This window comes from Pseudomonas sp. OA65 (assembly GCF_017498305.1).
Lineage (GTDB): Bacteria > Pseudomonadota > Gammaproteobacteria > Pseudomonadales > Pseudomonadaceae > Aquipseudomonas > Aquipseudomonas zanjanensis.
Genome location: NZ_JAGDEZ010000004.1, coordinates 1 through 57,671, shown reverse-complemented (window position 1 = coordinate 57,671; position 57,671 = coordinate 1). Strand labels below are relative to the sequence as shown.

Below are 57,671 nucleotides of genomic sequence, written 5' to 3'. Positions count from 1 at the left end.
CTCCGTCATTCCCGCACTGTCTTAGTGCTTTGGCTTCTAGGGAAGGGGCAAGGACTGCACTAAAAGGGAGCAAAAAAAGCCAATTTTGCGATAAAACCGATCAGGTGCAACTTATTCGAGCGAAACTGGTTGCACCTTATTTGATTTGTTGAATAGCATTCGCGGCCAAGGTGCAACCGGCTCCAAGCCGAGGGGCATCGGCTGATGGCTTTCCTGGGGAAACATCAGTCATAAAATCGCGGATCTGCAAATCGTTGCTACAACTTCATCGTTGTCGACGCTTTCAACTGCCACCGCACCATAAAAACAAAGCCAGGGCGTAACTCATGAGTGTTAGTAATCCAACCTTGATCACTTTCGTGATCTACATCGCAGCCATGGTCCTGATCGGTCTGATGGCTTATCGCTCCACCAATAACCTTTCCGATTACATCCTGGGCGGTCGCAGCCTGGGCAGCGTGGTCACGGCACTGTCCGCCGGTGCTTCCGACATGAGCGGCTGGTTGTTGATGGGTTTGCCGGGTGCCATTTATATGTCTGGCCTGTCGGAAAGCTGGATCGCCATCGGCCTGGTCATCGGTGCCTACCTGAACTGGCTGTTCGTGGCCGGTCGCCTGCGCGTGCAGACCGAGCACAACGGTGACGCCCTGACGCTGCCGGATTACTTCTCCAGCCGTTTCGAAGACAAGAGCGGCCTGCTGCGGATCATCTCCGCGGTGGTGATCCTGGTGTTCTTCACCATCTACTGCGCTTCCGGCATTGTGGCCGGCGCCCGTCTGTTTGAAAGCACCTTCGGCATGTCCTACGAGACCGCGCTGTGGGCCGGTGCCGCGGCGACCATCGCCTACACCTTCATTGGTGGTTTCCTGGCGGTGAGCTGGACCGACACCGTACAAGCCACCCTGATGATCTTCGCGCTGATCCTCACGCCGATCATCGTGCTGCTGGCCACCGGCGGCGTGGACACCACGTTCCTGGCGATCGAAGCGAAAGATCCTACGTCCTTCGACATGCTGAAGAACACCACCTTCATCGGCATCATCTCGCTGATGGGCTGGGGCCTGGGCTACTTCGGCCAACCGCACATCCTGGCGCGCTTCATGGCCGCGGATTCGGTCAAGTCGATCGCCAAGGCGCGTCGTATCTCCATGGCCTGGATGATCCTCTGCCTGGGCGGCACCGTGGCCGTGGGCTTCTTCGGTATCGCTTACTTCTCGGCGCACCCTGAAGTGGCCGGTCCCGTGACCGAGAACCCTGAGCGCGTGTTCATCGAGCTGGCGAAGATCCTGTTCAACCCGTGGGTGGCTGGTGTGTTGCTGTCGGCCATCCTGGCGGCGGTGATGAGTACCCTGAGCTGCCAGTTGCTGGTGTGCTCCAGCTCCCTGACCGAAGACTTCTACAAGACCTTCCTGCGCAAGAGCGCTTCGCAGCTGGAACTGGTCTGGGTCGGTCGCACCATGGTGCTGCTGGTGGCCTTGGTCGCCATTGCCTTGGCCGCCAACCCGGAAAACCGCGTACTGGGTCTGGTGAGCTACGCCTGGGCCGGTTTCGGTGCCGCCTTCGGCCCGGTTGTGTTGATCTCGGTGATCTGGAAAGACATGACCCGCAACGGTGCGCTGGCCGGTATCCTGGTGGGTGCGATTACCGTGATCGTCTGGAAGCACTTCGAGCTGCTGGGTCTGTACGAAATCATCCCGGGCTTCATTTTCGCCAGCCTGGCTATCTACTTCGTCAGCAAGATGGGCTCGCCTACCGCCGGTATGGTGCAGCGCTTCGAAGCGGCTGAGAAAGATTTTCGCCTGAACCAGTAATGCCCCCAGCGCGGCCTCGAGCCCGCTGATGATCCAATGTGGCGAGGGAGCTTGCTCCCGCTTGAGTGCGAAGCGCTCACAAGAAAGGGGCTGCTACGCAGCCCAGCGGGAGCAAGCTCCCTCGCCACGGATCATTATCCCTTCATCTCGGCATCAGGCTGGTTGAGAAAGATCAACACGCCCAGGATCGCCATGTAGAACCTGAACGCAGCGTCCTGGCCGTTCCAGATTTCTGATTGCCACATCAGGAACCATTCGCCGCCGACCACCATGAAACCAAAGAACCAGACGAAGAAACCCACCGTCAGGCCGGCAATGGTCCATCCCTTGGCGCGGGCGAACACCAAGGCCTCGGCCCGACGTGCCTGCCACAGTTTCACTGCTCCGTAGCCCAAAAGCCCCGCCGTCAGCGCTTCGCCGAAGATGATCAGCCAATAGGCAGCGTGCCACATCCAGGCTTGATTGATGGCGCGATAGCGGGCGGCATTGTCGGGAAAGTTGGTGTCCATGCTCAGTACATGCTGGACGAAGTTGAAGTTGGAGCGGTAGTCCGTGACGTTATTGAACACGGTCAGGAAGGCGAATGCAGCGAGCGCCAGGGTCATTGCGATTTTTGCGTAGCGGGTCGTCATGCCATGCGTCCTTTGCTTTTTTGCGACCGAGGCACGTTATCACGTCCACTGTTGGCCAGAGATCAAGCACGCTGCAAGAAACCGCCGATTCGTTTGTAGGACGGTTGCGGTTGGTCGCGATGCTTCGAGTGTCTATCGGAAAATGCATCACGCTTTGCAGCTTTTAGCTTCTTGGATGTAGGGCAAATCTGTTTTTTTGCGCCTCTAATACACGTCCCTGATGCTCGTGCAGAATCATCCGCCTCCAATCAGCAGAGGCACATCGGATGTTCCCGCCTGCCAACCTACCGCGATTCACGCTGACGCTCGACAGCGGGCCGAACGAACTCAAGGTGCTTGAGTTCAAGGGCAAGGAATCCATCAGCCAGCCCTATCGCTTTGACGTGGAACTGGTCAGCGAGCGCGCCGACCTGGTTCTTGAAGAATTTCTGCATCGCCAGGCTTTCCTGGGGTTCGATGGCCGGGAAGGTGGCAAACACGGTCAGGTCTATAGCGTCGCCCAAGGCGACTCGGGCAAGCGCCTGACTCGCTACCAGGTCAGCCTGGTGCCGCGCCTGGCCTACTTGCGCCATCGCATCAACCAGCGGATCTTCCAGCACCTGAGCGTGCCCGCTATCGTTGCCCAAGTCTTGAAGGATCACGGGATCCTGGCGGATGCCTACGAATTCATCCTCGCAGGGCGATACCCCGAGCGTGAATACTGTGTGCAGTACGGTGAAAGCGACCTGACGTTCATTGAGCGGATCTGCGCTGAGGTCGGTATCCACTACCATTTTCGCCACCGCCCTGACGGTCACCTGCTGGTGTTCGGTGACGACCAGACCGGGTTTGCGCGCCTACCCGAATCGACCCTGTACCTGTCCGACAGCGGCATGGCTGCCGACGCGCCGGCCATCAAGCGCTTGGCGGTGCGACTTCAGACCCATACCACGGCCGTGACGCTGCGCGACTACGACTTCCGCAAGCCCGGCGTGGCGTTGCAAGCCGATCTCGACAAGCGGCAACGTCCTGTTCTCGAGGACTATCGCTACCCCGGTGGGTTCTGCGACCGTGACGATGGCAAGCATCTGACCCGCCGCGCCCTTGAGCGTCACGGCGCCGATCATCGCGTGGCACAGGGCGACAGCGATGACAACGCCTTCGTCAGTGGTCATTTCATGCGCATCAAGGACCATCCGCGGGAACAGTGGAACGATCTGTGGCTCCTGACCCATATCGACCATCATGGCCGTCAACCTCAGGTGCTGGAAGAAACAGCCTCCTCCAGTGCGGATGAATTCCAGGGTTATAGGAATACCTTTCTCGCCACGCCATGGGACGTGTTCTTTCGGCCGCCCTTGCAGCACGAAAAGCCCCATGCCCACGGCTATCAATCAGCGGTGGTGACCGGGCCGGAGGGCAGCGAGATCCATTGCGATGAATTCGGACGGGTCAAGGTGCAACTGGTCTGGGATCGTCACGGCCAGCGCGATGAACATTCCAGTTGCTGGCTGCGCGTGGCCACGGGATGGGCCCATGATCACTATGGCGCAGTGATGATTCCACGGGTCGGCATGGAAGTGCTGGTGGGGTTCATCGATGGCGATGTGGACAAGCCATTGGTGGTCGGGTGCCTGCCTAATGGCGCCAACCCGGTGCCGCTGGACCTGCCGGCGGACAAGACCCGCAGCATCTGGCGCAGCCAGAGCAGCCCTGGCGGGGAAGGCTATAACGAACTGCGCATCGAGGACCGCAAGGGGGCCGAGGAGATCTACCTGCGGGCCCAGCGAAACTGGACCCAGCATGTGCTGCACGACCAGCGGGTGCAGGTCGATCACGAGCGGAGCATCGTTGTCACCGGCACGGCGCGGCACGAGCTCAAGGCCGATGAGCAGCGCGTTACCCACGGTCGGCGCCAGGCTGAAGTCCGCCAGGATGATCATTTGCTGGTCAGTGGCGAGCGGCATATTCGTGTGACCAGCCAGGTCTTGAACGCGGGCCAGCAGTTTCACGTCAGTGCCGGCCAGCAAGTGGTCTTGGAAGGTGGCGCCAGTGTGACCCTCCAGGCTGGCGGCCATTGGCTCAACATCGGTGCCGGTGGGATTTTCAGCAGTGTGCCAATTGAGGTCGGTGGGGCGCCAATGGCGGTGATGGGCGCGGCAACAGATTCGCTGGGCAGCGCGGGGAAGCAAGTCCCAGCGGTGGCCCCTCGGCTTTCCCAAGCGCAAATCCTCAGCTTCCAAGGCTCGGCACCGTTCTGTGAGGAGTGTGAACGATGCAAGAGCGGCTTCTGCGCCTCTGCCTTCCATCGATCTGGCCGCGTCCAGGAGCGCCCATGAACAGCGGTCAAACACCCCGCGCCTGGCTTGAGCGCCATCCGTTGCAGGCGTCCGAGCAGCTTTTTGCCCTATTCAGCAACGCCAGCAGCGCCGGGGCGTTATCGGCCTGGCGACGCTCGATTGACGCGACCCCCACGCCGATCTGGGCCGACACGCCGTATGCCGGGTGGGAAGCGGTCATGCCTTATGTGGGGCTTGTTCGTGCAGACAGTGAATTCCTTGATTGGATAGCGGCCACCGACTCACTCGATTGGGGGTGGCTGGCGGTGTCGCGTGCCGACCAGGAAGACCTTGCCGAGCATTTGCGTGGGCTCACCCAGGTGTTGCTGCCAGGTGGCAAGGCGGTTTTCCTGCGTTTTTGGGATGGGCGTTTCATGGGGCCGATCCTGGAATCGACGGCGGTGGACGCCGGGCAGCTCTTGCCGGTGATCAATCGTTGCCTGATCAACGGTCGATCCCATGAGTTCGTGGGAGATGCCCAGCGGCCGGCCCGGATTTTTCCTTGGTGGGAAGTACCGGTGGCGCTGCTGGAAGCCATGGCCGAGGCGCCGACGGAGTGTCTGGTGGACAACTTGCTCACATGGCTGGGCGAAGCGCATCCGTCTCTGTGTGAGCGGGTCGACCAGCGCATCCTGCGGTGCAAGATTGCCCACTTTCTTGAACGATCGAAGCCGCTTGCCGCACCAAAGGCGGCCTTGCAGGCGTACTTGCTGCGGGAGCTGGGTTGATCGTGGCGCGTCCGCCGGGCTGCCAACCCCTGACGTTCGGCGTGCTTCAAGGTAAACTCATCGCCCTTCGCAGGAGCCGCCATGAATTATCGCCACGCCTTCCACGCCGGCAATCACGCCGACGTGTTCAAACACCTGACCTTGACCCGCCTCATCGCGCTGATGTCGCGCAAGGAACAGCCCTTCGCCTACCTCGATACCCATGCGGGCATCGGGCTGTATGACTTGCAGGGCGACCAGGCCAACCGTACCGGTGAGTACCTGGAAGGCATCGCGCGGTTGTGGGGCGAGGGCGACCTGCCGCCGCTGACCGCCGATTACATGAAGGTGCTGCACGAGATGAACCCGGACGGGCAACTGCGCTACTACCCGGGCTCGCCGGAACTGGCCCGGCGCCTGACCCGGCCTCAGGATCGTGTGCTGCTCAACGAGAAACACCCGGAAGACGGCGTGTTGCTCAAGGACAACATGAAAGGCGACCGTCGCGTGGCGGTGCACCTGGGTGAAGGCTGGCATGTGCCGCGGGCGTTGCTGCCGGTGGCGGAAAAGCGTGCGCTGATGCTGATCGATCCACCCTTCGAGCAGCTCGACGAAATGCAGCGCTGCGCCGCCTCGCTCAAGGAGGCGATTGGCCGGATGCGCCAGACGGTAGCGGCGATCTGGTATCCGGTGAAGGATCAGCGGATGCTGCGTCGCTTCTACCAGGACCTGGCCGGCACGGGCGCGCCGAAACTGCTGCGGGTGGAGCTGCTGGTGCACCCGCTGGCAACCCCCAACAGCCTGAACGGCTCCGGCCTGGCGATTGCCAATCCGCCGTGGGGGCTGGAAGAAGAGTTGCGTGAGCTGCTGCCGTGGCTGTCGAAAAAGCTCGGGCAGACCCAAGGTGGGTGGCAGATGGATTGGTTGATCGCTGAGAGCTGATGGTTTGATGGCGTCTGGAAGGGCGCCTTCGCGAGCAAGCCCGCTCCCACATGGCTTTTGGGGTGTACCCCCTTATCGTGCCCGCCCCGGGGCCCCTGTGGGAGCCGAGCTTGCTCGCGATGGCATCGCCTGGGTCTACCAGCTACACCGAGGTGTTTGCATCGCGGGCAAGCCTTGCTCCCACAGGCTCAGCTCCCACATTGGCCCTGGTGTGCATGCAACATTTGGATATGCCGCTGGACCTGTGGGAGCGAGCCTGCTCGCGAAGCTTGTAGTCAGATCGGGCAGGTCACGCCGGTGCCGCCGATCCCGCAATAGCCTTCTGGGTTCTTCGCCAGGTATTGCTGGTGATAGGCTTCGGCGAAATAGAACGTCGGCGCTTCTTCGATTTCGGTGGTGATGGTGCCTTTGCCGGCCTTGGTCAGCTCAGCCTGGAAGACTTGCTCGCTGTGTCTGGCCGCCGCCAGTTGGTCCGGGTTGGTGGCATAGATCACCGAACGGTACTGGGTGCCGATGTCGTTCCCCTGGCGCATGCCCTGGGTCGGGTTGTGCAGTTCCCAAAACATCTTCAGCAGCTCTTCGTAGCTGACTTTCGCCGGCTCGTAGACCACCAGGACTACTTCACTGTGGCCGGTAAGGCCCGAGCAGACCTCTTCATACGTCGGGTTCGGCGTGAAGCCGCCGGCATAACCCACCGCGGTACTGACCACGCCTTCGCGCTGCCAGAACTTGCGCTCTGCGCCCCAGAAGCAACCGAGGCCGAAGATGGCGAAGTCCACGTCCATGGCAAACGGGCCCAGCAGGGGCGCGTCGTGGACGAAGTGTTTTTCCGGCACGGTCATCGGGGTTTCACGGCCAGGCAGGGCTTGTTCTTGAGTAGGAAGCACGTTTTTATTCACCAGGATTTCCGAGCGCAAGAGGATTGGGGCAGCGGCAAGCTGCAAGCTGCAAGCTGCAAGTGGTGAGAGTGTGCCACCGTTTGCTTGAAGCTTGAAGCTTGAAGCTTGAAGCTTGAAGCTTGAAGCTTGCCGCTTGCCGCTAGCGGCAAGGATATCGCTTGAGCTTTTCGATCAGCTCTGCGCCGGGGATTGGCCGGTCGAACAGGTAGCCTTGGCCGACGTCACAACGGTGGCGCCGCAGGAATGCCAGTTGCTGGGAGGTTTCGATGCCTTCGGCCACCACCTTGAGCTTCAGGTTGTGGGCCATGGCGATCACCGCCGAGGTGATTTCCATGTCGTCCTGGTTGTCCGGGATCTCATGAATGAAGCTGCGATCGATCTTGATGATGTCGATCGGGAATTTCTTCAGGTAGCTGAGGGACGAATAACCGGTGCCGAAGTCGTCCATGGCCAGGGTCAGGCCCAGGCGCTTGAGCTGGTCGAGCTGCAAGTGGGTGTCTTCGGTGGCTTCCAGCAGCAGGCCTTCGGTGAGCTCCAGTTCCAGCAGCCGCGCCGGCAGTTGCTCCTCCTTGAGGATGCTGGCGATGGAGGCGACCAGGTCCGGGTCGGAGAACTGCTTGGGTGATAAGTTGATCGCCACTTGCAGGTTACCCAGGCCGGCGGCGGTCAGCTGTTTGCTCATGCGGCAGGCCTGGCGGGCGATCCATTTGCCAATGGGGATGATCAGGCCGGTTTCTTCAGCCACGCTGATGAACTGGTCCGGGCGGATCATGCCCTTTTCCGGATGGTTCCAGCGCAGCAGCGCTTCCATGCCCAGCAGGCGACCGCTGCGCAGGCACAGCTTGGGTTGGTAGAACACGTCCAGTTCGTTCTGGGTCAAGGCGCGGCGCAGGTTGTTTTCCACGAACAGCTTGTAGCTGGCCTCGGCATTCAGCGCCTCGGTGAACACTTGGACCTGGTGTTTGCCGTTGGCCTTGGCCTTGTGCAGGGCCAGGCCGGCGTTGCGCATCAGCGTCTGCGGGTCGCGGCCGTGCAGCGGCGCACAGGCCAGACCCACGGAGCCGGTCACGCTGATCAACTGGTTGTCGACGAACATCGGTTTATCGAGGGTCATCAGCAACTGGCTGGCGATCTGCTGCCCGGCCTCCAGGTCGGTGTCGTCCAGCAGCACGGCGAATTCGTTACTGGCGAAGCGCGCGAGGCTGCCACTGGGACTCAGGCTGTTGCGCAGGCGCCGAGCCAGGCTGATCAACAGTTTGTCGCCGGTCTGGTGGCCGAGGCTGTCGTTGATGCGCTTGAAATTGTCGATGTCCACCAGCAGCAGGCTGATGGGCGAGTCGCTGTCCCGGGCGAAGCGTTCATCGAGGTTGCGGATGAACGCCGGGCGGTTGCCCAGGTTGGTCAGGTTGTCGGTGTAGGCCAGGCGCTCGATGCGCTGCTGGGCCAGCTTGGTCTGGGTGATGTCTTCGTAGATGCCGATGTAGTGGGTCAACTCGCGGTTGTCGCCGTACACCTTGGATATCGACAACTGGCCCCAGTAGGGCTCCAGGTTCTTGCGCCGGCTCTTGAACTCGCCCTGCCAACTGTTGCTCTGGGCCAGCGCCGAGGGCGCATCGAACAGCAGTTCGCTGAGGTTTTCCAAGGCTGGCAGTTCCGAGAGGCGCTGGCCGTGGACTTCCTCGGTGGTGTACTGGGTGATCGCGGTGAAGCTTGGGTTGACGTACTCCACCACGCCGTCGCAATTGACCAGCAGGAACGCGTTGGCGCTCTGCTCCACCGCGCGCTGGAAAAGGTGCAGGGCGCTGGTGGCGGTGCGTCGGTTGTGGTTGTTGATGACTTGGGCGAACTGGTCCGCCAACTCGCCGGCAAAGGCGATCTCATCCGACTGCCAGGCGCGGGTGGCGCCGACTTGCTCCAGGCACAGCACGCCCACCACTTGGCCGTCGATACGCACGCTGGCGTCGAGAATGGCATTGACGTCACGGGCGCGCAGGTTCCCGGCCATTTCCCGGGTGCGCGGGTCACGCATCGCATTGTGGGCGTCGATGGCGCGACAGGTCTGCAGCGCCTCCATGTAGTCGGGAAACTCGTTGGCGTCGATCACCGCGGGCAGGAAATATGCCTGGGATGCGCGGTTATAGGCGGAAATCGGCACCAGCTTGCCATCGTCCAGGTTCCAGATGCTGGCGCAGTCGATCTGATAGATGTCGCAGGCGCTGCGGGTGATGAGTTCGGCCGCTTCGAGCAGGGAATTATTGGCGCTGTAGCGTTGGCGGGTCAGCAGCAGGATCAGGTCCTGTTGGGCACGTACGCGGTCCAGATGCTGGAGCTGCTCTTGCTGGGCGCGCTGGTTCAGTTCCAGGGCAATCTGTAGGCGCGAGTTCTGGGTTTCCAGGTCCAGGTCCGGCATGGAGGGTTCGCTTTGCAGCAAATTGTCCACCACGAGCAGGTAGCCGCGCAGCAGGTGGCGATTGTGCTGTTTATAGGCTTCGCCCGTCTCCAGCACATTCATCGGCCCTTTGGCGGTATGGAGCGTGTAGCGAATCTGGTAGTGGGCGGCCTGGGCCAGTTGTTGCTGGATGGCGTCGTGCAGTTGATAGCGCGCTTCGGGTTCCATCAGGCTGGCGTAGGGCGAACTGACCAGCGAGCACAGCTCTACCGCCGGCAGGCCGAAGTGTCGCTCGCAGTTGGGGTCGAGGAACAACAGCGCCCAGCTAGCTTCATTCAGCCGTTCGAAACGCAGCATACCGAGCCGCGCGGGCACCGGTAACTGCGTCACTACCTCGGCCGCCATACGGCTGGCGGCATCGGGTTGGCTTTTCATGGGGAAACTCGCTTCGAAAATGCTGATCGCGCCGGGCTGACGCCCTCGTTATTACGGATTGGCGCAAGGTTGCATCATTGCGGCACTGGCTGACAAGAGACATGAAGGCCAAGTGCTATAAACCTTATATCGGCCGACAACGGGATTTCTCCAGTCGCCGGCCGATCAGAGGGCATGGAAGTTCATCGCAGCGGGATATCGACCGTCTGCAAGGGCCTGCCGTCACGGTCGTGGAAGGTGACTTGGAGGCTCTGCGCCGTGACCTGCAGGCGGGCGAAGTTGTCCTGGCTCACCACTTCGCTGGTCAGTTCATAGCGGTACTCACCATTGTCCGTGCGGGCCATGGGCCTGTGAAAAATAAAATCCGCGGCTTTTGCAAAAGGCAGCAGTTTGCTGTTGTAGAACGGCGAGGAAACGACGGTGTTGACCTCGAAATCAGGATCCTCGCTGTGATGCAGCCGGCTGGTCATGGAGCCGTGGACGTCACCCGAAATGAACACTACGTTTTTGATCCGCTGGCGACGGATGCTGTCCAGCAGTCGCAGCCGTTGTGCCGCAAACGCCTGCCAGGCATCGCCGTCATTGCGCTTGCGGTCAGGGAAAAACATCACGCTGGTGACGATGAGCTTGACCCGGGCGGGGCTGTTGACGAGCCATTCGAGCAGGGCCTGTTCCTGTTTCTCGTCGAGGATGCGCCGGTCGTCCGCCGACAGGTTGCGTTGCGTCCGGCTGTCGGTGACGAACCAATGGATATCTCCATGGGCAAAGGTGTACCAGTAGCGGGTCAGCGTCTTGTTCAATGTTCCGTCGCTCGACAGTTCATGGCCGGGCCCGTGGCTGGCCTGGTAAAGCCGATAAGCGCTCATGGCATTGGCATACAGGACGTCGTCCTGGCCGGTTCTCCTGGCGGGCCAGTTGTCTTCGATTTCATGGTCGTCGAGGATCATGTAGGTCGGGGTGCCAGACAGCAATTTTCTGATATGCGGTTGGGAAAATACCGTTCGATATCTGAAGAGAATGTGCTTATAGCTTCGGTCCGGGCCGATGACATTCAAGTCATCGAGATAAACCTGGTCTCCGGTCATCAAGACCGCGCTGATCGGCGGGTCGGCCTGTTCGACGAGGCGATTGATGCCGGCAAAGGTGCGATCCCCAAGGCTGGGGAGCAGCGGGGTGCTGGCGGCGATCCGCAAGTAGCGACATGAGCCCACGATGTAAGCCCGCGGCGCATCGGTTTTATCGGTCGGCGTGCGCAAGCGATAGGTGTTCCTGGGCCATTGCAGGGGCAGTTCCTGAATGGTTTCCACGGTATGGGTCGGGCTCAGGGGGCTGAACCAGCCGGCCTGGTATTCGTAGGTGGTGTCGGGTTGGAGACCTTTCAGCACGATGACATCGGACATGTCTCGGTAGGCCTTCAGTAGGACAAAGTGCCCTTTCGACCAGCCTGTATCGCCTCGGCGCCGATGGCGGATACCGGCGAATACCCGATTGTTGCCGTGATCGCCCCGCAGGAATATCCGGGCATGGTCCGTGGTCGTGTGCCCGACAATCGGGCCGACAGTAGGTTTGAACATATTCGAATCCATTCGAAGTTTTGATGGGGCACGCATCAAGGTGCCTTGGCGGTTCGATGCTAAAGCTCGGCGGGTGATAAATATTGATAGGGAAGGGGGCGCGGGTTGTGGGTAATGACTACAGGGGAGGTAGTCATTTAAAACCTGAGCGGTAGGAAATTACCGCGTCGCCTGACCTGCCGCCATCGCGAGCAGGCTCGCTCCCACAGGGGGGGGGTGGTTGGTTTCAAGTTAAGATGCAGCGCCACAAATCCATTGTGGGAGCGAGCCTGGTGGGAGCAAAGCTTGCTCGCGATCCAGGCACAGCAGCACTCAAGAGACCGCGGTGTTTTCATCGCGGGCAAGCCTTGCTCCCACCAAGCCCGCTCCCACAGGTCTGAATTCCAGGCAAAAAAAGCCCCGCCAAACGGACGGGGTTGAGGTACGAGCGTGGCGCTCGGAAAACGGTGAGCCGAATGGCCCTCCCAAGGGAGGGCCGCCCGGTGTTACAGCAGGATGGTGCGGATGTCGCCCAGCAAGTCGCTCAAGCGCTTGGTGAAGCGTGCAGCGGCGGCGCCGTTGATCACACGGTGATCGTAGGACAGCGACAGTGGCAGCATCAGCTTCGGCTGGAAGGCTTTACCGTCCCAGACCGGCTGGATGGTGGCCTTGGAAACACCCAGGATCGCCACTTCCGGCGCGTTGACGATCGGCGTGAAGCCGGTGCCGCCAATGTGGCCCAGGCTGGAGATGGTGAAGCAGGCGCCCTGCATGTCGTCGGCGGTGAGCTTCTTGTTCCGGGCTTTTTCGGCCAGGGCAGCGGCTTCGCCAGCCAGTTGCAGCAGGCTCTTCTGGTCGACGTTGCGGATGACCGGTACCAGCAGGCCTTCCGGGGTGTCGACGGCAAAGCCGATGTGCACGTATTTCTTGCGGATCACAGCCTTGCCGCTTGGGGCCAGGGAGGCGTTGAAGTCCGGCAGTTCCTTGAGCAGGTGTGCACAGGCCTTGAGCAGCAGTGGCAGCACGGTCAGCTTCACGCCGGCCTTCTCCGCCACGGCTTTCTGCGCGACGCGGAAAGCTTCCAGCTCGGTGATATCGGCCTGGTCGAACTGAGTCACGTGGGGAATGTTCAGCCAGCTGCGGTGCAGGCTCGACGCGCCGATCTGCATCAGGCGAGTCATGGCCACTTCTTCGGTTTCGCCGAAGCGGCTGAAATCCACCGCCGGGATCGGCGGGATGCCCGCGCCGCCGGTGGCGCCTTCAGCCGGTGCGTTCTTGGCCTTTTGCATCATGGCCTTGACGTAGGCTTGCACGTCTTCCTTGAGCACGCGACCGTGAGGGCCGCTCGGGCCCACGGCGGACAGCTCGACACCGAATTCACGGGCCAGCTGACGCACCGCAGGGCCAGCGTGCACCTTGGCACCGCTAGGCGCAGGCGCGGCGACCGGGGCTGGAGCAGCCTCGGCTTTGGCCGCAGGCGCGGCGGCGGGTGCTGGAGCGGCTTCAGCCTTGGCGGCTGGCGCAGCGGCCGGGGCAGGCGCGGCAGGTGCCGAGGCGCCGGCTACTTTCAGCTTCAGGATCAGGTCACCGGTGCCGACTTCGTCATCCAGCTTGACCTCGACGCTTTCCACCACACCGGCGGCCGGCGATGGGATTTCCATGCTGGCCTTGTCGGATTCCAGGGTGATCAGCGACTGGTCGGCTTCGACGGTGTCGCCAGCCTTGACCAACACTTCGATGATCTTGGCCTTGCCCGACGAACCGATGTCCGGGACATGAATGTCCTGGACGCTGGCAGCGGCAGGCGCAGCAGCGGGCGCGGGAGCCGCTTCGGCAGCCGGTGCGGCGGCAGGCTTTTCAGCCGCTGCCGGGGCAGCCGCAGGGGCAGCCGCTTCAGGCGCCGCAGCGGCGCCCTCGACTTCCAGCTCCAGCAGTTCGTCGCCTTCCTTCAGGCGGTCGCCCAGCTTCACTTTCAGGCTCTTGATGACACCGGCCTTCGGCGCAGGCACTTCCATGCTGGCCTTGTCCGATTCAAGCGTCAGGATGCTCTGGTCGGCTTCGATACGGTCGCCGACCTTCACAAACAGTTCAATTACTTCACCTTCACCGCTGCCGATGTCAGGTACGCGAATGAGTTCGCTCACGAAAATTCTCCTCAGCAGTCCAGTGGGTTGCGTTTTTCCGGATCGATGCCGAACTTGGCGATGGCTTCGGCCACCACTTTAGGTTCGATATCGCCACGGTCAGCCAGGGCTTCCAGGGCTGCCAACACAACGAACTTACGGTCGACTTCGAAGAAGTGACGCAGCTTCTTGCGGCTGTCGCTACGGCCGAAACCGTCGGTGCCCAGCACTTTGAATTCCTTGGATGGAACCCACTGGCGAATCTGCTCGGCGAACAGCTTCATGTAGTCGGTAGAGGCGATGACCGGACCTTTGCGGCCGTTCAGGCACTCTTCGACGTAGCTCAGCTTTGGCTTCTGGCCAGGGTGCAGGCGGTTGCTGCGCTCTACGGCCAGGCCATCGCGACGCAGTTCGTTGAAGCTGGTGACGCTCCAGACGTCGGCGCCGACGTTGAACTCTTCACGCAGGATCTTCGCCGCTTCACGCACTTCGCGCAGGATGGTGCCCGAGCCCATCAGCTGGACGTGGTGCGCCGCTTCGCGGGTGTCTTCCTCGAGCAGGTACATGCCCTTGACGATGCCTGCCTCGACACCGGCCGGCATGGCTGGCTGCTGGTAGGACTCGTTCATCACGGTGATGTAGTAGAAGACGTCCTGTTGCTCTTCGGTCATCTTCTTCATGCCGTCCTGGATGATCACCGCCAGCTCGTAGCCGTAGGTCGGATCATAGGTGCGGCAGTTCGGGATGGTCCCGGCCAGCATGTGGCTGTGGCCGTCTTCGTGCTGCAGGCCTTCACCGTTCAGCGTGGTGCGGCCGGCGGTACCGCCGATCAGGAAGCCACGGGTACGGCTGTCGCCAGCGGCCCAGGCCAGGTCACCGATACGCTGGAAGCCGAACATCGAGTAGAAGATGTAGAACGGCAACATCGGCTGGTTGTGGCTGGAGTACGAAGTACCGGCGGCAATGAAGGAGCTCATGGCGCCCGCTTCGTTGATGCCTTCCTCGAGGATCTGGCCCTTCTTGTCTTCGCGGTAGAACATCACCTGGTCTTTATCGACTGGCTCGTAGAGCTGGCCAACGGACGAGTAGATGCCCAACTGGCGGAACATGCCTTCCATACCGAAGGTACGGGCTTCGTCCGGGATGATCGGGACGATGCGCTGGCCGATTTCCTTGTCCTTGACCAGTTGCGCGAGGATCCGCACGAAGGCCATGGTGGTGGAGATTTCACGGTCGCCCGAGCCGTCCAGGATTGCCTTGAGGGTTTCCAGTGGCGGAGTCGGGATGCTGAAGCTCTTGGCGCGACGCTGGGGCACGAAACCGCCCAGTGCGGCACGGCGCTCGGCCAGGTAACGGGCTTCGGCGCTGCCTTCTTCGGGCTTGAAGAACGGCAGGTTTTCCAGCTCGCTGTCCTTGACCGGAATGTCGAAGCGGTCGCGGAACAACTTCAGGCTGTCGACATCGACTTTCTTGGTGTTGTGCGCGGTGTTCTTCGCTTCGCCGGCACCGGTGCCATAACCCTTGATGGTCTTGGCCAGGATGACGGTCGGCTGTTCTTTGTGGTTGACCGCCTGGTGGTACGCCGCGTAGACCTTGTACGGGTCGTGGCCGCCACGGTTGAGCTTCCAGATCTCGTCGTCGGACAGATCGGCGACCATGGCCTTGAGTTCAGGCGAGTTGAAGAAGTGCTCACGGACGAACGCGCCGTCCTTGGCCTTGTAGTTCTGGTATTCGCCGTCGATGACTTCGTCCATGCGACGTTGCAGGATACCGTCGACGTCCTTGGCCAGCAGCGGGTCCCAGAAACGGCCCCAGATGACTTTATTGACGTTCCACTGGGCACCACGGAACACGCCTTCGAGTTCCTGGATGATCTTGGCGTTGCCGCGAACCGGGCCGTCGAGGCGCTGCAGGTTGCAGTTGATGACGAAGATCAGGTTGTCCAGCTTCTCGCGGCCGGCCAGGGAGATCGCGCCCAGGGATTCCGGCTCGTCGCACTCGCCGTCGCCCATGAAGCACCAGACTTTCTGCTTGCCTGGCTGGATGAAGCCACGGGCTTCCAGGTACTTCATGAAGCGTGCCTGGTAGATCGCCTGGATCGGGCCCAGGCCCATGGAAACGGTCGGGAACTGCCAGAAGTCCGGCATCAGCCAAGGGTGCGGGTACGAGGACAGGCCGTTGCCGTCCACTTCCTGGCGGAAGTTGTTCATCTGGTCTTCGGTAATGCGGCCTTCCATGAACGCACGGGCGTAGACGCCTGGCGATGCGTGACCCTGGAAGTAGATCAGGTCGCCGCCGTGTTCGTCGGTCGGGGCCTGGAAGAAGTAGTTGAAGCCGATGTCATACAGCGTCGCGCTGGAGGCGAAGCTGGAGATGTGACCGCCCAGGTCAGAATCTTTCAGGTTGGTACGCATGACCATGGCCAACGCGTTCCAGCGTACCAGCGAGCGAATGCGGCGTTCCATGAACAGGTCGCCAGGCATGCGTGCTTCGTGGGTAACGGGGATCGTGTTGCGGTACGGCGTGGTGATGGCGTAGGGCAGTTGCGAACCGCTGCGGGTTGCGAGTTCGCCCATACGGGTCATCAGATAATGAGCACGGTCTTCGCCTTCTTTGTCGAGAACCGATTCCAGGGCGTCCAGCCATTCCTGGGTTTCGACGGGATCGAGGTCTTGCATGGCTTGCTCCAGGGCGGAAAGGCTACCAGAATCGGTTGCCTGAGTTTGCGACTGGCCTTGTGGGCAGACGATATAAATTCTTGGATTGCCGAAGGTTGTTTCGGCGGCGTGTAGTTTTACTACAAATCGTCGGCCGTTTCAGCCTTTCGAATGTATAGACGAGTAGTAAAACTACACCTGAGCGGCTCGTGGCCCCTCGTTTCGTTGTGAGAATAATCGTTACTGTTGGTCTTTAGCCAACTCGAACAGGTAAAAACTTGATGCCGGCTGCCAATAAAATCAGATTTTCAGCTATTTATCATCTTTGTTCGACAGTCGATCAGGTAGTGTCTTTTGAAAAAACACTACATCCAGCCTTTCCCGCGTCGATCAAGGATAGACCATGAGCCTGCCCTCGCTTGCCCCAATGCCTGAAACGGTACCGGCCATTCTCCAGTCATTGGTCAACCGTGCCGAGCAGTCGTTCCGTGCGGCGGTCGCCTTGCTCGACGACGACCGCGGGCTGTCCGCCTGGACCCCGCAACGCTGGGAGGCGTTCAGGCGTATTGCCGCTGCCAGCGACTTTGTCATCGAGCAGAGTGTCCGTGACCCGGTGATGCTCCTGGAGCTGGTGCGCAGCGGCGAACTGGACCGCAGCCTTGCGCCTGGTGAAATGTGCGCGCAGATCGCCGCCGCCGTCCAGGCCGCCGAAACTGAAGACGAACTGGGCCGCGTCCTGCGCCGCCAACGCACCCGCCAACAAGTGCGGATCATCTGGCGCGACCTGACCCGCCAGGCCGATCTGGTCCAGACCTGTCGCGACCTCTCGGACATGGCCGACACCTGCATCGACCAGGCTTACCAATGGTTGTACCAGCGCCTCAGCCAGCAATTCGGCATCCCCACCGGGCGGCGCAGCGGCGAGCCGCAGCAGATGGTCATCCTCGGCATGGGCAAGCTGGGGGCGGTGGAGCTGAACCTGTCGTCGGACATCGACCTGATCTTCGCCTACCCCGAGGGCGGCGAAACCGTCGGCGTCAAGCGACCGCTGGATAACCAGGAATTTTTCATCCGTGTCGGCCAGCGCCTGATCAAGGCCCTAGACCCGATGACCGTCGACGGCTTCGTGTTCCGCGTCGACATGCGTCTGCGCCCCTACGGCTCGGCCGGTGCGCTGGTGCTGAGCTTCAATGCCCTGGAGCAGTATTACCAGGACCAGGGCCGCGATTGGGAACGCTACGCCATGATCAAGGCCCGGGTGGTGGCCGGCGACCAGGTGGCCGGGGCGCAATTGCTCGACATGCTGCGTCCGTTCGTCTATCGCCGTTACCTGGATTTTTCCGCCATCGAAGCGCTGCGCACCATGAAGCAGCTGATCCAGCAGGAAGTGCGGCGCAAAGGCATGGCCGACAACATCAAGCTGGGCTCGGGTGGCATTCGCGAGGTGGAGTTCATTGCCCAGGCGTTCCAACTGATCCACGGTGGTCGCGACCTGAGTTTGCAGCAACGCCCGCTGCTCAAAGTGTTGAGCACCCTGGAAGGCCAGGGGTACCTGCCGGCCAAGGTGATCGATGAGCTGCGCCAGGGCTACGAATTCCTGCGTTATACCGAGCATGCGATCCAGGCCATTGCCGATCGTCAGACCCAGATGCTGCCGGACAGTCCGCAGGATCAGGCACGCATTGCGTTCATGCTGGGCTTCGCCGACTGGTCGGCCTTTCATGAGCGATTGATGTACTGGCGCGGGCGCGTGGCCTGGCATTTCGGCCAGGTCATCGCCGACCCGGATGAAGAAGAGGGCGGTGAAAGCGAAGTGGTGGTCGGCGGCGAATGGTTGCCGTTGTGGGAAGACAGCCAGGATGAAGAGGCAGCGTGCCGGCAATTGGAAGAAGGCGGCTTCGCCGATGCGCCTAAGGCCCTCAAGGCACTCGCGGCCCTGCGCGGCAGCCCGCAGTTGCGCGCCATGCAACGCCTGGGGCGCGAGCGGCTGGATGCGTTCATTCCACGCCTGTTGGCCCAGGCCGTGGAGCATGCCGATCCGGACCTGGTGTTGGAGCGGGTGCTGCCCCTGGTAGAAGCTGTGGCTCGCCGTTCGGCTTATCTGGTGTTGTTGACGGAAAACCCCGGGGCTCTGCGTCGTTTGCTGACGTTATGTGCGGCGAGCCCGTGGATTGCCGAGCAAATCACCCGTTTCCCGCTGCTGCTCGATGAACTGCTCAACGAGGGCCGGCTGTTCAAACCGCCCCTGGCGCCGGAATTGGCTGCGGAGTTGCGTGAGCGCCTGACGCGCATTCCCGAGGATGACCTGGAGCAGCAAATGGAGGCGTTGCGGCATTTCAAGCTGGCGCACCGTCTGCGGGTGGCGGCGTCGGAAATCGCCGGCAGCCTGCCGTTGATGAAGGTCAGCGATTACCTGACCTGGCTGGCCGAGGCGATTCTCGAACAAGTGCTGGCCCTGGCCTGGCGCCAGACGGCGGCCAAGCACGGCGTGCCGTTGCGCACCGACGGCAGCCTGTGCGATCCGGGCTTCATTATTGTCGGTTACGGGAAAGTCGGCGGCTTGGAATTGGGGCATGGTTCCGACCTGGACCTGGTGTTCATCCACGATGGCGACCCGCAGGCGGAAACCGATGGCCCGAAACCCATCGACGGCGCGCAGTTCTTCACCCGGCTTGGGCAGCGGATCATTCACCTGCTGACGGCCCAGACTAACTCCGGGCAGCTATATGAAGTGGACATGCGCCTGCGGCCGTCCGGGGCGTCGGGGTTGCTGGTCAGTTCCCTCGGGGCGTTTGCCCGTTATCAGGAGAACGAAGCCTGGACGTGGGAGCATCAGGCGCTGGTGCGAGCCCGTGTGCTGGTGGGCAGTCAGGACGTGGGGCAGGCGTTCGAGAAGGTCCGTGTGCAGGTGTTGGGGCGTAAGCGTGACTTGCCGACGCTGCGCCAGGAAGTCAGCGAGATGCGCGCCAAGATGCGTGACAACCTTGGCAGCAAGGCCACCGCCGCCGGGACCGCGCCGAATGCCTTCGAGGCCACGGCACCCTTCGACCTCAAGCAGGATGCCGGAGGTATCGTCGATATTGAATTTATGGTGCAATACGCGGCTCTGGCGTGGTCCGAAGAGCATCCATCGCTGGTGCGCTACACCGATAACATCCGCATCCTGGACGGGTTGCAGGAGCTCGGGTTGTTGCCGGCCGAAGACGCCACGCTGTTGCGCGAAGCCTACAAAGCCTACCGCTCCGCCGCCCACCGCCAGGCCTTGCAGAAAGATGCCGGGGTGATCGCAGGTGACCAGTTCGTGGATGAGCGCCAGCAGGTAGTGCGGATCTGGCGGGCGCTGGGCCTGAGCTGAAGATTGAATGTATGTGGGAGCGAGCCTGCTCGCGATAGCGGAGTGTCAGGCGACATAGATGTTGGATGTACCGGCCTCTTCGCGAGCAAGCCCGCTCCCACAATGGATTGGTGGTGCTGCACGGTGTCGAAACCTATGCAGAACCCCTGTGGGAGCGAGCTTGCTCGCGAAGGCGGAGTGTCAGGCGACATTGATGTTGAATGGGTTGGCCTCTTCGCGAGCAAGCCCGCTCCCACAGTGGATTGGTGGTGCTGCACGGTGTCGAAACCTATGCAGAACCCCTGTGGGAGCGAGCCTGCTCGCGATAGCGGAGTGTCAGGCGACATAGATGTTGGATGTGCCGGCCTCTTCGCGAGCAAGCCCGCTCCCACAATGGATTGGTGGTGCTGCACGGTGTTGAAACCTATGCAGAACCCCTGTGGGAGCGAGCTTGCTCGCGAAGGCGGAGTGTCAGGCGACATTGATGTTGGATGGGCTGGCCTCTTCGCGAGCAAGCCCGCTCCCACAATGGATTGGTGGTGCTGCACGGTGTTGAAACCTATACAGGACCCTTGTGGGAGCGAGCCTGCTCGCGATAGCGGAGTGTCAGGCGACATTGATGTTGGATGTGCCGGCCTCATCGCGAGCAGGCTCGCTCCCACAGTTGATTGGCGGTGTGTTGTAGATTAGGGCAGCAGGCAACGACCTAAGCCACAGTGATTCTCGAGGCGGGGAGGCGTAGGCCTCCCCGTATCGTTTTTGGAAAGCACATGAATATTTTGATCGTTGGGCCCAGTTGGGTCGGTGACATGGTGATGGCGCAGACACTGTTCCAGTGCCTGAAACAGCGTCATCCGCAGTGCGAAATCGACGTCCTGGCCCCTGAATGGAGCCGGCCGATCCTGGAACGCATGCCCGAGGTGCGCAAGGCCTTGAGCTTTCCGCTCGGCCACGGCGCGCTGGAGCTGGCGACCCGTCGGCGTATCGGCAAATCCCTGGCCGGTCAGTACGACCAGGCGATCCTGCTGCCCAATTCGTTGAAGTCCGCGCTGGTGCCGTTCTTCGCCGGCATTCCCAAGCGCACCGGCTGGCGTGGCGAGTTTCGCTACGGCCTGCTCAATGATGTGCGCACGCTGGACAAAGACCGCTACCCGCTGATGATCGAGCGCTTCATGGCCCTGGCCTACGAACCTGGCTCCGAGTTGCCCAAGCCGTATCCGCGGCCGAGCCTGCGGATCGACCCGGTGACCCGTGACGCGGCGCTGGCCAAGTTCGGCCTGAGCCTGGATCGTCCAGTGCTCGCCCTGTGTCCAGGTGCGGAGTTCGGCGAATCCAAGCGCTGGCCGGCGGAGCACTACGCCCAGGTGGCCGAGGCGAAAATTCGCGAAGGCTGGCAAGTCTGGCTGTTCGGTTCGAAAAAAGATCACCCGGTGGGCGAAGACATCCGCTCGCGGCTGATCCCGGGCCTTCGGGAAGAGTCGGTGAACCTCAGCGGCGACACCTCCCTGGCCGAGGCCATTGACCTGCTGTCCTGCGCCGACTCGGTGGTTTCCAACGACTCCGGCCTGATGCACGTGGCCGCCGCGTTGAACCGGCCGTTGGTGGCGGTCTACGGTTCCACCTCGCCAGGCTTCACGCCGCCGCTGGCCGACCAGGTCGAAGTCGTGCGCCTGGGCATTGAGTGCAGCCCCTGCTTCGACCGCACCTGCCGTTTCGGTCATTACAACTGCCTGCGCCAGCTCATGCCGCCGTCGGTGAACGAGGCCCTGGCGCGTTTGCAGGGCACACCCGTGGAGGTCCGGTAACTTGCGGGTATTGCTGATCAAGACCTCTTCGCTGGGGGATGTGGTCCACACCCTGCCGGCGCTGACCGACGCGGCGCGGGCGATTCCGGGCATCAAGTTCGATTGGGTGGTGGAAGAAGGCTTTGCCGAAATCCCCACTTGGCACCCGGCTGTGGGCAAAGTCATTCCTGTGGCGATCCGTCGCTGGCGCAAGAACCTTTGGCACGCCATCAAGAGTGGCGAATGGCGACGCTTCAAGCAGAGCGTGCGCGCCGAAAAGTACGACCTGGTGATCGATGCCCAAGGCCTGTTGAAAAGTGCCTGGCTGACCCGCTACGTCAAGGCGCCGGTGGCTGGCCTGGATAAGGACTCTGCGCGTGAGCCCCTCGCGGCGCGCTTCTATTCGCGTCGCCTGGCCGTGGCCCGTGGTCAACATGCGGTCGAGCGGGTGCGTCAATTGTTCGCCTTGGCGCTGGGCTATGACTTACCGAAAACCCAAGGCAGCTATGGCCTCGACATCGACCGACTGGTCGAATTGCCGCGTCCTTACCCTTATGTGGTGTTCCTGCATGGCACGACCTGGGAATCCAAGCATTGGCCCGAGCTTTACTGGCGCCAGCTCACCGAGCGCATGGGCCAGTTCGGCGTGGTCGTCAAACTGCCGTGGGGAAATCCAGCCGAGAAGGCCCGGGCCGAACGCATCGCCAACGGGCTGCGCAACGCCCTGGTACTGCCGAAGCTGAACCTCGGCGGCATGGGCAAAGTGCTTGCCGGGGCCCAGGCCTGCGTGGCCGTGGATACCGGTCTCGGGCATCTGGCCGCGGCCCTGGACGTGCCGACCATTTCCTTGCTCGGCCCGACCAATCCGGTGCTGACCGGCGCCTATGGCAAGGGCCAGATTCACCTTGCCAGTGATTTCCCTTGCGCGCCGTGCATGCAGAAGCAATGCACTTATCCGCCGACCGCCGAAGATGCCCGGCGGTTTGACCTGAAACGCGAGCAGCCCCTGTGCTTCACGCGTCTGAACCCCGAGCGTGTTGCCAGCCACCTGAGCACGTTATTGGCTGAGGAGCCGCGCTGATGCAATTGGCTTTTGTCCTTTATAAGTACTTCCCCTTCGGTGGCCTGCAGCGTGACTTCATGCGCATCGCCCTGGAATGCCAGCGGCGCGGTCACCAGATCCGTGTCTACACGCTGATCTGGGAAGGTGACGTGCCGCCCGGCTTCGAAGTGCTGGTGGCGCCGGTCAAGGCGCTGTTCAACCATCGCCGCAACGAGAAACTCAGTGCGTGGATGGAGGCCGACCTGGCCAAGCGCCCGGTGGACCGTTTGATCGGCTTCAACAAAATGCCCGGCCTGGACGTCTATTACGCCGCCGACGGCTGCTTTGAAGACAAGGCGCAGAACCTGCGCAATTCGCTGTACCGGCGCTGGGGCCGCTACCGGCATTTCGCCGAGTACGAGCGAGCCGTCTTCGCCAAGGATGCCAAGACCGACGTGCTGATGATTTCCGAAGTCCAGCAGCCGCTGTTCATCAAGCACTACGGCACCCCGTTGGAGCGTTTTCACCTGCTGCCGCCGGGCATCGCCCAGGACCGTCGCCGGCCCGCCGACGCTGACGAGATCCGCGCCGCGTTCCGGGCCGAATTCGAGCTGGCCGACGACGACCTGCTACTGGTGCAGATCGGCTCCGGATTCAAGACCAAGGGCGTGGATCGCAGCCTCAAGGCCCTGGCCGCGTTGCCAGCCGAGCTGAGAAAACGCACCCGGCTGTTTGTAATCGGCCAGGACGACCCCAAAGTATTCCAACTGCAAAGCGCCGCGCTGGGGCTGGGCGACAACGTGCGATTCCTCAAGGGCCGCAGCGACATCCCGCGGTTCCTGCTGGGCGCCGACCTGTTGATCCACCCGGCGTACAACGAGAACACCGGCACCGTATTGCTCGAAGCGCTGGTGGCCGGGTTGCCGGTGCTGGTCAGCGCGGTGTGTGGGTACGCCCATTACATCGCCGAGGCCGACAGTGGCCTGGTGCTGGATGAGCCGTTCGAACAGGCACAGCTCACCGACTACCTGGGGCGCATGTTGAACGACGCCGAAGCACGGGCGGCCTGGAGCCGCAACGGTCTGGCCTTCGCCGAGACGGCCGACCTCTACAGCATGCCGCAGCACGCGGCGGATGTGATATTGGCGGAGCACGCACAATGAAATTGATGCTGGCCGAACCGTTCAAGAGCCTTTGGGCCGGGCGCGATGCGTTCGCCGAAGTCGAGGCGCTCAAGGGCGAGGTCTATCGCGAACTGGAGGCCCGGCGCACCTTGCGCACGGAGGTGGACGGTCGCGGATTTTTCGTGAAGATCCACCGCGGCATCGGCTGGGGCGAGATCTTCAAGAACCTGTTCACCGCCAAGCTGCCGGTACTCGGCGCGGGGCAGGAGTGGAAGGCGATCCAGCGCTTGCAGGAAGCGGGTGTGCCGACCATGACAGCGGTGGCCTACGGCGAGAAGGGCAGCAACCCGGCGGACCAGCACTCGTTCATCGTCACCGAAGAACTGGCGCCGACCGTCAGCCTCGAAGACTTCAGCATCGACTGGGTCAAGCAGCCGCCGCAGCCGACACTCAAGCGCGCCCTGATCGCCGAAGTGGCGCGCATGACCGGCATGATGCACCGCGCCGGGGTCAACCATCGTGACTGCTACATCTGCCACTTCCTGCTGCACACCGACAAACCGGTGACGCCTGGGGATTTCAAACTCTCGGTGATCGACCTGCACCGCGCCCAGACCCGTCCAGCCATCACCACTCGCTGGCGCAACAAGGACCTGGCGGCGCTGTATTTTTCGGCGCTGGACATCGGCCTGACCCGCCGCGACAAGCTGCGCTTCCTCAAAGGCTATTTCCAGCAGCCGCTGCGGCGGATCCTCGCCGAAGAGGCGTCGTTGCTGGCCTGGCTCGAAGGCAAGGCCAACAAGCTGTATGCCCGCAAGCAGCGGTACGGGGACGCGCTCTGATGTCGGGTTGGAATCTGGAACCTGAATATGCCGAGCTGGCCGAGGATTTTGGCAGCCTCGAAGCGGTGTTCGCGTTGCAAGGGGAGCGCTTGACCCGCGATCCGTTGTCCGAGGTGATCCGGGTACAGCGCAACGGCGTGAATTATTACGTCAAGCGTTACGTCGGAGCCGGCAAAGGCTTGCGGCGCTACCTGGGCAAGCCACGGGTCAAGTCTGAATGGCAGAATCTCAAGCGCTTCGCCAAATGGGGTATCCCCACCGCTGAAGTCGTGGGCTGGGGGTTGGAGCGAAACGGCGCGACCTATGCCCGTGGCGCGCTGATCACCCGCGAACTGCCGCATACCGAAGACCTCTCGGCCCTCGCCGAGCGCCATGATTCACGGTTGGCCGACCGTGCCTGGGTCGATCGCGTCAGCCGGCAACTGGCCGGTTATACGCGAACCATGCACGACCACCGCTTCACCCATAACGATCTCAAGTGGCGCAACCTACTCATCGACGACCGTTCGCAGCTATTTCTGATCGATTGCCCGAACGGCGATTTCTGGCGCGGTTTCTGGCTCAAGTACCGCATCACCAAAGATTTGGCGTGCCTGGATAAAGTGGCCAAATACCATTTGTCGGCCACGCAGCGCCTGCGTTTTTACCTGCAATACCGCCAGAGCGACCGGCTCGATGCATGCGACAAGAAGCGCATCCGTCACGTGGTGAGATTTTTCGAGGGGCGTGAATGATTGATTTTCTGGCCGCTGAAGACCGGGCGTTGTTGCAGCGTCATGGCCTGGACAGCTTCGAGGCCTTGTGGGCGCGGCAACTGGACGCGGTGGACGAACCCAATACTTCGGGCGATGGCTGGAGCAGCGTGTTCCGGCTGGAGTTGGACGGGCAGGGGTATTACCTCAAGCGCCAGAGCAATTACCTGACCCGGACCTGGTCCCACCCCTTGGGCGAGCCGAGTTTTTCCCGGGAATTTCGCAACATCAGCCGTTATCGGCAGTTGGGGATTCCGGCCCTGCAAGCGGTGTTCTACGGCCAGCGCAAGGCGGACGGCGAAGTGCGGGCGATCCTGCTGACCCGTGCCCTGGACGGCTGGGACGACCTGGACTCGCTGTTGCAACGCTGGCCGAGCCTGACGGCGGCGCAGCGCACCACCATCCTCGATGCCTGCGGACAGTTGGCGCGGCGTCTGCACGGCATGCACCAAGTGCACGGTTGTTTCTATCCAAAGCACATCTTCCTGCAAGCCACCGCCGACGGTTACCAGGCGCAATTGATCGATTTGGAAAAGACCCGGCCGCTGCTGTTTGGCCAGCGTGATCGGGTCAAGGACCTGGAGCCCTTGCTGCGGCGCGCGTCCATCTGGAGTGATGCCGATGTGCGCCAGTTGTTGTCTACCTATCTGGACCAACCGCTCGACAGTGGGCTGGTCGACAGCTGGATGACTCGCCTGAGCGCCCGGCGCAGCCACAAGGGAGCCCGTTGATGCATTTGTCCGAATTGAAGAACGCCGGCCGCAGCCCCAGCCTTCCGCTGACTCTGGAGCTGGCCGATGCCGCCGGCCCGGCGCAACTACAACTGCTTTCGCTGCTGCGGGTATTGCCGGGACAGCGTTATGTCGGCGCCGGCGTCTGGCGTGGCCGGCCAGTGTTGGCCAAATTGTTGGTGGGCAACAAGGCCGCCCGACATTTCCAGCGGGAACTGCAAGGCGTGCGCCTGCTGGCTGAGCAAGGGCTGACGACGCCGTTGTTGTTGGCCGATGGCTTGAATGAGGTTGAAGGCGGCTGGTTGTTGTTCGAATTGCTCGAAGACGCCGAGAGCCTGGGCGATGCCTGGAAGCAGGTCGAACACCTGCCATTGCTCGCCGACGAGCAGACGGCGGTGCTGGCCGAAGCCCTCGGGGCCATCGCACAACTGCACGGCAAGGGTCTGTGGCAGGAAGACCTGCACTTGGACAATCTGCTGCGTCACGGCGGCAAGCTCTATTTGATCGACGGTGCCGGTATCCGCGCCGAAACCCCAGGGCAACCGTTGTCGCGACAAAAGGTCCTGGAGAACCTGGGCGTGTTTTTTGCCCAGCTTCCCAAATCCCTCCAGCCGTTCAATGAAGAGTTGTTGGTGCATTACCTGCTGGGCAACGCCGAACACGCGTTGCCCATGGAAGCGCTGCAGAAGCAGATCGACAAGGTGCAGGCCTGGCGCCTGAAGGACTTTCTTGAAAAAGTCGGGCGCGAGTGCAGTCTGTTCAGTGTGCAGCGCGGACCGTTCGGGCTGCGGGCGATCCGTCGCGATGAAGAGGCCGCCATGGCGCCGGTGCTGGAGCAGGCCGATGCGTTGCTCGACCAGGGCCATCTGTACAAGACCGGCGGCGCGGCCAGTGTTGGCAAAGTCGAGGCGAACGGTCGCACCTTGGTGATCAAGCGCTACAACATCAAGCACTTCGCCCACTGGCTCAAGCGTTTCTGGCGCCCGAGCCGTGCCTGGCACTCCTGGCGCGAAGGCCATCGCCTGGCCTTCCTCGGCATCGCCACGCCCAAGCCCCTGGCCTTGCTGGAAAAGCGCTTCCTGTGGCTGCGCCGTAGCGCCTACCTGGTCACCGAACACCTGGCGGGGCCGGACATCATCGAGCGCTTCGGCCCTTACGTGGAAAACGGCGAAGCCCCCGAAGCCGAGTTGCTGGCACTGGACCGGTTGTTCGCCGACCTGATCCGCGAGCGCATCAGCCATGGTGACTTCAAGGGCCACAACCTGTTCTGGCAGCACGACCGCTGGGCGCTGATCGACCTCGACTCGATGTGCCAGCACCGCACCCACGCCAGCTTCGCCGCGGCCTATGCCCGGGATCGGGCGCGATTCATGCGCAATTGGCCGCAGGACAGTGCGTTGTATCGGGTGATCAATCAGCGGTTGCCCAAAACGGTCGATAGCGCTTCGTCCGCCCTATGAGCCACAGATGAAGACCCTTTAGCTCACTTGAGGTCGCCGATGCCCCTGTGGCGAGGGAGCTTGCTCCCGCTGGGCTGCGCAGCGGCCCCAAAAGGCCGGCGCATTCCTACAGGAAAACCGCATCAACCGGTTTACGACGGCTGCGCCGCCGAGCGGGAGCAAGCTCCCTCGCCACAGGTGCGATGCGCTGCCCTGCAAACAGCGCCAAGCAATCGTCTGCTGCACGTTCGCCACTCACCGCTAGAGGCTTAAGGCCGCTTTTAAGCTATAATCCCGCCCTTTAGCTGCCCCGCACCCCTGGTGCGCGGCACATCCATTTTTCGCGGCGCTTGTCGCCCGTATGCAGACATAAGAGGCTAGACCCTGTGGCATTGACGATTCTTGGCCTGTCCGGCGCCCTTAGCCATGATCCTTCCGCAGCGCTGTACATTGACGGCAAGCTGATCGCGGCGGCCGAGGAAGAGCGCTTCGTACGCGATAAACATGCAAAGAACCGCATGCCCTACGAGTCGGCGAAGTTCTGTCTGGAACAGGCCGGCATCAAGCCTTCCGATGTCGATGTGGTGGCGATCCCGTTTGCCCCGATCAGTCTGTTCGGCGAAGCGCGCTGGCACTACGCCAAGCGTTACTGGTATGCCCCGGACCGCGCCCTCGATGCGATCCTGATGGGCAACCGTCGCTACAAGCGCTACCGCCGCAAGATCGTCTGGTGCCTGGAACAACTGGGCTTCGATCCGAAAAAGATCAAGATCGAGCCGGTCGAGCACCACCTGGCCCACGCCTCCAGCGCCTACCACTGCTCGGGCTTCCAGGAAAAAACCGCGATCCTGGGCATCGATGGCAAGGGCGAATACGCCACGACCTTCTTCGGCTACGGCGAAAACGGCAAGATCCACAAGATCAAGGAATTCTTCGACCCGGACTCCCTGGGTGGCCTGTACGGGGCAATCACCGAGTTTCTCGGTTTTGAAATGCTCGACGGCGAATTCAAGGTCATGGGCATGGCGCCCTATGGCGATGCCAGCAAGTACGATTTCTCGCGCCTGGCCTCGTTCGAAAACGGCGAGTTGGTGATCAACACCGACTACGCCAACGTGATCGGCCTGCGCCGCTATAAAGAGAAGGGCAAGGGCTTCTACTTCTCGCCGAAACTGATCGAGTGGCTCGGTCCGAAACGTGAAGGCGACATCGCCGACGAACCGTACATCCACTATGCGGCGAGCATGCAGGCGCTGTTCGAGAAGCTCGCACTGCAAATGATCGACCACTACTTGGGCGACGTGCTCAAGGAAACCGGCAAGCTGGCCTTCGCCGGTGGCTGCGCGTTGAACGTCAAGCTGAACCAGAAAATCATCGCCCGTGACGACGTCAAGGAACTGTTCGTGCAACCGGCCTCCGGCGACGCCGGTACGGCGGTGGGGGCGGCGGCGTATGTGTCCTACGCCCGTGGCGTGCCGGTGGAGAAGATGGAACACGTCTACCTCGGCCCGGCCTACAGCAACGAAGACGTGATCGCCGCGTGCGCCCGCCATCCAAGCAAGCCTCTGTGGCGCAAGATCGACAACACCCCCGAGCGCATCGCCAAGATCATGGTCGACGGCAACCCGGTGGCCTGGTTCCAGGGCCGCATGGAGTTTGGCCCGCGTGCCTTGGGCGGTCGTTCGATCATCGGCTGCCCAAGCGCCAGTGGCGTGGCCGACCGCATCAACGAGCAGATCAAGTTCCGCGAGCGCTGGAGGCCTTTCTGCCCGTCGATGCTCGACACCGTTGCGCCACAGATGATCAAGGTCGACCACCCGGCACCGTTCATGACCTTCACTTTCGAAGTGGCCGAAGAATGGAAAACCCGCGTGCCGGAAGTCGTCCATGAAGACGGTACTTCCCGGGCCCAGGTACTCAAGCGCGAATACAACCCGCGCTACTACGACATGATGAAGGCCCTGGAAGTGCTGACCGGCAACGGCGTGTCGCTGAACACTTCGCTCAACCGTCGTGGCGAACCGATGATCTGCTCGCCGACCGACGCGCTGAACATGTTCTTCGGCTCCGACCTGCAATACCTGATCATGGAAGACATCCTGGTGGTCAAAGACGGCGTGGACGCTTATGACACGCTCGGCTGAGCGACATGTGCTGCAGTTCTGCCACGGTTATGACGGGCCGTTCCTGGACTGCGCCCGTCAATACGCCAGCCTGTTCGCAGGCACCGGCTATCGCGTGACGACGGTATTCCTCACCGGGGCGGCGGACGCGCAAGTCGCCGCCGCTTGTGCCTCGGACGAGGTGTTGTTCATGGAATACAGCTCCAGCGCCATTCGTGGCCTGAAGCTGGGTGCCATCGGCGACCTGCGCAAGATCGCCGCCTCGCGCAATTTCAGCTTCTGCGTTGCCCATCGCTTCAAGCCGATCTACATCGCTCTGCTGGGCACCCGCCTGCCGGTAATCGGCGTGCACCATGCCTTTGGCGATTACCAAAGACGTACCCGCCGGTTGTTCGCCCATGTGTTCCGCAAGCGCCTGAGCTTGCTCGGGGTTTCCGATGCGGTGCGTGACGACATGCGCCGCTGCTTGCCGAAATGGCCGGCCGCCCGGATCCAGACCCTCTACAACCGCATCGACCTCGACGCCACGCAGGCCAGCCTGGTCTCTCGGGAGGAGGCGCGGCGTACCCTGGGGCTGGACGCCCATGCCTGGATTGTCGGCAATGTCGGCCGGCTGCACCCGGACAAGGACCAAGCCACCTTGATGCGCGGTTTTGCGGCGGCACTGGCGTACCTGCCGGCCAACAGTCAACTGGCGATTCTCGGCAAGGGCCGCCTGGAGCAGGATCTTCGGGCGTTGGCGCTGGAGCTGGGCATTGCCGATCGCGTGCTATTGCTCGGCCAGGTGCCTGAGGCGCGCCGTTATTTCCGTGCTTTTGATGTGTTTGCCCTGAGTTCCGACCATGAACCATTCGGTATGGTGCTGCTCGAAGCCATGGCCGCTGGGGTACCCCTGCTGGCCACGGCCTGCGGCGGCGCCAAGGAAGTGGTCGAGGACGTGGGCATCCTGTTTCCGCTGGGTGACGCCGAGCACATGGCCCAGGGGCTGCAACACCTGGCGGCCATGGACGATCTGCAGCGTCGCCAATGCGCCGAGCTGATGCTCGACCGCTTGCGCGAGCGCTTCTCGGATCGCGCCGTACGCGAGGCATTCTGGCGATTGCCTCAAGTCACCGAACTGGCGCCGAGGGCCTGATGCTCAACCGATTCCAAGGCTGGCGTGAGCGCGGCTGGACCGCCGTCGATGCGTCCATTTATGCCCAGGCCTGGCAACGTTTTGGCGGCAGTGTGGCCACCCATCCCCTGGTGGTCGAGCGCCTGGCGGCCCTGGCCGGCATTCCCGTGCGTTACCTGGCGTTCGAGCAGGACGGCGAACTCAAGGCGGCTATACCGACCTGGGGCCGCGACCTGGCACTGTCCAAGGACGTGCTCAAGCGCAGCGGCAAGAAGGGCTTGTTCGACCTGGGCAATGCCGAGCTGATCCTGCCGGCGGCGCCCGATGCGCAAGCGCCGTTGCGTCATCGCGGGCGTTACCTGTCGGCCCTCAACGAGGGGCGCTTCAGCGGTCTGAAGCTGCAGCAGGAACAACTGGCCATGGCCCGCACGCCGGAAGAACTGTCGAAGAAATTTCGCTATAACCAGCGCCGTGAACTGCGATTGCTGGAAGAGGCGGGCGGTGTGGTACGGCCGGTCGGCGAGTTTTCCAGCGCCGAACTGGCGGCGATCTACTGCGACCTGTTCCTGCGTCGCTGGGGCTTTGCGGCCACCGGTGCCGAGCGCATGGGCGAGGTGATCGAGTTGCTGCGCGAGTGGCTGATCGGGTCGGTGATCTTTCTCAACGATGCGCCGATTGCCATCCAATTGGTGTATCGCGTCGAAGCGCCCGAGTGGATCAGCGTCGAGTACATCAACGGTGGCGTCGACCCGCAGACCCGTGAATTCAGCCCCGGCAGCGTGTTGAGCTTTCTCAACACCCAAAGCGCCTGGGAGCAGGCCCGTGCCGTCGGCAAGCCGTTGCGTTTTTCGTTCGGCCGGGCGGACCGGGAATACAAGGACCGTTGGTGCAACCCCGTACCGGTGTTTACCGTATGAACCCATCCACAAGTCGCAAGCAACAGTTGCTCAGGCGCCACCGTCGCAACAAGCGCGTGGGGTTGTTAATCGCCCTTGTCGTGCTGGTGGCGCTGGGCGTCGCGGTAGCCTGGTGGCTGCCTCTGGTGTTGGCGGTGCTGGGCTGGGTCGCCCATGAGGCGTGGTTCGCCGATCATTTGTTCTATTCACCCCGGGACGATTACCAGTACAGCTTTGCGCCGTTCACCCAGCAACCCAAGGTGCATTTGAATGCCGGCCGGCTGCAGTTGGACGAAGGTGTGATTCTGGACGATGGCGCAACGCTGATCCTCGCGCTGCGGATCAAGAGCACCTGGCTGGGACGCTTCATCGACCCGCTCGTCGAGTTATCGGGCGGTGAAAGGGACCTGCAAACCTTCGAGCGCGGGGTCAACGGCCTGCGCTATCTGAACCTCAGCGAACAGGGCCTCGCGTTGTCTCGCGGCGAACTGCGCCTGCGTGGGCGCCATTGCCGTTTGCTGGGCGAGCCGACGCTGTGGTCGTTCACGCCGCCGCCAGTGCAACGCCAGCGAGTGATGGTCATCGCGCCCCACGCCGATGACGCCGAACTGGCCGCCTACGGTTTGTACAGCCAGGCAGACGAGGCCTGGATCGTGACCCTGACCGCGGGTGAAATCGAGGCCGGACATTATCGGAAGATGGGCCTGGACAGCGTCGAAGCCGCGCGGCTCAAGGGCCGTTTGCGAGCCTGGGACAGCATTGCCGTACCGCGATGGGCCGGGGTGCCTGAAGCGCACTGTGTGCAATTGGGTTACTTCTGTCTGCAACTGGCGGCTATGCAAGCCGCGCCGAGCCAGCCCCAGGGTTCTCGCGAGGCGGGCCTGAGCGATACCCGGCTGTTCCGTCAGTTGAACCCGTTCCTGCTGCCTGGCGATGCCGACGGCGCGCCGACCTGGAACAACCTGCTGGCGGACCTGCGTGAATTGCTGCTCAAGGCCCGCCCGGAGGTCATTGTGTTGCCGCATCCGACCCTTGATCCCCACCCCGATCATCTCTGCGCCCATCATGCCGTCCTGCAAGCCCTCGAAGGCCTGGAATGGCAACCGACCACGCTGTTGGGCTACGCCAACCACCTGCATGACAATGACCGCTGGCCCATGGGTGACGCAGGCGCGGGCATTGCGTTGCCGCCATCGTTCGAACCGACCCTGCCGATGCAACCTGTCAGCCTGCCGCTGGCGTTGTCCGCACAGCGCGACAAGGCCATGGCGCTGGGCATGATGCATGATCTGCAACCGCGCGCGCCGTTCAAGCGTCGCTTGCGCCGTGGTATCCAGCGTCTGCTGGCCGGGCGTACCGGCTCGGTGTATGGCGAGAACGAATTTTTTCGCAAGGCTGTGCGTCGCCATGAACTGTTCTGGCGGTTGTAGGGGGCCAAGGTGGGGCGTGTTTGCGCTACGGCGCCGGCAGGCCCCCGGTTATTTATCAAGTCGTCCGGTGCCGCAAGGAAAACGATGAAAGTTCTGTTTCTGGTGCAGAAAGAACAGCGGGCCATCCTGGACCGGCTCTATGACGGTGTGGCGGCTCATTGCGAGTGCGATTTGCGCTGGCTCGACAGCAAGGATCAACGCAACCTGCGGGCATATTTCCGTCGCCATGTGGACGTATCGCGTTATGACCGGATCGTGTTTTTCCTGCGTTTCAAGCAGGAGATCCGCCAGGCCGGTTTCATTCGCACCATCCCCAACCTGGTAATTCTCGAGCACGATGCCTACCAGAATTACATCCCGTGCAAATACACGGGTAAATTCAGCGCGCATTACCGTCGCCTGCCGTGGGTACGGGTGATCAGTTCCGGCTTCATGGTGACCGAACGTCTGCGTGGCGAAGGTTTCGATGCGGTTTTCGTGCCCAAGGGCTACGATCAATCGTTATTGCAGGATCAGGGCCGTGAGCGGGACATCGAGTTGGCGTTTGTGGGCAGCACCAACAGCGTTGCCTACAGTGGTCGCAAGGCGCTGCTTGATGAGTTGGGCCGGGTTGAGCCGCTGGTAGTGACCCGGACCAAGTCCGGTGAAGAGTATTGCGAGACCCTCAACCGCATCCGTTTTTTCGTCAGTGCCGACGTGGGCATGGGCGAATTCATGATCAAGAACTTCGAAGCCATGGCCTGCGGCTGTGTGCTGCTGGCGTTCGATCAGGGCATCGAGGAGGCGCGTGCGTTGGGGCTGCAGGACATGCACAACGTGGTGCTGTACCGTGACATCCCGCAACTCCAGGAAAAGCTTTCCCGGTTGCGCGCCGACCCCGAGCTGGCACGCAGTGTGGCGCACAACGGCCAGAAGCTGGCCCTGGAACAGTTCAGTTTCGCGCGCATCGGGCAGAAAATCGTTGAAGCACTGGAGCCGCCGTTGCGGCCTCGAGCCCCGCTGAATCTGCTGGAAACATTGCGCCTGAAGTTGGGCGTTTAACAAGAACCGTTGAGCCATCCGGTGTCAGGTGGCGTTTGACTAAATGGTATTTCAGTGCAGTTTTCCGACGATAGTGACATTACCCTGGTGGTCACCAGTTGCGGCCGGCTCGATCTGCTCAAGCAGACCCTGGAGAGCTTCGACCGTTTCAATACGGCGCCGATCCGTGAGGTCTTCATTACCGAAGATGCTGGCGATGAAGGCGTACACTCGGTCATTCCCGCTCATTGGAAGGACCGCACGACCGCCTTCGTCAATCGACCGAAGCTGGGGCAGTTGGCTTCGATCGACCTGGCGTACGAGCACGTCAAGACGCCCTATATCTTTCATTGCGAAGATGACTGGGCGTTCTATCGCCCTGGCTTCGTGGAAGACTCGCGCACGATCCTTGAGCAGCGACCGGATGTTCTTCAGGTGTGGTTGCGCAACTATGTCTACGATTTGTGCGTACACAGCCCTTACATTCGCCTGGGCGAGCGTGAAGTCATCGGCGGCGTCCCTTGTTATCCGTTGATTTCGGACAAACCCGAATGGCAAAGCTTCTCTCTCAATCCCGGCCTGCGACGCTTGAAAGAGTATCGGCTTTGCGCCCCCTACGCCGGTTTCGGTGGTGAAAAGGCCTTGTCGCTGCGTTACGCCCAGTTGAACTTGACGGCGGTCACGCTCGAAGGGGATGCTGTTTTGCATACCGGATTCGGAGTGCATGTGGAAGTGCCTGTGGAGCGCCAGCGCAAGGCCCGCCGCAAGCGCCGCGAGCAGGTCAAGTTGTCCTTGGTCCTCTTGCTCGGGGTCTGCATTGGCTGGCTTATGAACTACTGAATGCCGCGAAGCATGAATCCTGGTCCGCGATAAAAGGTTTGCTGCTCGATGAGCATTATCAATGTCATGTGGGCGGGCGGTGCACCGTTCGCCTCGATACACAAGGTCCACAATCAGATTCTCTCGCGGATGGAACCAGCGATGCCTGTCAAGACATGGCTCTTGCAGGGGGCGGCGGCTGCTTGTCAGGTGGACGTCGGCTCGGCGCTTGAGTGGAATATGACCTCGGCCCGGCTCAAGGGGCGACATGTCTGGCGCTTACTCAAACCCCTGATGCACAGTCGCTTTCGCCAGGCGTTGCTCGATAGCGATGCGCGCGTGGTATTGCTCGATGGCATCGGCGTGGCGCGTACCTTGTTACCGGTTCTCAAGGATATGCCGCAGATCCGCGTGGTGGTGATTTTCCATGGTGCGACCCGGCTAAATCCCGCCGGCCGCGAGCTATTGCGCGGCTTCCCTGCATCACGTCTGAGCCTGGCGGCGGTCTCCCAGACCTTGGCAATGTCGCTCCAGGACGAGTTGGGCATCCAAGTCACTGCGCTGCGTAGCGCGTTCGATCCGACGGCCTTCCAGTCTGCCCTGTTGTCTCGCGAAGACGCACGGGCCCGCTTGGGACTGTCTGGCACAGAAACGCGGGTCTTTGGTGCCGTAGGACGGTTGGTGGACAGCAAGGGGTTCGCCTGTCTGTTGGAGGCCTTTGGCCGGGCGGCGGCGAACCATTCCGATTGGCGCCTGGTGATTGTCGGTGAGGGGCCGAGGCGCGAGGCGCTGCAAGCGCGGATCGCCCGGCCGGATCTGGTCGACAAGGTGTTGCTGATAGGGCATCTGGAAGAGATCGCGACGCTCTACCGGGCATTTGACTGGGTGCTGATCCCGTCCTTGGACGAGGGCCTTGGCCTGACCCTCCAGGAGGCTGTCCTGGCTCGAGTCCCGGTGTTGGCCAGCGAACTCGCGGTCTTTCGTGAACAGTTGGGTGACGCCGGTTGGTACGTGGCGCCCAACGATGAAAGCGGTTGGAGCGAGACCATCGAGCGAGCGGCGCAGGCTCCGGCCGAGACAGTCGCCGCAGCCCAGTACCTGGCATTGGCCCCGGACGAGGCCTGGTCGAGCTTCAGCCAGGTCGCCCGGCAGTTGATCTCAGGCAGCCAGTAGGGCGTTTTCCAATGCTCGCATCGGAAAGCTCCCGTTCAGGTTCTCTCGGGCAATATAACGAGCGAAATGCTGCAAGTTGCGACGTGCCAGGTAGCGTGGCAGCGGCGAGCGCAGGAAGCGCATGTCGGCCACATCGATCAGGCCCATTTGGTTTTCGGGCGTGACGACGATGTTGCCCAAGTGCAGCGAGCGAAAATAGATACCGCTGGCATGCAGGCTGCGGATCAGCTCGACCAGCGCAGGAAGGGTATGCTGCCAGCTGAAGTTTTCCTGATTCGATAATTGACGCAGGGTTTTACCGGGGAGCGGTCGATACAGTACGGCGGTCATGCCGGGTTTTTCCAGCGTGTAGAAGGCCAGTACGTCAAGGGTCGGTACGCCGAGCTTCTGCAGACGGGCCGCATTATTGATGAAGCGTACTGAATAAGGCCTTAGCAGGGCCGAAGAAAAAAGCCGCTTGCGGCGAAACAGCTTGAGGATATTCCCATCCTGCAGCAGATAGACTTTCGGGCCGTAGCTGTCGGCCTCCAGAATGCTGGCGCCTTCAATCAATTGATTCAAAGCGGCTTGGGGAAGCCGTGAGGATTGCATCGTAGGGAAACCTTGTTGAAAGAACCGGTGCCGTGGCGGGCCATGATGCCCAAAAGTTTTTGTTTTCACCATGCCGGTTTGGCTGGTAGGTCGTTTAGGAGCGTTGGATGCAGGCAACACGTTGGGCGCAGGGCTGGATGGCCTTTGGCTTGTTATGGTTCTTGCTGGCGATAGCCCTGGCACCGAGCAACAAGATTTATCAACAGGGGTTGGTTGCATTTGTCTGGCTGCCGGTGATCGTTTTTGCCTGGCCGGCTCGTCATCGCCTGATGGAATTGTGGCGTGCCCAGCGCGTGATCTACACGGCGTTGCTGGCGTTGATGGCCTGGGCCTTGGTAACACTGGCCTGGGCCGAGGTGGCAGAGCCTGCCCGCGAAGCCAAGCGATTGCTCTACATCCTGGCGTTCCTGTTGTTTTTCCCGATCTTTGCCGATGGCCAGCCCGAACGTGTGATTCGTATCATGCAATGGGGTGGCCTGGGGATTGCGCTGACGGCCTTGATGGCCATCGTTCATTTCTATGGATATGAGAACCATCGCTGGACTGCACGCCTGGAAGGGCTGGGCGAGTTGTCCCATCCGATTCTCGGCGGTTACGTGATTGGATTGGCGGCGATCTGGATGCTGCACTGGATACCGCGTCATATTGGATTGCAAGCGCTTTGGGCGGTGGCGTTGGGCCTTTTGGCGGTCTTTGTCGTGGCGAGCCAGAGTCGCGGCGCCGCGCTGGCCTTGTTGCTCAGCGTACTGGCCATGCCGATCTACTGTCGGGACCAGCGGTCGCGGATTATCGCCGCCACCGCACTGGTGCTGGCGATGCTGACCTTCTGGTTGCTCGAACCGCTGGTCATGGCGCGCGGTGCTTCCTATCGGCCCGAGATTCTCATGTCGAGCCTGCACATGATTGCCGAACGCCCGTGGGGTGGTCTGGGCGTGTCGGCTGACTACCGGATCGCCGTCCACGGCCTAAAGTTTGATCATGCCCACAACCTGTTCAGCCATGTCACCATTCAACTCGGGCTGCCGGGACTGCTGCTGTGGTGCATCGTCTGGTTCGCCGTGTTGCGCGAAGCCTGGCGCGCCCGGGAAAACCTGCTGGGCCGGGGTGTGCTCGGCATGTGGGTGTTTTCATTCCTGGCGATGCAGTTCGACGCCGCGAGCCTGACCGGAACCCCTCGCGCCGAGTGGTTCATTACCTGGTTGCCGATAGGCCTTGCTGGCGTTTTGACCTGGGCGCGGGCCAATTCCGGTGGCTGTGATAAAATTCCGCGTTCTTCTTAACCAGTGAGCCCGACGATGAGTGACGCACCGCCCAAAGCGGAACAGGATTCCAGCCTGAAGATCTATTTTCGGTTGCTGGGATACGTCAAACCCTACGCGGGCATTTTCCTGCTGAGTATCGTGGGTTTCGTGATATTTGCTTCGACCCAGCCCATGCTGGCCGGGATTCTCAAATATTTCGTCGACGGCTTGAGCAACCCCGATGCGGTGCTCTTTCCCACCGTACCGTACCTCAAGGACTTGAAACTGCTCATGGCGGTGCCGCTGCTGATCATCCTGATCGCGGCCTGGCAGGGCCTGGGGTCTTTCCTGGGTAATTATTACCTGGCCAGGGTGTCCTTGGGGCTGGTGCACGACCTGCGGGTCGAGTTGTTCAATAAGTTGTTGGTGCTGCCCAACCGCTACTTCGACACCCACAACTCCGGCCACTTGATTTCCCGCATCACCTTCAACGTGACCATGGTCACCGGTGCGGCCACCGACGCCATCAAAGTGGTGATCCGCGAAGGCCTCACCGTGGTTTTCCTCTTCGCCTACCTGGTGTGGATGAACTGGAAACTGACCCTGGTGATGTTGGCGATCCTGCCGCTGATCGCGGTCATGGTCAGCAGCACCAGCAAGAAATTCCGCAAGCAAAGCAAAAAGATCCAGGTGGCCATGGGTGACGTGACCCACGTTGCTTCCGAGACCATCCAGGGCTACCGCGTGGTACGCAGTTTCGGTGGCGAGGCCTACGAAGAGCAGCGCTTTGCCAGCGCCAGCCAGGGCAATACCGACAAGCAATTGCGCATGACTCGAACCGGGGCGGTCTATACGCCGATGCTGCAACTGGTGATCTACACCGCCATGGCGGCCCTGATGTTCCTGGTGCTGTTCCTGCGCGGTGACGCAACGGCCGGTGACCTGGTGGCCTACATCACGGCGGCTGGCTTGCTGCCCAAGCCGATTCGCCAACTCTCGGAAGTCAGCTCCACCATCCAGAAAGGCGTGGCCGGTGCCGAGAGTATCTTCGAACAACTGGATGTCGAGCCGGAAGTCGATACGGGGACAGTCGAGCAGGAGCGGGTCAGCGGTCGTCTCGATGTGCGCAACCTGAGCTTCACCTACCCGGGCGCCGACCGCGAGGTGCTCAAGGACATCAGCTTCACGGCAGCCCCCGGGCAGATGATTGCGCTGGTGGGGCGTTCGGGCAGTGGCAAGTCGACCCTGGCCAGTCTTATCCCGCGTTTTTATCACCATGAGGTCGGCCAGATCCTGCTCGACGACGTGGAAATCGAAGACTACCGCCTGCGTAACCTGCGGCGTCATGTCGCCCAGGTGACCCAGCATGTGACGCTGTTCAATGACACCGTCGCCAACAATATCGCTTACGGCGATCTGGCCGGTGCGCCACGGGCGGACATTGAAAAGGCGGCCCGGGATGCCTATGCCATGGACTTCATCGAGCAGTTGCCCAATGGCCTGGACACCGAAGTGGGTGAAAACGGCGTGTTGCTGTCCGGTGGCCAGCGCCAACGCCTGGCGATTGCCAGGGCCTTGTTGAAGAACGCGCCGCTGCTGATCCTCGACGAGGCCACCTCGGCGCTGGACACCGAGTCCGAGCGGCATATCCAGGCCGCGCTCGATCAGGTCATGAAAGGCCGTACGACCCTGGTCATCGCCCACCGTCTGTCGACCATCGAAAAAGCCGACATGATTTTGGTGATGGATCAAGGCCGGATCGTTGAGCGGGGTACCCATGGCGAGCTCTTGGCGCAGAACGGTTACTACGCGCGTCTCCACGCCATGGGGCTGGACGCTCCTGCCCAGAATATCGCCTGAGTCCGGCCTCCAGGCGCTGGTAGCCGGCCCGTTTCTCTCGGCCGGCTTAGACCAACTGTGGGAGCTTGCTCCACCAGGGTTTGTATCGAAAGCCTTACTCGTCTTGACCAATCCACAATAAACCCGCGACCCGTGACTGCTAAGGTTTGGCTACAGGACTTTTCCTGAACCAATTCCAGTCATCGAGGGGGCCATCCCTCCCGCACGGGTGCTTGAATGCTGCAACGCTATCTCTGGAAGCTACTGCCCAAGTCGCAGCGCTCCTTTCTGTTGGGGCGCTTGTCGGTTGTCGACCGCCAGGTCGTGAATAAATCGATGTCGGCCAATTGCCGTTTCCCCGAAGCTTTTGCCCAACGCGCCTGCCTGTTCATCCACGTACCTAAATGCGCCGGCAGCAGCGTCTGCGTGGGGCTTTTCGATGGGTACAGTCCGGGGCACTTGCCGCTGTATTGGTACGAGGAGCAGTTTGCGCAGCAGTACGCCGCCAGTTTCAAATTTGCTTTTGTCCGCGATCCGCTGGAACGAGCGTATTCAGCCTATGCTTTCCTGCGGGGCAACACGTTGGGGCCGCGTGACCATGCGGCGCAGGAGATGGTGGGCCAATACCGCGACTTCGATGATTTCGTCGCACGGTGGCTGCACCCGGAAAACATCACCCGGCAATTGCATTTCGCGGCCCAAACGGATTTCCTCACCGACTCCCTCGGCCACCTGGCGATGGACTTCATCGGTTATCAGGAATATCTGGGGCGGGACTATCAGCGGGTGTGCGAGCACCTGGGGGTGGTCGCGACGTTGCCCCATGTGAACCACAGCTGGCAACGCGCTACGGTGCCGGTCAGGGATATTTGCTCGGTGCGGACCCGTCGGCTGGTGCGGCGGGTATACCAACGTGATTACGAGATGCTTGGTTATGAATGAAACGTCCAACCTATCGATGCAGCAGGCACCGATTCGTCCTTATGCACCGGCGCTTACGCCGGCGGATCGGGCGGCCATCAAAGCCCAGCGCCCACGCTGCATCTGGCTGACGGGGCTGTCGGGGGCGGGCAAGTCGACACTGGCCAACGCCTTGGAAGTGCAGCTCAACCAACAGGGTTTGCACACGTCCCTGCTCGATGGCGACAACCTGCGCCAGGGGTTGTGCCGGGGGCTCGGCATGGATGCCGAGGCCCGCAAGGAAAATATCCGTCGTATTGCCGAGGTGGCGCGCTTGATGGTCGACGCCGGACTGATCGTCATCGTAGCGGCCATCTCGCCGTTTCGCGCCGACCGGGAGGCCGCACGACAGTTATTTTCCGAGGGCACCTTCGTGGAAGTCTATGTGAGCACACCCTTCGACGTCTGTGCCGAGCGTGACCCCAAGGGGCTGTACCGCGAAGCCCGTGCGGGGCGGATCAAGAACTTCACCGGGCTCGACAGCCCTTACGAGGCGCCACTTGCGCCGGACTGCGCGATCGACACCAGCGAGGTTGAGCTGGCCCAGGCCTGTGCGCGGCTATCGGCGTTGCTGCAAATCTGATCGAACCAGCGTCCTGGCCTCGCGTTGCAGCCATGGACAAGCCTTCGCCAACCCTGTGCTAATATCGCGCCCCTGTTCATTTTGTATGTGGGATGCTCCATGAAGTTGTCCATGCCGCGATTCGATCAAGCCCCTGTATTGGTGGTCGGCGATGTCATGCTCGACCGCTATTGGCATGGCGGAACCTCACGGATTTCCCCTGAGGCGCCGGTACCGGTGGTCAAGGTCGAGCACATCGAGGATCGCCCCGGTGGTGCCGCCAACGTTGCCTTGAACATCGCCGCCCTCGGCGCACCGGCCTCCCTGGTGGGCGTGACCGGTGACGACGAGGCCGCCGACAGCCTGACCAACAGTCTCAAGGGGGCGGGTGTACGGGCGATATTCCAGCGCGTTGCGCACCAGCCGACCATCGTCAAGTTGCGGGTCATGAGCCGTCACCAGCAACTGCTGCGTATCGATTTCGAAGAACCGTTCGCCACCGATCCCCTGGCCCTCGGTGTCGAGGTCGAAAACCTGCTTGAAGGCGTCAAGGTCCTGGTGTTGTCGGACTACGGCAAAGGCGCGTTGAAAAACCACCAGGCGCTGATCCAGGCTGCCCGTGCCCGTGGCATCCCGGTCCTGGCCGATCCCAAGGGCAAGGATTTTTCCATCTACCGGGGCGCCAGCCTGATCACGCCGAACCTCAGCGAGTTCGAAACCATCGTTGGCGGTTGTGTCGATGAGCACGATTTGGTGAGCAAAGGCGCGCAGCTCATGCAAGACCTCGACCTCGGTGCCTTGCTGGTGACCCGTGGCGAGCACGGCATGACCTTGCTGCGCCCCGATCACCCGGCGTTGCACCTGCCGGCCCGTGCCCGTGAAGTGTTCGACGTGACGGGTGCCGGCGACACGGTGATTTCCACCCTGGCCGCGGCGATTGCTGCCGGCGAGGAACTGCCCCATGCGGTGGCCCTGGCGAACCTGGCGGCAGGCATTGTCGTCGGCAAGCTTGGCACGGCCGCCATCAGCGCCCCCGAGCTACGCCGCGCCATCCAGCGCGAGGAAGGCTCCGAGCGTGGCGTGCTGGGCCTGGAGCAACTGCTGCTGGCCGTTGACGACGCCCGCGCCCACAACGAAAGCATCGTCTTCACCAACGGTTGCTTCGACATCCTGCACGCCGGCCACGTGACCTACCTCGAGCAGGCCCGGGCCCAGGGCGATCGCCTGATCGTCGCGGTCAATGACGATGCCTCCGTCAGCCGTCTCAAGGGGCCAGGGCGTCCGATCAACAGCGTCGACCGGCGCATGGCGGTCCTGGCCGGCTTGGGTGCGGTGGATTGGGTGATCAGCTTCAGCGAGGGCACGCCGGAAAACCTGCTGCGCCAGGTCAAGCCGGATGTGCTGGTCAAGGGCGGTGACTACGGCATCGACCAGGTCGTGGGCGCGGACATCGTGACCGCGTACGGCGGGACCGTGAAAGTGTTGGGGCTGGTGGAAAACAGCTCGACGACGGCGATTGTGGAAAAGATCCGCAATAACTGAGCCGCAATTTGTAGAGCCTGGGGGCTGTTGTTGCCAGGGCGCTTTCTTGTGGCGAGGGAGCTTGCTCCCGCTTGGGTGCGAAGCGCCCATGAAAAATGGGGTTGCTGCGCAACCCAGCGGGAGCAAGCTCCCTCGCCACAAAAGCGCTCTGAGTCGTGTGGTTCCTAACGCGCCACCTTGCGCGGCACGATCTTCTTGAGCAGCTGCCGCGCCTTGCCCTTGAGTCGGGTCAGGCCCGACTCCTTGCCCGGTGGCGTCAGCCCTTGCTGGCGCAGCCAGTCCTTCCAGCGAATCCGCTCGTCGCGCACCAGCCAGCCGTCCTGCCGGGCGAAACTTTCCGCCAGGTACAGGCCACGGGTGCTGGCCGGGTGCAGTTGATCCTTTTTCAAGGTGTACAGCTCGGGCAAGGGCTGCCCGTCCTGCAGCGGCATCAGGTACAGGTCCGGGCGCTTGCGGTCCAGGCGGGCCACCAACTGGTCGCCTTCCAGGCGCTCATCGACGTGAAACAGGCTCAGGGACTTGGCTTCCTTGGGCACATCCAGGCGCAAGTCATAGATCAATTGCAGCGATGCCGTAGGCAGGTGCACGTAGGCCCGTGGCCGCTCGATCAACTGCAGATTGGCGCTACGCACCGGGCGGGCCGAGCCCGACAGCGGCGTCAGGCGAAACGGCAAGGCTTCGCGATAATGCAAGGCGGTGGCGTAGGGGGCCGGTAGCCAAGTGTCGTTGAAGCGTCCACCCAGCCAGCCTTCAGGGGTTTCCAGCAGGCATTCTTCGGCAATTTCGCTGATGGCGGTGAGCAGCGGCAGGTTCAGTTCGTGGGCCGGGACGTAGCCGGAAATCAGCTTGAGCACCACGTCGCCGCGATCCTGTCGACGCTGGCGCACCAGTACCCAATAGTCGCGGTTCTGCCAATGCAGGGTCAGGCGCACCGAGACGCCCAGATTGGCCAGCTCCAGGGAAAAACGCTCGGCATCGGCCACGGCGACAGGGCGGCGGCGCTGCAAGGTCTGGGCGAAATTCAGCGGCATCCCGACGCTCTGGTAAGTCAGGCCTTCGGGGGTCGCTTCGACGAACAGGGGCAGGGTCTTGAAGTTGCTTGGGTTCTTTCTGATGAGCGTACGCGGCATGTCGGCTCCTTCCTTAAGGCCGCGTAAGGCGGCGTCAGTGTTTACGCAGGACCTTGGCAACGGTCGCGACGTTATGGGCGAGGTGCAGCGGATTGATGGTGCCGACAATAGCACTGGCGACCCCAGGATGCTCAAACAACAGTTCGAAACTGGCGCGAACCGGGTCTACTCCGGGGCTCAGGCAGACGTGACCGCTGGCCAGGGCTTTTTTCACCAGGATCGCTTTGCCGTGTTTGCTGGCGTAGTCAATGACAGCCTTTTCGTTTCGTTCGTTCAGATTGTAGGTGACCATTGCGCAATCGCCTTGCTCCAAGGCTTTCAAGCCACCGTCGACGGTCTTGCCGGAAAAACCGAAGCCGCCGATCTTGCCCTCGCGCTTGAGTGCCGCCAGGGTCGGGTAGACCTCGCTGTCGTTGAGGATTGCCAGGTCGTTGCCGTCGGAATGCACCAGCACCAAGTCGATATAGTCGGTTTCCAGGCGCTTGAGGCTGCGCTCCACCGAGAATCGGGTATGAGCCGCGCTGAAGTCGTGGCGCGACTGACCGTCGCTGAATTCTTCGCCGACCTTGCTGACAATCACCCAGTCCTGGCGTTGGCCACGCAACAGCGGGCCAAGGCGTTCTTCACTGCGGCCGTAAGCCGGCGCGGTGTCGATCAGGTTGATGCCCAGGTCACGCGCCAGTTTGAGCAGCATGCGCGCTTCGTCGTCATCGGGAATCTGAAACCCGTTGGGGTATTTGACGCCCTGGTCGCGGCCCAGCTTGACGGTGCCCAGGCCCAGGGGGGAAACCCGCGGGCCGTTATGGCCCAGGGGGCGATGGAAATCATGCAGGGTCACTTGGCTCATGGCAGAAGTTGCTCCCAGGCGGGCACGCCCATGGGCGGCTTAGGCAGGTCCGGCAGCGGGGCCGGGTGACTCGGTTGGATGCCATCGCGTTGCAGTGCGTTGACCACCCGATCGGCGAAGTCCGGGGCCAGGGCCAGTTTGGTCGGCCAGCCCACCAGCAGGCGATCCTGCTCGGCGAGGAAGGCGTTGTCCGGACGGGTCAGGCCTGATTGCAGCGGCTCGGCGCGGTCCACCCGCAGCGTGGCCCATTGCGCGGTACTGAGGTCGACCCAGGGCAACAGTTGGCCAAGCTCTTTCTGGGCGGCGGCGATCTGCGCAGCGGGCTCGCGGGCGACGGCATCGCCTTCGGCGAGGTCGCCCCCCAGATACCAGACCCATTGGCCATCAGCGGCGGGATGGGTGGTCACGGTGACGCGTGGCTTCGGTCCGCCACCTAGGCAATGGGCGTAAAGCGGCTTGAGGCTCGGTCCCTTGACCAAGACCATGTGCAACGGTCGGGTCTGCATGGCCGGCTTGTCCAGGCCCAGGGCTTTGAGCAGGTCGGCGGTGCCCGCGCCCGCGCTGAGGATAATGCGCTGGGCACGGATCTCGCGGTCGTCGACCTTCAATCCGACCAGCTCACCGGCTTCGTGCAGTGGCTCGATGCGCTGCCCGGCCAACAGGCTGTCGCCGGCCAGTTCAGCCAGGCGCGCGATCAGGCTGGGCACGTCCACCACCAGTTCGGCCAGGCGATAGACCTTGCCCTTGAAGCGCTTGTCTTGCAGGGCCGGCGGTAATTGATCGCCCTTGACCTGATCGACCCGTCCGCGCACGGCCTTGCTGGCGAAGAAACTGGTGAGGTTGCCGGCCAGGGTGCCTGGGGACCAGAGGTAATGGGCGTCGGACAGCATGCGTACGCCGGACAGGTCCAGCTCGCCTTCACCTTTCAGGGCTTCGCGCCAGCGGCGCGGCATGTCCGCGATGGCTTCCGAGGCCCCGGTCAGGGCGCCATGCAAGGCGTACTTGGCGCCGCCATGGATGATGCCCTGGGATTTGACACTCTGCCCGCCGCCGAGGCTGGCGCTTTCCACCAGCACAGTCGAGAACCCCTGGCGACGCAGGCGGGCGTTCAGCCAGAGGCCGGCGACGCCTGCGCCGACAATCAGAATGTCGGTGGAAATAACGGATGGCATGAGCGACCTCAGTGTTCAAGACGAGGGCGCAGTATACAGACTCGCTGCGCAGGGCATTTGTTGGCGATCAACGTCGGCCCATGGGAGCAAAGCTTTTGTGGCGAGGGAGCTTGCTTGTGGCGAGGGAGCTTGCTCCCGCTGGATCGCGCAGCGGTCCCAAGCTTTTTGGGGCTGCTGCGCAGCCCAGCGGGAGCAAGCTCCCTCGCCACAAGTGCGTTCCAGCTCAATATCGGAGTGTTCCAACTCAATGGCAGTGTTTTCAGTGCCCAGCAGTCTTGGAAAAGAGTTGGATCACGACAACCCCAAGAACAATCAACGCCATCCCCAACATCGCCGGCACGTCCAGTTTTTGCCCGTAGATGAACAGCGCCGCCACGCTGACCATGACAATCCCCAGTCCGGCCCAGACTGCATAAGCCACGCCCACCGGTACGGTGCGCACCACCAGCGTCAGCATCCAGAACGCGGTGCCGTAGCCGACGATGACCAACAACAAGGGCAGGGGTGTGCTCAGGCCCTTGATCGCCTTCATCGAAACGGTAGCGATGACTTCGGCGCAGATGGCGATAGCCAGGTAGTAGTAGGCATTCATGGGCGGTTCCTCTTCGACGGTTGCGTCTTTCGATGGCCCCATTCTAGAGATCAGCCAGATGCGGTAAAGTCATTACCTATCTGTATTGGAGATAGGTTGAGCCATGAACGTGCAGTGGAATCTGGAGCAATTGCGGCTGTTCGTTGAAGTCGCCGAGAAGCGTTCGTTTTCCGCCGTGGCCCGGGACCAGCGCAAGGCGCAATCGGCCATCAGCAGTGCGATTGCCTTGTTGGAAGACGACTTGGGCGTGAGCCTGTTCGAGCGCAGCAGCGGTCGCCAGCCCAGGCTCACCGACGCGGGCGAAGCCCTGCTCGAAGAGGCCAGGGAAGTGCTGCGCCAGTGCGAGCGCCTCAATGGTCGGGCCCTGGCCTTGATGCGCGGGCAGGAAGCGTCGCTGCGCCTGGCCCAGGACGAGGCCATGCCCTATCAGCCGGTCATCGACAGCCTGGCGGCCCTGGCCGAGCAATTCCCCACCCTCGAAGTGCAACTGGCCAGCGCCGCCCAGGGCGATGTGGCGCGCAAACTGGTGGAGCGGCGCGCCGACCTCGGCTTGCTGTTCTATCACGACCAGATCCCCGAGGCGCTGGAACGCCGGGTGCTGGGCAGCGTCGAGATGGTCACGGTGTGTAGCCGGGGCCATCCTTTGGCGAACCACGCGTATGTGAGCTGCCGGGACATGGCCCGGCACCGCCAGTTGCTGATGGCGACCCAATCCAGCGTTTATCCCGGCAGTGAGCAGGCCAGCCCGCAGGTCTGGCGGGCCGACAGTTTCTATGTGTTGGCCGAATGGCTAAGAAGTGGCCTGGGCTGGGCGTGGCTGCCACGGCATGTGGTGCAATACCCGGCGTACCTGGGGGATATGGTCGAGCTCAACAGCGAATGGACCCCGCCGGCCCTGGTGGTGGAACTGGTCTGGCGCCGCGATGAACCTATGGGCCCGGCCGCCCGTTGGCTGGCGGAACGTTTTGCCGTGCAGTTGCAGGCGATCGGCTGAAAAACCGATAAACTCCGCCGCCATGAACAGAACTCTCTATAGCGCGTTGTTTTATCTGGGGCTGCCACTGGTAGCGATTCGGCTGTGGCTGCGGGCCCGCAAGGCGCCGGCTTATGCCCGGCGCGTTGGCGAGCGGTTCTCCTGGGGGTTGCCTGCCATGGCCCCGGGGGGTATCTGGGTGCACGCGGTGTCGGTGGGCGAGAGCATTGCCGCCGCGCCGATGATCCGCGCCTTGCTGCAACGTTATCCACAGCTGCCAATCACTGTCACCTGCATGACGCCCACCGGATCGGAGCGGATCCGGGCGCTGTTCGCCAACGAGCCGCGCATCCAGCATTGCTATCTGCCTTATGACTTGCCGTGTGCGGCCAAGCGTTTTCTTGACCAGGCCCGTCCGAAATTGGCGGTGATCATGGAAACCGAGCTGTGGCCCAATCACATTCACCAATGCGCCAGGCGCGGCATTCCAGTGGCCCTGGCCAACGCGCGGCTGTCGGAGCGTTCGGCGCGGGGTTATGCCCGCTTTCCCAAGCTCACCCGGCCAATGCTCGCCGAGATGAACCTGTTCGCCGTGCAGACCGAAGCCGAAGCCGAGCGTTTTCGCCAGTTGGGGGCTCGGGCGGAAACCGTCGAGGTCACCGGCTCGATCAAGTTCGACCTGACCATCGACCCGCAGTTGCTCGAAAGTGCCAGTGCCTTGCGCCGTGAGTGGCACGCGATGGACCGCCCGGTGTGGATCGCCGCCAGTACCCACGAGGGCGAGGACGAAGTGGTGCTGGCCGCCCACCGTCGGTTGCTCGACAGTTATCCCGATGCGTTGCTGATCCTGGTGCCGCGTCACCCCGAGCGCTTCGACTCAGTGCATCAACTGTGTGTAAGCGAGGGTCTGGTCACGGTGCGGCGCTCCAGTGGGCAACCGGTCACCGCCCAGGCTTCGGTGTTGCTCGGCGACACCATGGGCGAACTGCTGTTTCTCTACGCGTTGGCCGACAGCGCGTTTGTCGGTGGCAGCCTGGTGCCCAACGGTGGGCACAACCTGCTCGAGCCGGCGGCCCTGGCAAAACCGGTGCTCAGTGGGCCGCACCTGTTCAATTTTCTCGAGATCGCTGCGCAACTGCGTGCCGCCGGGGCGCTGGCGGAAGTGGAGGATGCCGAAAGCCTGGCCCTGGCGGTCCAGCGCCTGTTCGAACTGCCTCGGGATGCTCAGCGCATGGCCGAGGCGGGGCTTGCGGTGATGCGCCGCAATCAGGGCGCGTTGCAGCGGTTGCTGGATGGGTTGGGGCGGTTGCTCGACTGAGTCTCTAGGGAAGCAAGGGAAGGCTTTTCCAGAACCTCCTGTGGGAGCAAAGCTTGCTCGCGATACAAGCGCCTCGGTTCCAGAGAGACCGCGCTGTATTCATCGCGGGCAAGCCTTGCTCCCACACCAGCTTTGCTCCCACAGGGGGGGCTGGACAAGCCTTCCCTCGGTGAGGTTATTGCGCTGGCCGCGAGCGCAACTGCTGTGCCGCCGCCTGTGCCAAGTCCGGCGGCAGGAAGTCCTTGTCCGGGTTGTAGTCGGGCTTGAGGTAGCGCGACAGGTCCTGCAAGTCCGCCGGGCTCAAGGTCCCGGCCGCCTGCTTAAGGCGCAGGTTGTCGAGGATGTAGTCATACCGGGCGTTGTTGTAGTCGCGCACCGAGGTGTACAGCTGGCGCTGGGCGTCCAGCACATCGACGATATTCCGAGTGCCCACCTGGTAGCCGATTTCCGTGGCGTCCACCGCACTCTGGTTGGAGATGATCGATTGGCGCCGGGCCTGGACCTGTTCCACATCGGTGTTCACCGCGCGGTGCAGGTTACGGGTGTTTTCCACTACTTGGCGGCGTAGGGCTTCGCGTTGCTGTTCGGTCTGGGTGAGTTGCGAATAGGACTCGCGAACCTGGGAACTGGTCAGCCCGCCGCTGTAGATCGGAATACTCAATTGCAGGCCGATGGTGCGTTGCTCCGCGTCGCCACCGTAGCGCTGGCCGGTGGGGCTCGGGTTGGTAAAGCCGAGGCCGTCGTTGTCACCTTTGCGGTACTGGGCGATTGCATCGAGGGTCGGCGCGTGCCCGGCCTTGCGCTGGCGCAAGGTGTCTTCGGCGGCGTCGACGGCGTAATTGCTGGCCAGCAGGTTGAGGTTCTGCTTGGCGGCAGTGTCTACCCAGGCCTTGGCGTCGTTGGGTGCCGGCGGCAGGATCGGCAGGGTGTGGACGACGCCCTGGATCGAGTTGTACTGGCGGTTGGTCAGGGTGATCAGCGCTTCGAAAGCATCTTCGACCTGGCGTTGCGCGATGATCCGGTTGGCCCGCGCGGTATCGTAGCTGGCCTGGGATTGCAGCACGTCGGTCTTGTCCGACAGGCCCACGTCGAAGCGTTCGTTGGACTGGTCGAGCTGGCGCTTGAACGCGGCTTCCTCGGCCTTGGTCGAGGCCAGGTTGTCCTGGCTGCGCAGCACATTGAAATAGGCTTCGGCACTTTGCAGGATCAGGTTCTGCTCGGTGGCAGACAACTGCAGCGATGCCTGCTCATTGACCGATTTGGCCGCTTGCAGTTGGAACCAGCGGTCGGCGCGGAAAATCGGCTGGGACAGCGTGGCCTGGTAGACCGTGGAGCTGCGGGTGGCGGTCATCGCCGGTTGGTCGAGCTCGGTACGGGTGTTGTTCAGGTCGGCACCGGCCGAAAGGTTGGGTAGCAACCCGGCGCGGGCCTGGGGCACCACTTCCTTCTGGGCGCCATACTGGGCGCGGGCGGCGGCCAGGTCGGCGTTGTTGTCCACCGCTTCCTGGTACACGCTGACCAGGTCGGTCAGGGTGGATAAAGGCGCTTCGGCGGCCCAGGCCATTCCATTGGACGCACAAGACACGGCGAGGGCCAGTGAGAGTTTGCGCAACATGAGGCGATCCCTACGTTCAAATTGAATGCGCATAACAGGCGCGCGGCGTAGCGAGTGTAGTTGCGCCTGGGCACGGCAACAATCCTGTATATGCGCCATTCATCACGCCTTTTGCCCTGGCGATGGCGTTCTGTCGTGGTTGTGTCTAGACTGGCCGGGTTCTTGTCGGGGTGCCTTGCTATGAGGCTGAGATCGAATAATTTCGGATCCCGTTGAACCTGATCAGGTTAGCGCCTGCGTAGGGAACAAGATTTCTCGTCACCCGGCGAGTCCTCTTGTGCTTCGTCCGGGATGTCGTTCGATCATTGAACGCACTCGAGCAGCAAGCACAGCGTCCGCACTTCCGTGCAGGGACGCGTCCATTCGTTACAGGTTCGCTCCGACAAAAATCCACTGCCTGGATGTGTGTCTGGAGAGCCCGTGATGACGACAAAATCAAAAAACGCGACCAACCTCAGTGAATCGGCCCAGGTCGATCAACAATCGGTTCAGCCCTTTACCCGCTCGCAAAAAATCTATGTCCAGGGCAGCCGCCCGGATATCCGCGTGCCCATGCGCGAAATCAGCCTCGACGTGACCCCCACTGACTTCGGCGGTGAAATCAACGCGCCGGTGGTGGTCTACGACACCTCGGGGCCGTACACCGACCCGAACGTGATTATCGACGTGCGCAAAGGCCTGGCCGACGTGCGCTCGCCATGGATCGAAGCCCGTGGCGACACCGAGCGCCTGGCCGGCCTGAGCTCCAATTTCGGCCAGGAACGCCTGGCCGACCCCGAGCTGACCAAGCTGCGCTTTGCCCACGTGAACAATCCGCGTCGCGCCAAGCCGGGTGCCAACGTCAGCCAGATGCACTACGCGCGCAAGGGCATCATCACCGCCGAGATGGAATACGTCGCCATCCGCGAAAACATGAAGCTGGAAGTGGCCCGTGCCGCCGGCCTGCTGGACCAGCAACACGCCGGCCACAGCTTCGGCGCCAGCGTGCCGAAGGTCATCACCGCGGAATTCGTGCGTGACGAAATCGCTCGGGGCCGCGCGATCATCCCGGCCAACATCAACCACACCGAACTGGAACCGATGATCATCGGCCGTAACTTCCTGGTGAAGATCAACGGCAACATCGGCAACAGTGCGCTGGGTTCGTCCATCGAAGAAGAAGTGGCGAAGCTGACCTGGGGCATTCGCTGGGGTTCGGACACGGTCATGGACCTGTCCACCGGCAAGCACATCCATGAAACCCGCGAGTGGATCATCCGTAACTCGCCCGTGCCGATCGGCACTGTGCCGATCTACCAGGCCCTGGAAAAAGTCGGCGGCGTGGCCGAAGACCTGACCTGGGAGCTGTTCCGCGACACGCTGATCGAGCAGGCCGAGCAGGGCGTCGACTACTTCACCATCCACGCCGGCGTGTTGCTGCGTTATGTGCCGATGACCGCCAAGCGCGTCACCGGTATCGTCAGCCGTGGCGGTTCGATCATGGCCAAGTGGTGCCTGGCGCACCACAAGGAAAACTTCCTCTACACCCACTTCGAAGACATCTGCGAAATCATGAAGGCCTACGACGTCAGCTTCTCGCTGGGCGATGGCCTGCGTCCGGGTTCGATTGCCGACGCCAACGACGAAGCGCAGTTCGGCGAGCTGGAAACCCTCGGCGAGCTGACCAAGATCGCCTGGAAGCACGACGTGCAATGCATGATCGAAGGCCCTGGCCATGTGCCGATGCAGTTGATCAAAGAGAACATGGACAAGCAGCTCGAGTGCTGCGACGAGGCGCCGTTCTACACCCTCGGCCCGCTGACCACCGACATCGCGCCGGGCTACGACCACATCACCTCCGGCATCGGTGCGGCGATGATCGGCTGGTTCGGTTGCGCCATGCTTTGCTACGTCACGCCGAAGGAACACCTCGGCTTGCCGAACAAGGATGACGTCAAGACCGGGATCATCACCTACAAGATCGCCGCCCACGCCGCCGACCTTGCCAAGGGTCACCCGGGCGCGCAGATCCGCGACAATGCCTTGAGCAAGGCGCGTTTCGAGTTCCGTTGGGAAGACCAGTTCAACCTCGGCCTCGACCCGGACACTGCCCGCTCGTATCACGACGAAACCCTGCCGAAGGACTCGGCCAAGGTGGCGCATTTCTGCTCGATGTGCGGGCCGAAATTCTGCTCGATGAAAATCACCCAGGAAGTGCGCGAGTACGCGGCGAACCAGCGCATTGAAGCGGTGGATGTCGATGTCGCCCAGGGCTTGGCGGAGCAGGCTGAGCGGTTCAAGAAGGAAGGTAGTCAGCTTTATAGGAAAGTTTAAGCGGCAAGCTTCAAGCGGCAAGCTGCAAGTTAGAAGCAAAAGCGCGATCTGCTTTTTCTTGAGGCTTGCAGCTTGCAGCTTGTAACCCTTTTTAAGCGGCAAGCTCCAAGCGGCAAGCTGCAAGTTAGAAGCAAAGCGCGACCTGCTTTTTCTTGAGGCTTGCAGCTTGCAGCTTGTAACCCTTTTTAAGCGGCAAGCTCCAAGCGGCAAGCTGCAAGTTAGAAGCAAAGCGCGATCTGCTTTTTCTTGAGGCTTGCAGCTTGTAACCCTTTTTAAGCAGCAAGCTGCAAGTTTAGAAGCAAAAGCGCGATCCGCTTTTTCTTGAGGCTTGCAGCTCGAAGCTTGCAACCCTTTTCCCACCGAGATCCTTCTCTTGAACACCTATTCCCCCGACATCGCGGTCCCCACCGACAAACGCGTCTTCGGCGCCCGCGATCTGTTTTCCCTGTGGTTCTCCCTCGGCATCGGCCTGATGGTCTTGCAGGTCGGCGCCTTGCTCGCGCCGGGCCTGGGCCTGAGCGGTTCGTTGCTGGCGATTTTCCTCGGCACGCTGGTGGGCGTCCTGCTGCTGGCGGCGGTCGGGGTGATCGGCAGCGACACCGGCCTGTCGGCCATGGCCGCGCTCAAGCTCAGCCTCGGCGGCAAGGGCGCGAGCGTGCCGGCGGTGTTGAACCTGCTGCAACTGATCGGCTGGGGCTCGTTCGAAATCATCGTTATGCGCGACGCCGCCAGCCTGCTCGGTGCCCGGGCCTTCAGCGAAGGCAGCCTGGGGTCCAACCCGCTGCTATGGACGCTGTTCTTCGGCGCCCTGGCGACCCTGCTCGCCGTGAGCGGGCCGCTGACCTTCGTGCGCAAGGTCCTGCGCAAGTGGGGCATCTGGTTGCTGTTGGCGGCCTGCATCTGGTTGACCTGGAACCTGTTCGCCAAGGCTGACCTGGTCGCGCTGTGGGCACAGGCGGGCGACGGTTCGATGCCGTTGGCGGTGGGGTTCGATATCGCCATCGCGATGCCGCTGTCGTGGTTGCCGCTGATCGCCGACTACTCGCGTTTCGGCAAGCGCGCCAAAAACGTCTTCGGCGGCACTGCCGTGGGCTTCTTCATCGGTAACTTCTGGCTGATGAGCCTGGGCGTGGCCTACACCCTGGCGTTCGCGCCGAGCGGCGAAGTCAACGCGTTGCTGCTGGCCCTGGCGGGTGCTGGATTGGGTATTCCGCTGTTGCTGATTCTGCTGGACGAGTCGGAAAACGCCTTCGCCGACATCCACTCGGCGGCGGTATCAACGGGCATGTTGTCGGGGTTGAAGGTCGAGCACCTGGCCTTGGCGATTGGCGTCATCTGCACCTTGATCGCCTGCTTTGCACCGTTGGCGCAGTACCAGAACTTCCTGTTGCTGATCGGCTCGGTGTTCGCGCCGCTGTTCGGCGTGGTGTTGGTGGACCACTTCATCCTGCGCAAACGCAGCAGCCAAGTGGTGTCAGCCGCTTTGCGCTGGCCGGCCCTGTTGGCGTGGTTGGGTGGGGTGAGCACTTATCATCTGCTGGCCAACTTCTACCCGGACGTCGGCGCAACCCTGCCGTCGTTGATCCTGGCAGGGTTGCTGCAACTGTTGCTGGGCCGGGCTTTCAGCTACGGCCAGGGAACAGCTCGGGCTTGAGGATGCCGTTGAGGCGGGGGTAGGCGATTTTCAGTTCGATGTGACCCAGGGCGTATGGCGCGATGGTGCTCACTTCGTACTTGAGGATCACCCCGCCGTAGGTCAGCGCGATATTTGGGGTTTTCTGGAAGGACCATTGCTTCAGGAAGTCGGGTTCCTGATCCAGCTTGGTGCTGATCAGCCAGCTGTTGTGAGCCACTTGCGCGGCTTTCCAGAAGGCTTCTTCCTGGCCCGGCAGCAGCATGTCGGCGAGCGTCAGCACCTTGTGTTGCTGGCGCGAATAGTTGATGAAGCCGCGCCCCGGCGTGCCGTGGGCGCCGCCGGTGTCCAGGTAGCTGGACAGTTCGATGATCACCAAGCCGTCATGCTGCTCGCGTACCTTGGCCTGCAAATAGCTGCTGTTGCGCGGTGCGGCGCTGCGCAGAAACTGCTCGCGATAGGCGGCAAGCGTCGGCGCCACCGGGGCGTCCGGGGTGGTGCGGGTCATTTGCAGCAGGCGTTTTTCGATGATGCCGTCCAGGGCGGGTTCGGCAGGAAAGTGCAGGGTATCGATGTTCACCAACGGGCAGTCGGCACTGGCGCAACCTGGTTGCAGTTGTTCCGAAGCGTCGCGAGTGGTCTCCAGCGGTGCGCGATAGTTGGGTTGGAACAGGCTTTGGCAAGCGCCCAGGGTCAGGGCAATGGCGGCCACGGAGGCAGTTTTGAAAAGCGACATGGGCGTCCTTCATGAAACACGGAAAGGCAAAAAGTTACCCGCTTCGACTGTCGGCAAGGCAATCAGTTCGCCACTAAGCTCATTAGAGTGATTTTAAGCGCAGCCGTCCATCCCGATCACTGGAAGGGGGCTGCCCCAAAGGGTTCGAGCGCGTTAGGATGGCGCGAAGCCGAGGTTGGAACCTCGTATCGATCGACTGCACACGAGGATTGTCATGACCGATTTCGCCAACGCCACACCGAACGCCGTGGACATCGTCAAGCGTGAGACCTGCTACAAGGGTTTCTATAAGCTCGACCGCCTCGTCTTGCGCCACGAGTTGTTTGCCGGTGGCATGAGCCGTGAGATCAGCCGTGAACTGTTCGTGCGTCATGACGCGGTGTGTGTGCTGCCCTACGACCCGCAGCGCGATGAAGTGGTGTTGATCGAGCAGTTTCGCGTGGGGGCCATTGGCAAGACCACCAACCCCTGGCTGGTAGAGTTGGTGGCCGGGCTGATCGACAAGGACGAGCAACCGGAAGAGGTTGCTCATCGCGAAGCGCAGGAGGAAGCTGGGCTTGTCTTCGCTGCGCTCTGGCCGATGACCCAATATTTTCCATCGCCGGGCGGCAGCAATGAATTCGTACATTTGTACCTGGGGCGTTGCGACAGCACGGGGGCAGGCGGCCTGCATGGCCTTCTGGAGGAAGCCGAGGACATTCGGGTAAAGGTCTGGGCCTACGAAGATGCCTTGCAAGCCGTGCGCGACGGACGTATCTGCAACGCGGCCAGCATCATTGCCTTGCAATGGCTGGCCTTGAATCGCGATGAAGTGAGGGGGCTATGGTCCTGAACAAGCTGCGCGACCGCTATCGCGTCGATCTGGTGGGGTTGCAGGCCGCCTGCGAGGCCAACTACGCCCGCCTGATGCGCTTGTTGCCGGACATGCGCAACGATCCGTTGCCTCGCCGTATCGCCGTGACCCACGGCGACCAGATGCTCGGTGTGCTGGCCCTGGAAGTGCTGCAGACGTGTCCCTACACCACCACCTTGCAGGTCCGCCAGGAGCACAGTCTGCCCTGGCTGCCGGTGCCGCAACTGGAAGTGCAGGTCTATCACGACGCGCGCATGGCCGAAGTCGTCAGCGCCGAACATGCACGACGCTTTCGTGGCATCTATCCTTATCCCAATGCGTCAATGCACCAGCCGGATGAAAAAGCCCAGTTGAACCTGTTCCTGGGCGAGTGGCTGAGTCATTGCCTGGCGCTGGGCCACGAGTTCGAAGTCGTTCGGTAGTTGTGAACCGGTTCCGGTTCGCGGGTTTCCCCTTTCGATCGTCCCCCAGCATAATTGCCGCTTCATGCAACGGCGTGATTGCGCCTGGGAGAAAGCGATTTGCCGAGCGTATCCAGCTTGACCACTGCCGATGCGGCGTTGCTGGTCCAACTGTCTGACAGCCATTTGTTCGCCGAGGCCGATGCCTCGTTGCTGGGCATGAATACCCGTGACAGTTTGCGGGCGGTCATTGATTTGGTGCTCAAGCAGCAGCCGGACATTGACCTGATGCTAGCCACCGGGGATTTGTCCCAGGACGGCACGCTGCAATCCTATGAGGCGTTTCGGCAACTGACTGCACGAATCGACGCGCCGGCGCGGTGGATTCCCGGCAACCATGATGAGCCGCAGGTGATGCTCGAGGCGGCGGTCAAGAGTACGTTGCTTGATCCGGTGGTGGACATTGGCAATTGGCGGGTGACGATGCTCGATTCCGCCGTGCCGGGTTCGGTGCCGGGTTTTTTGGCCGAGGAGCAGTTGATTCTGTTGGCCAATGCCTTGAGCGAGGCGCCGGAGCGGCATCATCTGGTGTGTCTGCATCATCATCCGGTGTCGATTGGGTGTGCGTGGATGGAGCCGATCGGGTTGCGTAATCCTGAGGCGCTGTTTGCGGTGTTGGATCGGTTTCCCCAGGTTAGGGCGGTTTTGTGGGGGCATGTGCATCAGGAGATAGACCGGGTGCACGAGGGGGTTCGTTTGTTGGCTTCGCCTTCGACCTGTATTCAGTTTGAGCCGGGGAGTGAGGATTTTGCGGTGGGCTCGCAGGCACCGGGGTATCGGTGGTTGCGGTTGTTGCCGGATGGGCGGTTGGAGACGGGGGTTGAGCGGGTGGTTGGGTTTGCGTTTACCCCGGACTATGGCTCCAACGGGTACTGAGGACGAGGCGGCCTGACAGCCGGCCTGTCTCTCCCGGTTGTACATCTTTCAGATCTGTGGGAGCAAAGCTTGCTCGCGATGGCGGTCTGACTGAGTACATATCCATTGCTGCGGTAACGGCCGCTTAGGGTTCCGCCCTGACGGCGGGTCACTTTTGAAAAGCCCGGAAGCCGGCCCAGTCAAAAGTAACCAAAACGCTTCTGCCCCACCACTCGGTGCCTCGCCTAGGCTCGGCATGCCCTCACTCCGGCATTGCTCCGTGGGCCCGCCGCGAAGGGCCATCCATGGCCCAGCGCGGCTATCCCGGCATCCATGCCGGGATGCCCAC

At 62.0% G+C, this 57,671-nt stretch carries 44 protein-coding genes and 1 riboswitch; of the genes, 31 read left to right on the top strand and 13 right to left on the bottom strand.

Translation table 11 applies throughout. From position 1 onward, the window contains the following. Window positions 1-326: 326 nt before the first annotated feature. Entirely contained in the window at window positions 327-1,811 is a 1,485-nt protein-coding gene (putP, locus tag J3361_RS04605; protein WP_207962865.1) for a sodium/proline symporter PutP, read from the top strand. 134 nt (window positions 1,812-1,945) lie between these two features. Here putP and J3361_RS04600 read toward each other — a convergent pair whose 3' ends face one another. Then, window positions 1,946-2,443: a DUF2165 domain-containing protein gene (locus J3361_RS04600; RefSeq protein WP_207962864.1), complete on the bottom strand. Its 498-nt coding sequence runs from the start codon at window positions 2,441-2,443 to the stop codon at window positions 1,946-1,948. A gap of 266 nt (window positions 2,444-2,709) precedes the next feature. On the opposite strand from J3361_RS04600, the gene J3361_RS04595 reads away from it, so the two are divergent. From J3361_RS04595 to rlmJ, 3 genes are all read left to right on the top strand, one after another. After that, window positions 2,710-4,761, top strand: a complete 2,052-nt coding sequence (locus J3361_RS04595) for a type VI secretion system tip protein VgrG (RefSeq protein ID WP_207962863.1) — start codon at window positions 2,710-2,712, stop codon at window positions 4,759-4,761. Next, window positions 4,758-5,489, top strand: coding sequence for a DUF4123 domain-containing protein (locus J3361_RS04590; RefSeq protein WP_207962862.1), 732 nt, complete (start codon window positions 4,758-4,760; stop codon window positions 5,487-5,489). Before J3361_RS04595 ends, J3361_RS04590 begins: the two co-directional genes overlap by 4 nt. Before the next feature lie 81 nt (window positions 5,490-5,570). Further along, entirely contained in the window at window positions 5,571-6,410 is an 840-nt protein-coding gene (gene rlmJ, locus J3361_RS04585) for a 23S rRNA (adenine(2030)-N(6))-methyltransferase RlmJ (protein WP_060739482.1), read from the top strand. A gap of 275 nt (window positions 6,411-6,685) precedes the next feature. On the opposite strand, the gene msrA is transcribed toward rlmJ, so the two are convergent. From msrA to aceE, 5 genes are all read right to left on the bottom strand, one after another. Then, entirely contained in the window at window positions 6,686-7,333 is a 648-nt protein-coding gene (msrA, locus tag J3361_RS04580) for a peptide-methionine (S)-S-oxide reductase MsrA (protein WP_207963173.1), read from the bottom strand. Window positions 7,334-7,448: 115 nt separating this feature from the next. After that, the gene (locus tag J3361_RS04575) at window positions 7,449-10,133 is read right to left on the bottom strand and encodes a GGDEF and EAL domain-containing protein (RefSeq protein ID WP_207962861.1); all 2,685 of its coding nucleotides are present in this window, start codon (window positions 10,131-10,133) and stop codon (window positions 7,449-7,451) included. 182 nt (window positions 10,134-10,315) lie between these two features. After that, the gene (locus tag J3361_RS04570; RefSeq protein ID WP_207962858.1) at window positions 10,316-11,707 is read right to left on the bottom strand and encodes an alkaline phosphatase D family protein; all 1,392 of its coding nucleotides are present in this window, start codon (window positions 11,705-11,707) and stop codon (window positions 10,316-10,318) included. Window positions 11,708-12,192: 485 nt separating this feature from the next. After that, a complete protein-coding gene (gene aceF, locus J3361_RS04565) occupies window positions 12,193-13,830 on the bottom strand; it encodes a dihydrolipoyllysine-residue acetyltransferase (RefSeq protein WP_207962857.1) in 1,638 nt (545 codons plus the stop codon). An 11-nt stretch (window positions 13,831-13,841) separates the two neighbouring features. After that, on the bottom strand, window positions 13,842-16,487 hold the full coding sequence (gene aceE / locus J3361_RS04560) for a pyruvate dehydrogenase (acetyl-transferring), homodimeric type (RefSeq protein ID WP_053117793.1): 2,646 nt from the start codon (window positions 16,485-16,487) through the stop codon (window positions 13,842-13,844). 382 nt (window positions 16,488-16,869) lie between these two features. On the opposite strand from aceE, the gene glnE reads away from it, so the two are divergent. The 15 genes from glnE to J3361_RS04485 all read left to right on the top strand — a co-directional run bounded on the left by glnE (window position 16,870) and on the right by J3361_RS04485 (window position 36,089). Next, window positions 16,870-19,821 carry a bifunctional [glutamate--ammonia ligase]-adenylyl-L-tyrosine phosphorylase/[glutamate--ammonia-ligase] adenylyltransferase gene (gene glnE / locus J3361_RS04555; RefSeq protein WP_207962852.1) on the top strand — a complete coding sequence of 984 codons (2,952 nt, stop codon included), beginning with the start codon at window positions 16,870-16,872 and terminating at the stop codon, window positions 19,819-19,821. A 749-nt stretch (window positions 19,822-20,570) separates the two neighbouring features. After that, a complete protein-coding gene (gene waaF / locus J3361_RS04550; RefSeq protein WP_207962850.1) occupies window positions 20,571-21,605 on the top strand; it encodes a lipopolysaccharide heptosyltransferase II in 1,035 nt (344 codons plus the stop codon). Window position 21,606: 1 nt separating this feature from the next. Beyond that, window positions 21,607-22,665 (top strand): lipopolysaccharide heptosyltransferase I, encoded by a 1,059-nt coding sequence (waaC, locus tag J3361_RS04545; protein ID WP_207962848.1) that lies wholly within the window; start codon window positions 21,607-21,609, stop codon window positions 22,663-22,665. Continuing rightward, entirely contained in the window at window positions 22,665-23,789 is a 1,125-nt protein-coding gene (locus tag J3361_RS04540; RefSeq protein WP_207962846.1) for a glycosyltransferase family 4 protein, read from the top strand. Before waaC ends, J3361_RS04540 begins: the two co-directional genes overlap by 1 nt. Continuing rightward, the gene (gene rfaP / locus J3361_RS04535) at window positions 23,786-24,592 is read left to right on the top strand and encodes a lipopolysaccharide core heptose(I) kinase RfaP (protein ID WP_186708074.1); all 807 of its coding nucleotides are present in this window, start codon (window positions 23,786-23,788) and stop codon (window positions 24,590-24,592) included. The genes J3361_RS04540 and rfaP overlap by 4 nt, the downstream gene beginning before the upstream one ends. Beyond that, window positions 24,592-25,326: a lipopolysaccharide kinase InaA family protein gene (locus J3361_RS04530; protein WP_207962845.1), complete on the top strand. Its 735-nt coding sequence runs from the start codon at window positions 24,592-24,594 to the stop codon at window positions 25,324-25,326. Before rfaP ends, J3361_RS04530 begins: the two co-directional genes overlap by 1 nt. Then, window positions 25,323-26,075, top strand: a complete 753-nt coding sequence (locus tag J3361_RS04525; RefSeq protein ID WP_207962844.1) for a lipopolysaccharide kinase InaA family protein — start codon at window positions 25,323-25,325, stop codon at window positions 26,073-26,075. Before J3361_RS04530 ends, J3361_RS04525 begins: the two co-directional genes overlap by 4 nt. Next, window positions 26,075-27,535, top strand: a complete 1,461-nt coding sequence (locus J3361_RS04520; protein WP_207962843.1) for a lipopolysaccharide kinase InaA family protein — start codon at window positions 26,075-26,077, stop codon at window positions 27,533-27,535. Before J3361_RS04525 ends, J3361_RS04520 begins: the two co-directional genes overlap by 1 nt. 365 nt (window positions 27,536-27,900) lie before the next feature. After that, window positions 27,901-29,658 (top strand): carbamoyltransferase, encoded by a 1,758-nt coding sequence (locus J3361_RS04515; RefSeq protein WP_207962842.1) that lies wholly within the window; start codon window positions 27,901-27,903, stop codon window positions 29,656-29,658. Then, window positions 29,642-30,772 (top strand): glycosyltransferase, encoded by a 1,131-nt coding sequence (locus J3361_RS04510; RefSeq protein ID WP_207962841.1) that lies wholly within the window; start codon window positions 29,642-29,644, stop codon window positions 30,770-30,772. Before J3361_RS04515 ends, J3361_RS04510 begins: the two co-directional genes overlap by 17 nt. Then, a complete protein-coding gene (locus J3361_RS04505; protein WP_207962840.1) occupies window positions 30,772-31,668 on the top strand; it encodes an antimicrobial resistance protein Mig-14 in 897 nt (298 codons plus the stop codon). Before J3361_RS04510 ends, J3361_RS04505 begins: the two co-directional genes overlap by 1 nt. After that, complete coding sequence (locus J3361_RS04500) at window positions 31,665-33,077, top strand: PIG-L family deacetylase (RefSeq protein ID WP_207962839.1); 1,413 nt, start codon at window positions 31,665-31,667, stop codon at window positions 33,075-33,077. The genes J3361_RS04505 and J3361_RS04500 overlap by 4 nt, the downstream gene beginning before the upstream one ends. 84 nt (window positions 33,078-33,161) lie before the next feature. Further along, window positions 33,162-34,118 carry a glycosyltransferase gene (locus tag J3361_RS04495; protein ID WP_207962831.1) on the top strand — a complete coding sequence of 319 codons (957 nt, stop codon included), beginning with the start codon at window positions 33,162-33,164 and terminating at the stop codon, window positions 34,116-34,118. 54 nt (window positions 34,119-34,172) lie between these two features. Further along, window positions 34,173-34,937, top strand: a complete 765-nt coding sequence (locus J3361_RS04490) for a glycosyltransferase family 2 protein (RefSeq protein WP_207962830.1) — start codon at window positions 34,173-34,175, stop codon at window positions 34,935-34,937. 48 nt (window positions 34,938-34,985) lie between these two features. Continuing rightward, the gene (locus J3361_RS04485; protein ID WP_207962829.1) at window positions 34,986-36,089 is read left to right on the top strand and encodes a glycosyltransferase family 4 protein; all 1,104 of its coding nucleotides are present in this window, start codon (window positions 34,986-34,988) and stop codon (window positions 36,087-36,089) included. Here J3361_RS04485 and J3361_RS04480 read toward each other — a convergent pair. Continuing rightward, window positions 36,075-36,680, bottom strand: a complete 606-nt coding sequence (locus tag J3361_RS04480) for a toluene tolerance protein (protein ID WP_207963172.1) — start codon at window positions 36,678-36,680, stop codon at window positions 36,075-36,077. The two genes, J3361_RS04485 and J3361_RS04480, sit on opposite strands and share 15 nt — an antisense overlap. A gap of 107 nt (window positions 36,681-36,787) precedes the next feature. Between J3361_RS04480 and J3361_RS04475 the strand changes: the two genes are divergently transcribed. From J3361_RS04475 to hldE, 5 genes are all read left to right on the top strand, one after another. Then, a complete protein-coding gene (locus tag J3361_RS04475) occupies window positions 36,788-37,960 on the top strand; it encodes an O-antigen ligase family protein (protein WP_207962828.1) in 1,173 nt (390 codons plus the stop codon). A 15-nt stretch (window positions 37,961-37,975) separates the two neighbouring features. Continuing rightward, window positions 37,976-39,781, top strand: coding sequence for a lipid A export permease/ATP-binding protein MsbA (gene msbA / locus J3361_RS04470; protein ID WP_207962822.1), 1,806 nt, complete (start codon window positions 37,976-37,978; stop codon window positions 39,779-39,781). A gap of 216 nt (window positions 39,782-39,997) precedes the next feature. After that, on the top strand, window positions 39,998-40,702 hold the full coding sequence (locus tag J3361_RS04465; RefSeq protein WP_207962821.1) for a sulfotransferase family 2 domain-containing protein: 705 nt from the start codon (window positions 39,998-40,000) through the stop codon (window positions 40,700-40,702). Next, complete coding sequence (gene cysC / locus J3361_RS04460; protein ID WP_207962817.1) at window positions 40,695-41,303, top strand: adenylyl-sulfate kinase; 609 nt, start codon at window positions 40,695-40,697, stop codon at window positions 41,301-41,303. Before J3361_RS04465 ends, cysC begins: the two co-directional genes overlap by 8 nt. A gap of 99 nt (window positions 41,304-41,402) precedes the next feature. After that, window positions 41,403-42,824: a bifunctional D-glycero-beta-D-manno-heptose-7-phosphate kinase/D-glycero-beta-D-manno-heptose 1-phosphate adenylyltransferase HldE gene (hldE, locus tag J3361_RS04455; protein ID WP_207962815.1), complete on the top strand. Its 1,422-nt coding sequence runs from the start codon at window positions 41,403-41,405 to the stop codon at window positions 42,822-42,824. 164 nt (window positions 42,825-42,988) lie between these two features. On the opposite strand, the gene J3361_RS04450 is transcribed toward hldE, so the two are convergent. The 4 genes from J3361_RS04450 to J3361_RS04435 all read right to left on the bottom strand — a co-directional run bounded on the left by J3361_RS04450 (window position 42,989) and on the right by J3361_RS04435 (window position 46,565). After that, the gene (locus J3361_RS04450; protein WP_053117832.1) at window positions 42,989-43,954 is read right to left on the bottom strand and encodes a hypothetical protein; all 966 of its coding nucleotides are present in this window, start codon (window positions 43,952-43,954) and stop codon (window positions 42,989-42,991) included. Between the two features lie 34 nt (window positions 43,955-43,988). Next, the gene (locus J3361_RS04445) at window positions 43,989-44,801 is read right to left on the bottom strand and encodes an aldo/keto reductase (RefSeq protein ID WP_207962813.1); all 813 of its coding nucleotides are present in this window, start codon (window positions 44,799-44,801) and stop codon (window positions 43,989-43,991) included. After that, entirely contained in the window at window positions 44,798-45,973 is a 1,176-nt protein-coding gene (locus tag J3361_RS04440; RefSeq protein ID WP_207962811.1) for an FAD-dependent oxidoreductase, read from the bottom strand. Before J3361_RS04440 ends, J3361_RS04445 begins: the two co-directional genes overlap by 4 nt. Window positions 45,974-46,232: 259 nt before the next feature. Further along, window positions 46,233-46,565: a multidrug efflux SMR transporter gene (locus J3361_RS04435; protein WP_003197153.1), complete on the bottom strand. Its 333-nt coding sequence runs from the start codon at window positions 46,563-46,565 to the stop codon at window positions 46,233-46,235. Between the two features lie 103 nt (window positions 46,566-46,668). On the opposite strand from J3361_RS04435, the gene J3361_RS04430 reads away from it, so the two are divergent. Together J3361_RS04430 and waaA are read left to right on the top strand one after the other, a co-directional pair. Beyond that, entirely contained in the window at window positions 46,669-47,559 is an 891-nt protein-coding gene (locus tag J3361_RS04430) for a LysR family transcriptional regulator (protein ID WP_207962809.1), read from the top strand. A 22-nt stretch (window positions 47,560-47,581) separates the two neighbouring features. Beyond that, window positions 47,582-48,856, top strand: a complete 1,275-nt coding sequence (waaA, locus tag J3361_RS04425) for a lipid IV(A) 3-deoxy-D-manno-octulosonic acid transferase (protein ID WP_207962807.1) — start codon at window positions 47,582-47,584, stop codon at window positions 48,854-48,856. A 175-nt stretch (window positions 48,857-49,031) separates the two neighbouring features. Here the strand turns inward: waaA and J3361_RS04420 are convergent, their stop codons facing one another. After that, window positions 49,032-50,471 carry a TolC family outer membrane protein gene (locus J3361_RS04420; RefSeq protein ID WP_207962804.1) on the bottom strand — a complete coding sequence of 480 codons (1,440 nt, stop codon included), beginning with the start codon at window positions 50,469-50,471 and terminating at the stop codon, window positions 49,032-49,034. Window positions 50,472-50,627: 156 nt separating this feature from the next. Next, a riboswitch (TPP riboswitch) is annotated at window positions 50,628-50,733 on the top strand. Between the two features lie 161 nt (window positions 50,734-50,894). On the opposite strand from J3361_RS04420, the gene thiC reads away from it, so the two are divergent. Both thiC and cytX read left to right on the top strand, forming a co-directional pair. Next, on the top strand, window positions 50,895-52,784 hold the full coding sequence (gene thiC / locus J3361_RS04415) for a phosphomethylpyrimidine synthase ThiC (RefSeq protein ID WP_207962802.1): 1,890 nt from the start codon (window positions 50,895-50,897) through the stop codon (window positions 52,782-52,784). A gap of 373 nt (window positions 52,785-53,157) precedes the next feature. Then, the gene (cytX, locus tag J3361_RS04410) at window positions 53,158-54,438 is read left to right on the top strand and encodes a putative hydroxymethylpyrimidine transporter CytX (protein ID WP_207962801.1); all 1,281 of its coding nucleotides are present in this window, start codon (window positions 53,158-53,160) and stop codon (window positions 54,436-54,438) included. Here cytX and J3361_RS04405 read toward each other — a convergent pair. Further along, window positions 54,407-55,153 carry a DUF3298 domain-containing protein gene (locus J3361_RS04405; protein ID WP_207962800.1) on the bottom strand — a complete coding sequence of 249 codons (747 nt, stop codon included), beginning with the start codon at window positions 55,151-55,153 and terminating at the stop codon, window positions 54,407-54,409. The genes cytX and J3361_RS04405 overlap by 32 nt on opposite strands. A gap of 214 nt (window positions 55,154-55,367) precedes the next feature. Here J3361_RS04405 and J3361_RS04400 point away from each other — a divergent pair, with 214 nt between their 5' ends. The 3 genes from J3361_RS04400 to cpdA all read left to right on the top strand — a co-directional run bounded on the left by J3361_RS04400 (window position 55,368) and on the right by cpdA (window position 57,343). Next, complete coding sequence (locus tag J3361_RS04400; RefSeq protein WP_207962799.1) at window positions 55,368-55,985, top strand: NUDIX domain-containing protein; 618 nt, start codon at window positions 55,368-55,370, stop codon at window positions 55,983-55,985. Further along, window positions 55,976-56,428, top strand: a complete 453-nt coding sequence (locus J3361_RS04395) for a DUF1249 domain-containing protein (RefSeq protein ID WP_024618006.1) — start codon at window positions 55,976-55,978, stop codon at window positions 56,426-56,428. Before J3361_RS04400 ends, J3361_RS04395 begins: the two co-directional genes overlap by 10 nt. 99 nt (window positions 56,429-56,527) lie before the next feature. After that, window positions 56,528-57,343 carry a 3',5'-cyclic-AMP phosphodiesterase gene (gene cpdA / locus J3361_RS04390; RefSeq protein WP_207962798.1) on the top strand — a complete coding sequence of 272 codons (816 nt, stop codon included), beginning with the start codon at window positions 56,528-56,530 and terminating at the stop codon, window positions 57,341-57,343. Window positions 57,344-57,671 lie beyond the last annotated feature (328 nt).

What these genes read in the sequence shown, in the direction of transcription:
- putP (WP_207962865.1), top strand. Translation starts at nt 327, where the DNA reads ATGAGTGTTAGTAATCCAACCTTGATCACTTTCGTGATCTACATCGCA.
- J3361_RS04600 (WP_207962864.1), bottom strand. Translation starts at nt 2,443, where the DNA reads ATGACGACCCGCTACGCAAAAATCGCAATGACCCTGGCGCTCGCTGCA.
- J3361_RS04595 (WP_207962863.1), top strand. Translation starts at nt 2,710, where the DNA reads ATGTTCCCGCCTGCCAACCTACCGCGATTCACGCTGACGCTCGACAGC.
- J3361_RS04590 (WP_207962862.1), top strand. Translation starts at nt 4,758, where the DNA reads ATGAACAGCGGTCAAACACCCCGCGCCTGGCTTGAGCGCCATCCGTTG.
- rlmJ (WP_060739482.1), top strand. Translation starts at nt 5,571, where the DNA reads ATGAATTATCGCCACGCCTTCCACGCCGGCAATCACGCCGACGTGTTC.
- J3361_RS04575 (WP_207962861.1), bottom strand. Translation starts at nt 10,133, where the DNA reads ATGAAAAGCCAACCCGATGCCGCCAGCCGTATGGCGGCCGAGGTAGTG.
- J3361_RS04570 (WP_207962858.1), bottom strand. Translation starts at nt 11,707, where the DNA reads ATGTTCAAACCTACTGTCGGCCCGATTGTCGGGCACACGACCACGGAC.
- aceE (WP_053117793.1), bottom strand. Translation starts at nt 16,487, where the DNA reads ATGCAAGACCTCGATCCCGTCGAAACCCAGGAATGGCTGGACGCCCTG.
- glnE (WP_207962852.1), top strand. Translation starts at nt 16,870, where the DNA reads ATGAGCCTGCCCTCGCTTGCCCCAATGCCTGAAACGGTACCGGCCATT.
- waaF (WP_207962850.1), top strand. Translation starts at nt 20,571, where the DNA reads ATGAATATTTTGATCGTTGGGCCCAGTTGGGTCGGTGACATGGTGATG.
- J3361_RS04540 (WP_207962846.1), top strand. Translation starts at nt 22,665, where the DNA reads ATGCAATTGGCTTTTGTCCTTTATAAGTACTTCCCCTTCGGTGGCCTG.
- rfaP (WP_186708074.1), top strand. Translation starts at nt 23,786, where the DNA reads ATGAAATTGATGCTGGCCGAACCGTTCAAGAGCCTTTGGGCCGGGCGC.
- J3361_RS04530 (WP_207962845.1), top strand. Translation starts at nt 24,592, where the DNA reads ATGTCGGGTTGGAATCTGGAACCTGAATATGCCGAGCTGGCCGAGGAT.
- J3361_RS04525 (WP_207962844.1), top strand. Translation starts at nt 25,323, where the DNA reads ATGATTGATTTTCTGGCCGCTGAAGACCGGGCGTTGTTGCAGCGTCAT.
- J3361_RS04520 (WP_207962843.1), top strand. Translation starts at nt 26,075, where the DNA reads ATGCATTTGTCCGAATTGAAGAACGCCGGCCGCAGCCCCAGCCTTCCG.
- J3361_RS04510 (WP_207962841.1), top strand. Translation starts at nt 29,642, where the DNA reads ATGACACGCTCGGCTGAGCGACATGTGCTGCAGTTCTGCCACGGTTAT.
- J3361_RS04505 (WP_207962840.1), top strand. Translation starts at nt 30,772, where the DNA reads ATGCTCAACCGATTCCAAGGCTGGCGTGAGCGCGGCTGGACCGCCGTC.
- J3361_RS04500 (WP_207962839.1), top strand. Translation starts at nt 31,665, where the DNA reads ATGAACCCATCCACAAGTCGCAAGCAACAGTTGCTCAGGCGCCACCGT.
- J3361_RS04495 (WP_207962831.1), top strand. Translation starts at nt 33,162, where the DNA reads ATGAAAGTTCTGTTTCTGGTGCAGAAAGAACAGCGGGCCATCCTGGAC.
- J3361_RS04485 (WP_207962829.1), top strand. Translation starts at nt 34,986, where the DNA reads ATGAGCATTATCAATGTCATGTGGGCGGGCGGTGCACCGTTCGCCTCG.
- J3361_RS04480 (WP_207963172.1), bottom strand. Translation starts at nt 36,680, where the DNA reads ATGCAATCCTCACGGCTTCCCCAAGCCGCTTTGAATCAATTGATTGAA.
- J3361_RS04475 (WP_207962828.1), top strand. Translation starts at nt 36,788, where the DNA reads ATGCAGGCAACACGTTGGGCGCAGGGCTGGATGGCCTTTGGCTTGTTA.
- msbA (WP_207962822.1), top strand. Translation starts at nt 37,976, where the DNA reads ATGAGTGACGCACCGCCCAAAGCGGAACAGGATTCCAGCCTGAAGATC.
- J3361_RS04465 (WP_207962821.1), top strand. Translation starts at nt 39,998, where the DNA reads ATGCTGCAACGCTATCTCTGGAAGCTACTGCCCAAGTCGCAGCGCTCC.
- cysC (WP_207962817.1), top strand. Translation starts at nt 40,695, where the DNA reads ATGAATGAAACGTCCAACCTATCGATGCAGCAGGCACCGATTCGTCCT.
- hldE (WP_207962815.1), top strand. Translation starts at nt 41,403, where the DNA reads ATGAAGTTGTCCATGCCGCGATTCGATCAAGCCCCTGTATTGGTGGTC.
- J3361_RS04450 (WP_053117832.1), bottom strand. Translation starts at nt 43,954, where the DNA reads ATGCCGCGTACGCTCATCAGAAAGAACCCAAGCAACTTCAAGACCCTG.
- J3361_RS04445 (WP_207962813.1), bottom strand. Translation starts at nt 44,801, where the DNA reads ATGAGCCAAGTGACCCTGCATGATTTCCATCGCCCCCTGGGCCATAAC.
- J3361_RS04440 (WP_207962811.1), bottom strand. Translation starts at nt 45,973, where the DNA reads ATGCCATCCGTTATTTCCACCGACATTCTGATTGTCGGCGCAGGCGTC.
- J3361_RS04435 (WP_003197153.1), bottom strand. Translation starts at nt 46,565, where the DNA reads ATGAATGCCTACTACTACCTGGCTATCGCCATCTGCGCCGAAGTCATC.
- J3361_RS04430 (WP_207962809.1), top strand. Translation starts at nt 46,669, where the DNA reads ATGAACGTGCAGTGGAATCTGGAGCAATTGCGGCTGTTCGTTGAAGTC.
- waaA (WP_207962807.1), top strand. Translation starts at nt 47,582, where the DNA reads ATGAACAGAACTCTCTATAGCGCGTTGTTTTATCTGGGGCTGCCACTG.
- J3361_RS04420 (WP_207962804.1), bottom strand. Translation starts at nt 50,471, where the DNA reads ATGTTGCGCAAACTCTCACTGGCCCTCGCCGTGTCTTGTGCGTCCAAT.
- thiC (WP_207962802.1), top strand. Translation starts at nt 50,895, where the DNA reads ATGACGACAAAATCAAAAAACGCGACCAACCTCAGTGAATCGGCCCAG.
- J3361_RS04405 (WP_207962800.1), bottom strand. Translation starts at nt 55,153, where the DNA reads ATGTCGCTTTTCAAAACTGCCTCCGTGGCCGCCATTGCCCTGACCCTG.
- J3361_RS04400 (WP_207962799.1), top strand. Translation starts at nt 55,368, where the DNA reads ATGACCGATTTCGCCAACGCCACACCGAACGCCGTGGACATCGTCAAG.
- J3361_RS04395 (WP_024618006.1), top strand. Translation starts at nt 55,976, where the DNA reads ATGGTCCTGAACAAGCTGCGCGACCGCTATCGCGTCGATCTGGTGGGG.